This window comes from Bacillus changyiensis, from assembly GCF_027706145.1.
Taxonomy (GTDB): Bacteria; Bacillota; Bacilli; order Bacillales; family Bacillaceae; genus Bacillus; species Bacillus changyiensis.
This window is the reverse complement of record NZ_JAQFWW010000003.1, coordinates 173,015-230,685: the sequence shown is the minus strand read 5'-3', so window position 1 is coordinate 230,685 and position 57,671 is coordinate 173,015. Positions and strand designations below refer to the sequence as shown.

Sequence of the window (57,671 nt, the reverse complement as noted above, 5' to 3'; positions counted from 1 at the left end):
GTAAAGCCATCCGTAAATAGAGTGCATAAAACGCCGGAAGAGCCGTAATTAACAACGCAACCTGCCAACCGTAGGTTGGAATAATAAAATATGAGATAAGTGCTGCAACTAACCAGCCGAATGCCCAGAAACTTTCAAGCAATACCACAACTCTTCCGCGCCGCTCTGGCTCGACTGTTTCGGAAACAAGTGTTGAAGCAACGGGAAGCTCTCCCCCCAACCCCATTCCAACAAAAAAGCGTAAAATTAAAAATACCGTTAATGATGATGTCAAAGCTGACAAACCGCTACCAACTGAGAAAAATAACAGTGTGATGATAAAGACATATTTTCGACCGACACGATCAGCCAAAAGTCCAAACAAAAAAGCCCCAACAGCCATGCCGATCGAGTTGACACTGCCAATCCAGCCCATTTGTTGCGATGTCAAATTCCATTCAACATGTAAAGCCGTTATAATAAATGATAATATTCCGATGTCCATTGCATCGAATAACCAGCCCAGACCGGCAATACCAAGCAATTTCCGCTCTGAAACCAGATGATTTTGTTTCATACTCAAAACACCTCTTTACAGTTTTACATGACTATTAGTTTACACTTGTCTTTACACTTTTGTCACGAAGAAAATTCAATCTCTTGGCTCTTATCCTGATTTCATTTCGTTTTTTTATGCAAAAAAATAAGTAAACCGCAGTTAACGATTTACTTTCACATTCTGATTCCTAGTTATCAGTCGATCAATCTCAGTTAACGCCTCTCTCATGCTGGTACAGTTTTGAAAGCTGTTAGCAATTTTTTCAATCCCTTCAACATATCGCTTATCACTCAGCACTTCCCTGACAGCCTGCCTTAATGTATGTTCATTAATGTTGTCTTGAGAAATCGAATATCCCGCCTTCAATTCTTCCAGTCTTTGGGCAACCATTGGCTGATCCTTATCATGTGGAAGCACCACCATTGGAACACGGTAATGAATGCTTTCATTCACACTGTTCATTCCTCCATGAGTCACAAACACATTCGCTTCTTCCAACACCTCTAACTGTGGAACATATGACGACATTATGAAATGATCGGGGATCTTCTTTAGCGTTGTCATATCCACTTTTTCTCCCACAGCGATCACAACGATACCTACAAAGTCTGAAAAGGCATCAATGCATAAATTGAAAAATTCTTCTGTTTTGCTTAATACCGTCCCCATTGAAATATAAATGACATTTTGATTTTTTAATTTTTCAAGCGGAAAATCGTGTTTCTCCAATCGGTTTGGAAAACTTGGTCCTATAAACAAATATTTATCACCAAACTGGTTACTGTCAGGCTGAAAATATCGACTCGTATAGACAACACATCGCTCTGCTTGATTGTTCATAAACTGAGACATATCACGCGGCGTGACACCATACTGTTCTTTCATCTCTTTCAATAAATCTTTACATTCATGATCCAATTGCAGTGGCACTTCTGAATTCGGATGTAGCGGTAGTTTCTTTAAATGGTCCTCCGTAAATAGAAATGAAGATGATGATGTGATCCCTGTAATCCCCAAATAATCCCTAACTAACTCTCCCACACCAAACTTATCATAATAAACGACATCAAACTGAATCGATTTTGACAACTCTTCTACTATCTCTAAAATTTGTAAAGATGTTTGCAAATGAATTTTCAGAAATGAAAGAAGACCTGATAGAGAAGCTACATCAATTGCAGCATGTCTCAATAAATCCTCATGCAAGTGAACAGTTGCACCGACACCTTCTAATCGCTCTTGATACTTTTCTGTTGAAATGTAATGAACATGGTCCCCCCTATCAGCAAAAGCTTTAGTGATCCCTAGTGTAGGATTGACATGTCCTTCTGCAGGAAAATTTACAATTAACACATTTTTCACGCAAACGCCTCCTATATTGGATGTTATTAACAATCATAAATTGGGATAAACATCCATACAAGAGGCTATTGAAGGGGTTATGTGTGCTTCTATAGACTTACTCTATCCTTTCAACGTCATCGACCTGTAAATCGGTTTCTTTATCAAAACTTAAATGATATTTTACATAACCAGTATGTTTATCTTTGATGTCTTCTCCTTCAAATATATTGACATTGATCATAACCTGTTCATAATCATATCCTTCATCATGTAACAAGCGTTGAATGGTTTTTGCCGCATGATAGACAGCTTTTTCATCACGTTTTGTAGCATCAAGGACAATATCAATGCCCATCGGTTTATCTGTCTTGAGCTGCTTGCTCCATTTTACATCACCATAAAATAAAACCAAAGCTATCATAGAAGTAACGTTTTCATTGCAAGAAAAAAGGAAATCGCTACAAAAATAATTTGATAAACCGAAAGTTTGTGATTGATTTTTTAAAAAGAAGAGGGGTATTTGACATCTCCACTAGTTTTCGGTATTCTTCATGTTTTTCGGCCTGTTCCTCAATCCATTGAGAAGTCTCTTCACTTAATAGCCCTTCATGATATAAAGGAAGCAAATCTTCAATAATTTAGCGAATTTTATCATCCATAATATCCCTCCATCTGTTTATATAGTGTGATACGAGTCTGTCTTGCCAATGAGAACACCAATTTCATTGAATGATCATTCGCCATAAATGCGAAGTGTTACAATTTCTTTTGAAAGCTCAAGGCCATTCATTTCACTAAGTAGCTGCTTTTGTTCTTCAATCTTTAAAAGCTGTCCTTCAGGTGACAAGCCTTCTGCATTTATTTCCAGAATAAGCGTCAACAAATTTGTTTTATATCGTTTAGACCAATAATGCTTTTTCAGAATGTTTTAGCCATTGAAAACAGCCATATTTTCACTGTCGCTTTGCCTGAAAACGTGTTAAAGCTTTTGGTCGCCTGATAAAATTCAAGGTTTTCACGTAAAAAAATGTATAGATATCAGGCTGTATATCTTTATAAACTTCCTCAAGTTTCATCATGTCCTCCCTCACCCGATTTGACATTGGATGAGTATGCTAAGATTTTTTATTCACCTATTAGGACCACAAACTATGGATTTGTTACACTAAATTTCTCAAAAAAAAAGAGCCTGTCCAAAAGTCGATTTTGAAGTGACCCCATAAAGTTAGACACATTTTTTTATTAGGCTGCTTGGGCATGAGTACGGTACTGAACCGGGCTCATGCCTTTTAATTTTGCCTTGATTCGCTTGTGATTATAGTAATAAATAATAATTCTTTAATTCTTGTTTAAAATGCTCCATACTTTCAAATTCTTTTAAATAAAGTAATTCAGACTTTAATAAGCCAAAGAAATTCTCCATGACTGCGTTATCCAAGCAGTTCCCCTTACGGGACATACTTTGAATAATTCCATGTTCTTTTAATGCAAATTGATACTGCTTCATCTGATAGTGCCAGCCTTGATCAGAATGGAGGAGGAGGGTGTCCCCTTCGTTTAAGCGCTTAAAAGCTTTGTCCAACATTTTAGAAACAAGTGGATAAACAGGACGCTTTTCTATGTTGTAGGCTATAATTTCTCGTTATATAAATCAAGAATTGGGGATAAATATAGTTTCTCTCCAAGTAAATGAAACTCGGTCACATCCGTTACCCATTTCTCATTTGGTTTAGAAGCAGTAAAGTCACGTTCTAAAATATTAGGCGCAACTTTGCCTACTTGCCCTCGATAGGAGCGATACTTTTTCATACGCACCAAACTTTTTAACCCCATATTCTTCATCAAGCGCTGAACTGTTTTATGATTTATCTTTACTCCTCGATTATGTAATTCCATTGTGATGCGACGATATCCATATCGTCCTTGATGTTCCTCAAAAATTTGCTTAATCAATTCTTTTTCTTCCGCATACTTATCTGGACGATTTAGTTGTTTTATCCAGTAATAATAGGTACTGCGTGCAATACCAGCCACCTTCACTAGATCGATGACTTTAAATTCATGCCTTAATTCATATATTACTTGCGCTTTGTCTTGTTCTGTAATTTTTCCTTTTCTTGAATTAAGGCCTTCAACTTTTTTAAATAAGAATTCTCCATGCGTAAACGCTCAATTTCAGCTCGTAACGCTTCTTCTGATCCTTCTGATGGTTGATTCTTTTTAGGTTCTTTTTTCATAGATGGACGCCCCTTTTTCTTTGGTTTTAGGGCGTCAACCCCTTCTGCTTCAAAGGAACGGCTCCATTGGAGTATCGTAGAGGGAGAAGGTATATTGAAAATAGCAGCAGTCTCATTTATTGACGTCCCATTATCTTGCATATAATGAAGTACGTCTAGTTTATACTCTAAAGAGTGATTTGTGTACCCATTATTAAAAGCTTCCTCACCATGATTCTTGTATTGATTAACCCAATTCCAGAATAGACCACGACTAAGGCCGAGCCTTTCTGCCATTATATTTCCTCCTTCTATTCCATTTAAATATGCTTTTACAGCTTGAATTTTAAATTCAGATGAATATTTAACCAAAAGAAAAGCACCTCCAAATTTTAGACTGTGTCTAAAATTTGGGGTGCAGTTCATTTTTGGATGCCCTTTTCACATTTAACTACGCTAATTATCAATATTTTGCTCTTTTCATACAGCTTCTTCAATCTCTCGTCCTTCAGCCACAGCTCGGTTAAGCGCCTGTAGCATATAACCGATTCCGCGATATCCTGCTAACGGATAAACGACCATCTGTTCATCACCAAACACACTTTTCATAACAGGACGGTATTTTTTTCCACCAAGCATCACAATTTTATCATATTTCAGTAACTGTTTCTGTTTAGCTTGTGCTTCTAGCTTATCCAAAGGCATGATCTCAGGATGGCGCATCCCAAAGGTGACATCGTAATTTTCTGGTACAATATCTTGCTCCTTCAAAAAGCCGTGTTTTGCTGATAGAATCACCCAATCGTTAAAAAAAGTTTGTGCATATGTCCGGCATGCTTGGTGAAATGGACTAAGATAAACATCTATGGCAGCTGAAGCACCTCGCATTGGGTCAACATCCCAAATTTTTTTGGCACCACAAGGGATGATGCAAAGTTTTTTCATGGGACCTCCTTAAATTTGCTCATTCATACGCCCGATCAATTCATTCATTCTCAATGAATCTCGCTACATTACCGCCGCATGTTGAACATTTTCCTTTTAAAACCAAGCCAAGTCGATCATTTTGAACACTGTAATTGACCATTGTCGTCACACCGCATGTTGAACAAAATACGTTACTCAACAGCATCTGTTGCGTTTTGAAGGTATTGATGACCACTTTTTTAAACCTGTCATATCAGTAATGACTAGGATCGCTTTCTGTTATGATCATTAACAATCTTCTTGCAAACATCCTTTAATTTTTCTATAGCATATTGATGACTGTATTTGATCCTAGCACAGCTTTTTCCCATAAATGCTAAAGGGATTAAATCTTTGATCAGTGGTATTCTCAAGATTAGGAAATATTTCTCTAAAAAACCCTACAAACTGTTCGACTCACTCTTTTTTTGGACCTGTTAAGCTGTCAATGTATTCGTTAACCAATTGCACCTAGATATATGATTACCTTGTAACAAAACTAGTGTACTGTCAATAGGGCAAATATAAAATGATAAGGGGGAACAGACCAAGTGACTCCTCCCACACACATATCCTCAAGTGTTTATTGACGAATATAACCGCTTGTTTTCTATTTCTTGTTAGTCAATTACAGCCGGAATGATTCGTTCCTTAATTAATGTCCACCTATCACGAGGATTCATAGTAAATTCAGATGCTATTGCTATAACGAGGTCTTTTTCTGGAATACAGCAAATGACATGACCGCCATCACCCATTGCTAAGTAAGCAAAAACTCCGTCCTCTTTGCGTAACCACCATAAATAACCGTATTGATTAGAATTCATTGCTGTTGATTCGACGGTCCATTTTTTAGGAATGATCTGCTTGTTGTCCCAAAAGCCATCGTTTAGATATAGAAAACCAAAACGTGCCATATCACGGGGACTTAACGATAACCCCCAGCCCCCAGTGGAATAGCCGTTTGGATCTTCAACCCACCCTTTCACATTTTTTCCGAATAAATCATCAAATCCAAAAGATTTCATTTTATAATCAGGGATTTCTTTCATACCGATCGGTTTAAATAAATGCTGATTGGCAAACTCACGGGCACTTTTCCCTGTACAACGCGTAATGATGGCAGAAAGCAGATGTGCCCCTGCGGTGGAATATTTAAAAGTACCAATCCTGCCTTTTTGCCCTAACATATCAAGGATATACTTAATCCAATCAGGTTGTGTACACATCTTTTCTAGCGGTTCATGCCAATCCTCAAACGGATATGGAGCGGTCATGGTAAGAAGATGACGGATGGTAATGTTTTGTTTCTGCTGATCATGGAAAGCAGAAATATATTCAGGAAAAAAGTCGAGTACTTTCTGATCTACATCATCAATATATTTTTTATCAATAGCAATACCAATCAGTGCTGACATAATACTTTTAGTTACAGATGCTACATGGTACGTATGATCTGGACCATAACCATTATGATAGCTTTCATAAGCAATATATCCATTTTTCACAATAACAATCCCGTTTATATTGCTATATTCAGAACTTATCATCGGTCCAAGTTCTGAAAGTTTGTCAGAATCCATCTTTAACGCTTGTGGGTCTAAGGTTTGCCATTCAGTTGTTGGCCAATAGTTTCTTTGCATATATCGTTACCTCTTGCTTTCTACTATTTTTTCTTTACAGGAAAATACACCTCGGTTACAAGATCTTCAGGAACAGTGGCTTGATGAGGATTGGTTATATAAATTTCATATGGTGAGTTCACCAATTCATATTGTTCATTTTCGATCCATTCCCTCAACCTAGCATATACCGATGTCAATTCTGAATATGCCCCCTTTAAAATAGACTTTGCACAAAGGCTTCTAGGCAACACTCTCGTTCCTTTTACAGCCTCCTCTATCGGGATGGCAAACTCAGTATCATTACCGGCAGGGTTATATTCAGGGCTGTGATAAATCGTCATCGGCTTACCAAGCAAAGTCAACTTTTCAGTCGCAATTAGTTCATATAACCTATTAAAATATGTTCTATATCCTTCAGTATAGTCAATCATTTGACGTATAGATAAAACATTCATTGGTTGAGCTTCAACAAGCTGTATATCTATATTGTCCAAATATGACATAATCGGAATGCCCTTTTCTAAATGAAGAAGATCGTTACTGATTTGTTTTAAGGTATGTTCAAGAGCATTTATCTTGTCTTTCATTTCCCTTTTCTTACGATGAAGAGCAAAACAAAGCTTATCTTCTAATTGTTCCTCTTCCCACTCTAGAAAAATGTTAATGTCCTCCAGAGAAAAATTGTACGTTTTTAAACGGTTGATCAAGAGCAACTTTTTTAATTGCTTGATAGAATAATACCGATAACCGTTCTCCTTGTTCACCTCATCAGGCTTGATTAAGCCAATTTCATCATAATAGCGAAGTGTTTTTGCAGATACTCCACAGATCTTTGAGAATTCTCCAATTGATAGCAAGATGTCACCTCCATTTGTATGGGCTCAATTCTGTTATACACTTTACCCTAAGGGTAAAGTCAACTAGCGAAAATCAATAAATAAAAAAACTGAAAGAAAATGGGGATGAGAAGTGGAGACTAAAGCTGATAGCGGCATTTGATAAACATGATTTCATATAAAATAGGAGCAAAGTAACAATCTCAGTAAAGATCGTTACTTTGCTCCCAAAAATGAACCTATTCAAATTTATCCTTCAATGCTTTTATAATTTGATCGGATTGTTTGATTAAAACTGACACACCTTTTTTCAAACACGGCTTTCCTTTAAACCTTTCGATACCTTTAATATCGATATCATTACTAATGATGACACAATCAGCCTCTGCAATATCTTTTGGATCTAATGGATTCTCTGTACCAGAGCCTCCTTGTGTTTCAATTAAAACCTTAACATCATATTTTTCTCCAGCTAGTTTCAAAGCCTCTGCAGCCATATAAGTGTGTGCCACACCTGATGGACATGCTGTAACTCCAACAATTTTCATTGCTATTTCCTCCTTCTAAATGTTTACTAGATCCAGTTCAAAGTCTTCATGATCATCATCTTTTATCACTTCATCATGGTTTTTCTTCTTAAGGAGATTGACAACTAGAGCTGTTGTTAAAGCTCCTGCAATGATGCCTAAAATATAGCCAAACTTTCCTTCAACAACTGGTAATACAATAATTCCTCCCCAAGGAGCATGATTCACGACCCCCATTAAAAAAGGAACAATATTGCCTACAATACCGCCTAAAACAATTGACGGAATGACTCGCAACGGATCATTTGCTGCAAACGGAATAGCGCCTTCTGTAATCCCTACACATCCCATAAGAATAGCTGCTTTACCAGCTTCTTTTTCCTCAGTATTATATTTTTTAGGACTCAAGAATGTAGCAATCCCCATACCAATTGGTGGAACACAGATCGCTACCCCAACACCACCCATAAGCCATGGAACTTTGTCTACTTGAGTTTGTGCAAATAAAGTAGCTACTTTATTGATCGGTCCTCCCATATCAAAAGCTGTCATTCCACCTAATATAGCACCTAAAGGTAATTTCCCTGTTTCCCCCATATTATTTAACCAATTGGTTAAGCCTTTCATCACAGATTCAATTGGAGAACCTATTACCCAGACAATAATGGCCCCAGTTAAAAATGTTCCGACTAATGGATAAAGAAAAATAGAACCTAATGATTTCAATGCAATTGGTAATTTTATTTTCTTTAATTGAAATACAATAATCCCCGCCAAAAAACCGGCCAAAATCCCACCTAAAAACCCAGCACCTACTTGACTGGCGAGATATGCACCAATTACCCCCGGAGCCAAGCCAGGTTTATCAGCAATTGAATAAGCTATATATCCACCTAAAATCGGAATAAAAAGTGTCAAACCACCTAATCCAATTTGTGCAAGACCTGCTAACCATCCATCTGTTGGTGTGGAAGGTGTACTATTTAACATGACAGAAATTGAGAATAAAATACCTCCAGCAACAATAAATGGAATCATATGAGATGTTCCAGTTAACAGATGCTTTTTTACTTGACTTAATTGTTTTTTCATCTTCTACTCTCCTTTTACTCGTCATATTCTTCTTGGAGACATACAAAGAGTGAAACTATTATGCATCTAATGCAATAACTGAATTTATCGTTGTATATACTTCATCTTCATTTGATTCCAGTAATGTATTTCTAAAATCTTCATGCATTAAATTTCTAGCTAATTGAGAGATGATTTTTAAATGTCCATCGTTATCTTCTTTTGGAGCAGCAATTAAAACGACAGTATTTACTTTTTCGTCATGATCATGGCCCCAGTGTATCGGTTGTGACAATCTTCCATAACAAATAGCTGTTCTTATTACATTTTCTGTTCTTCCATGGGGCATTCCGATATGATAACCAATATAAGTCGGGTGGATCATTTCTCTATCATAGACATCTTTAAGAAATGCAGCTCTGTCTTTAATACTGCCTGCTTCACTTAATTGATCAACCAATTTCTTGATTACCTCATTTTTGTCACTGCCATTAATATTTAGGACGATGCATTGTTTACTAAGAATTTCAGCCATTTTTCAAACTCTCTTTCTCTTTATGTTTTATGATTTCCATTATTTCATGAGAAGACTTTGCTGTTTTAATATGTGTCATCAAGTCATATTCTTTAACCATTCGTACTAATGAAATTAAAGCGGGAATGTGTTCAGAGTTATCTTTACTAGCTAAACAAATCATAATATTTACCTGTTTTTCTCCAAATCTTATCGGTTTCTTACTAAGAATGAGGCTCATCCCACTTCTTTTTACATATGCGCCTGGCTTTCCATGTAACAAAGCAAAATGATCATCTGAGATAGAGTAGTAGCCTAACTTGTTAATACTTGCAATGATTTCTTCACCGTATTCTTCATCAACATAACCATATTCGGCTAACAAATCCGTACAAAGCCTAACCGTTTGAACCCATGAATCGCATCCTTCAATAATAGAGATTCTTTCCTCAGATAACATGTCTGAGAAATTTTCAATTCTACTTTTTTTATTTGTCAAAGGATAACCAAACTGATTTCTAATGACTTGCAACACTTGTAAACGATTCTGATCATTTAAAAACTCTAAGTTTCTATTAATTGAAAAATAATGAGTCAATACTTTTTTTCTAGGTATGCCTGCCTCAATAATGTTCCTGATATCCTGATCTGTAAGGATAGGCGTAACGACTACAATTGGTTTTTTAATCGGCATTTTATCAAGTTCAGTTGTTGTGATCACCAAATCGACATGATCCCATTGTTGATAATTTGACAACCGATATAAAGGCAATACTTCAGTAACCTGTAATTGGAATTCGTTTATGAGGGACTCTTTCAACATTGTTGTTGTCCCATAACCAAAACCACATACTAACAGAACTCGTTTTGGTGCTTCCTCTCTTATCCGTCTAATGCTAGCGATAAAATGTATCGTTAAATAAGTGATTTCTGACTGATTTCTCAATTTTTTCAGAATGTCAACATTTGAAATCACCTGACTGACGATTTCATAAATTTCAATATCACTTGACGATAGCATCGGCATAATATTTTCATGAATATCAAGATGATTTCCTATTCTTCTGATTAAAGGCGCAATATGATTTGTTAAACCTCTGACGAGAATTTCATCTGATTTGAAATCAAGATCCATCTTTTCGCTCATCTCATCAATCAGTTGAAAAGTGATCGCTTCAGCCTGCATCACATCTTCTTCACTTTCATTGACATGGTAACTAGTGTAATTAAGTAAACGTGAGATAAACTCCTTTTGCTTGTTAGAAAATTGTATTTGGCATTCTTTTTCTAACTTACTGATCAGTTCCTTACAATCTAAACTTTCAACTAGTTTGAAATCACTAAAATGAATCACATTCTCTTTTTGATAAATAGTCGACCAGATTGTGATCAATATATTTGATAGATACCATTCAAACGAATGATCTGATAACACTTTTTCTCTGCTTGATAAATCACTTATTACGATATGAATGATGTGATCTAAATTGATTTGATTGAAAGATTGCCGAATAATATTTTTGATTTTCAACTCAAATGATGTGTATACAACAGTGTCATCAAAGAATAAACAGCAATACCTTTTAAACTCTCTATAAAGCAACAATAGAAAGTTTTCGATTTCACCCTCCAGGTTAAATCCTTGTGAATAAGTAATTTTAATATGATAAGAATCAAACTCATCTTCTATTACATTTAAATCGTTTTTTATAGTTGAGCGAGAAACTTGTAATTCATTCGCTAATTGGTTCAGATTTAACAAACTACTATTTAGTAACAAAGTAAGTCTAATGATAGAAACTCTATCTTCTTGAACAAAAAGGTAATCATCAACTCCTGAAAAAACCGACAAATCAATTTGATCTGGGAAAATGAGAATTCCTTTTGATCTTTTTTCTATGGGAGGATAATTGTGTGAAATGAACTCGTCATTAATTCGATAAATATCATATCTAACATGTCTTTCTTTTATGTCTAGGGCATTTGCTATATCTTTATAACTCGTTTCTTTACACTTAGATAAATAGTTAATTATTTTAACCATTCGCCTACTAAACATCGTTTTTATCACCTCCTCATGTTATGCGCTTACATTTATGATTATAGCTTGACCAATGAAGACGAGTAAGTATTAAAAAAAGAAAAAAAAGTTACAAAAGGTAATGGGGGTGGAGAATGGAGGGAAGAGTCTCTAAGGATCTAATGATAAATAGTCGTCAAAAATAAGCACTTTAAACTAGTATTTTCTATTTGGGGAGTTTGTGGTTTGTTTGGAGAATAGCATAAATACCGTATACAAAAAAGCACTTGATTATCAGTGCTTTTTTGTATGGGTATGTCGTCCCTAAAATAACGAAATTGGGATCTCTTCATTAGCTTGTGAATACCGTTTGAAATTAACAAATAATACCTTCATTACTGATCACAATTCTTTGTTATGTAGTACTCAGAGCTAAGGTGTCAAGTTTGTTAGCGTCTTCTCAACAGCTTCTCCTTCATTGAATCTGAAAGTGCTGCAACTACGCGAAGCTTTAGCGGAACCGCTACCTTGTACCGGACTTTCAACCGGCTTTTAGCCATAATATTTGCAATGATCCGTGCTACTTCCTTCGCTTCAGTCTTCTTCTGGGCACTTCGTTGTCTAATATCTGATTCATAGTGACTGGCATAGGGGGAGTTTTGATTTGACATAAGGTCAGCCGAATTTTGGGCAAGTGTCTTAAAAAAATTTGTTTTGATAGCACCCGGTTCGATCACTGTTGATTGGATATCATATTGGTGTAACTCCAGTCGGAGCGCCTCATTCAATGCTTCAACTGCAAATTTTGATGAGCAATAAGCGCCATTAATCGCCTGTGCAAACTGTCCTGAGATTGAACCAATGTTGATGATCTTGCCAGACCGCTGATTCCGCATAATTGGTACAACTGCTTGGATCATTTGAATCATCCCAAATACATTCACATCATACATCGTTTTCACATCAGAAACATTAACCTCTTCTAAAGCTCCCCTTACCGAATAACCTGCATTATTCACAAGAACATCAATTTTCCGATATTTTGATAGTACTTCGTGGACAGCTTCTGTAATGGACTCTTTTTGGGCAATATCCAACGGTAATTTCAAGGAAGCTTTCAGAGTCTTTATTGTCTCTACATTTCTTGCTGTTGCTACAACCGTGTATCCTTGGTCATATAAAATCTCACAAAGCTCCTTACCAATACCACTCGAACATCCAGTAATGAATACAACTGTTTGATTTTTCACCAAAATAAACCTCCATGGATAGAATTTGATCTATTATATATCACATAGAGGTTCGTCTCATTATCATTTGTTAAGATTCTGTTTTGTTCTTATTCTGCTAAGTGATACTGGAGTGATTCCTAGATATGATGCCAGATGACACTGTTTTATTCGTTGTTTTAGTTCCGGATAAGAAACGCAAAAGTTGTTGTATCGTTCCGTACTGTTCCATAATTTAAAACTAGTTGCATGCTCCTCTTTCATCACAAGGACAGTATCAACCATCTTCTTATAAAATGATAGCAATTGATAATTCCCATCAACAATTTTCTCCCAATCATGAATTGAAGCCACAAAAATCTCACTATTCTCTAGCGCCTGTACAGAATATGCAGATTCTTTCTGTGATATATAAGCTAAATAAGAAAGAATCAGATCTCCCTCTACATAGAAATATTTCGTCACATCATGGCCTAGTTCATCAATATAGAATGATCGGAATGCCCCTTTCATGATTAATGCTATTTCAGTCGATTTCTCACCCTCTCTAATGAAGAAATTATTTTTCTTCAGGGTTCTTGGATAAAAAATTGCCCTTACTTTAGCTAGGTTATCGTCATCAAGAGGTACCCCGAATTTGGTTTGAAGATCACTCCATAATCTATCAGTTTTGGTTTTGTTCATTTAAAATCTCCATTCAGTGAGTAGTAACTTTAGATCGAAGTTCTACGTTGCCTACTAGTTTTTCATCAAAAAGGCACTTCCTGCTTAGCCGACAATACAGATCGTTTTTTTTGTCTGAATTGAGGTGATATTCCTCGTCACCTTGTTCGTTAGTTGTGATGTGAACAAATTCTTTAAGTTTGGTTTTCCATTAAATATTTAAAGCCTATGTATGCAAATTTTTCAGCAAATTGAAGCATTGTTTTGAAACTTTCTAGCTTTTGAAAACTAGCCAGTGAAACCCCTCCCAGAATTCTTTCGCTTTGCGAAGGTAAATTTCCATACATTTGCTAAATTCATTCAACGTACAGTACTCCAAAGTCGAATGAATGCTAAAATAGAGATAGCGGACTAATATAAGAAATTCTGCTTTTATTATCTATTCTCATTGTGCTTCTAAACTGAATGGCTATAAGAATACATATGCTTGGAACGGTAATCATCCACATTGTTCCAAAGAACAACAATACTGGATGAAAGTATATGTATACAATAAAAATCGGTATTCCCAATATGCCATTCATAGTAGATATCCTTTTTATCCATTTATTTATTCCATCGCCAATAAAAACTTGTGCACAAAATAAAGTTGCAACACACATAAAGGTATATCCTAGACCATCAATCACATACATGAGTGATTCAGGTTCAAATGCCAATAAAGCTACCTTTTCTGATTCGCCACGTATACCATGTGGAATAACCACGAACAGTTCTGTCATATATACAATCATAACGAAAACAGCATATAGAACTGAAAACTGTAATCCAATTTGACTCCAAACCTTTTTAGTTTCATGAGAGGTATAGTGAACACATGCTATCATAGCAACGAACGAAGGAGCTATTAAGATAGATGCGCCAAAGATGAGTATCTGACTTAAATATCCAGTAAGTAAGCCTAACGACGACAATATTTGAAACATTGAATATAGTATACTGAATGTTGCAGCAAATGTGGCAAACCAGAATCCTAATTTATTTACTGGATTAGGATTCATAAAAACATCACCTCCTAAATTTCTAATTTCAAATAATTTTTAAAGAATGAATCTAGCCTAAGTTCTGTGACACTTACAATACGAACTAGAAATGGATCACTTAATTCTTTCAAAAGATTGTTGGTATTATCTATAAGCTTTTTACATGTAGTATAGACTCTGTTTAAACGTTTTTTGTCTTCTAAAAGTTTTTCCGCAATTTCCCTAGGTTTTTGGCCTTTCTTATATAATGAAATAACTTCTGAATCGAGGGTTACATAGGAAAAATGGCCAATGGAGATATCCTCCACCAAATCCTTGAAATCATCAATAATCTGAATAACAGCACCAAATGAAAAGAAAACTTCAAAATATGCATCGATAAGAGAAGATTTACCTAATTGCTCAAGACTAAGCATAAACGGAGTCAAAAGATGTGCTGCTTTGAAACCGCATTCTATTGGTTTATCCTTTTCATAAGGGCTGCCTTTTCCACGAAGAGATTTTTCCTTTATCTCAGCTTTAAGAAATTGAGTTCGAATCCGATGCAAAATGTTTAGGTTAACTTCGGTAACGCCGAAATTTCTAAGGATTTCTGTCTCATATTCAGCAATGAGCATTTGAGCTGTAAGCAATTCAACTGGAGAGAAATTGTCCTCATCAACTTGAACATCAAGTATCCCATAGCCTGCAATACCGTAGACTACGGCACGGAGCAACCCATCAAAAGAATTTAGATTTTCAGCTAATCCATTTTCCTCCATCCAAATGACTAGAAATGCATAGATAGGATAGGCATCCCTGAAATATTCATCTTTCTTATTTAGACTTTCCCATTGAGATATGTTAAATCCAACAGGAAGTGTGTATTCGGTAAGAAATTTCTTTCTTTCATTATCTAGAGAATCAAATATTCTCAGTAATTTTATCCCAATCTTTCGATGTTTCCACATTGTTAAAATATTTGTATCGGATAAGAATGGAGCCATTACAGCAGCCCAAAACTCTTTTTCCCCCATGTGATAGGTGTTAAGAACTCTACTGGCAAACTCATCAAAAGCACTCATTTTATTCATAGTAAATCTCCTCAACAAATCAATATGTATAAATTAATCTTGATTCCGACATACACATTTCCTATTTGCTTTATTTTTTGTAATTGTATCCTCTCGGAGTTGATACTTCTCATAATCTGAGGAAACATAAAAGCACAAAAAAGGGACAGATGTCACAAATCAATTGTTACCAGCTTTATTTTCTCTCTATCCTTACAACACACTCCACATGCGCCGTCTGCGGAAACATATCAACTGGCTGAATATATTCGACATGGTAGTCCTTCGCCAAATAATGCAAATCCTTTGCAAGTGTCGATGGATTGCATGAGACGTATACGAACCGCTTTGGCTTTACCTGTTTGATCGTATCTAAAAAGGTGCGGTCACAGCCGGTTCTTGGTGGATCGACGATGACAACATCGGGTCTGAAGCCTTCCTTTGTCCATTTGGGCAACCAGTGTTCGGCTGTGCCTGTGACATAGTGAGCATTTTCGATGCCGTGTTTTTTGGCGTTTTTCTTGGCGTCGGCGATCGATTCTTTAATAACGTCCATGCCGCGGATTTCTCCTGCTCCCTCTGCGATCCACATGCCGATTGTGCCGACACCGCAGTAAGCGTCAACGACTTTTTCGCTGCCTGTTAGTTGAGCGGCTTTTTTCACTTCATCATAAAGTTTGACTGTTTGAATTGGATTAAGCTGAAAGAAAGCACGTGCACTTAGCTCAAATGAAATATCTCCGAGCACTTCCTGGATCACTGTGTTGCCTGCTAAAAGTTTTGTATCATCTCCAAAGATAACCGATGTCTTCGCTTTGTTGACGTTTTGAATGACTGAGGTTACTTCAGGAAGACGTTTTTTAATTTCTTCAGCGATTAGCTGTTTGCGCGGTAGATTCTCTTTAGCAGTGACGAGCACGACTTGGACTTCTCCTGTCTCAAAGCCAGTTCTTGTTACTATCGTACGTACATCGCCTGTTCGTTTACGCTCATGATAGACGGTGATACCAAAGTCTTCGAGAATTTGTTTAACTGTTTGAGTCGTTTTGTTTGTCGCTGAATGCTGGACAATACATTCTGAAATGGGAACAAGGTGGTGCGAGTCAATTCCGTATAGACCGGCAATCATTTTTCCTTTTTTTAATCCGAGTTGGAATTGGCTTTTATTCCTGTAGTTCCACGGATTTTCCATTCCGATCGTTGGCCTAATCTCCAATTGATCCACATGAAAACGAGTGTGGCGCTCAAGCGCTTGAATGACGATATCGCGTTTTTCTTTTAGTTGCTGATCATAAGCGAGATGCTGCAGCTGACAGCCACCACATTGTTCATAAATGGTACAAGGCGGTTTGACACGGTGTTCTGAGCGTTTGCGAATTTTCTTGACCCGTCCTTCAGAAAATTTCGGCTGAACTTTTGTCGCTTCGACAACGACTTCTTCACCTGGTAGAGCTCCAGGAACAAACACAACCTTTTTTTTAAAATAGCCGACTCCTTCGCCATTAATGCCAAGGCGTTTAATGGTAAGGGGAAATTGCTGTCCGACTTTTAATTCTGCCGATCCATTACTTTCACGTTTCACTCATATTCTCTCCATTTCTACTCAATGCTTCTCCACAAATACATCGAAGCATAACTTAAATAAGGCTGCCATTCTTTACTCAAAGTATGCATATCTTCTTTTGATGGTTTAGTTTGTAAACCAAAATGATGTTTGATAGCCCTTTGGATTCCGATATCTGCTAATGGGAACAGGTTGGGACGACCAAGTCCGAACAACAGAATATTTTGCACAGTCCAAGGACCGATTCCTCTGATCTTCACGAGTTTTTCCATGATTTCTTCATCTGATAATAGAGGAAATTCAGCTAGATTTAACTCCCCTGTAACGATCATTCTTGATGTATCAATCACATATTCCGATTTTCGCATACTAAACTGCAGTTCTCGCAAGTCGTTGTAATCAAGCTTTGCAATTGTTTCAGGAAGCGGATAAAACCAGATACCATCCTGTTGTTCACCAAAGGCATGCACAAATCGTTCCGTTAATCGATAAGCGAATGCTAGATTTAACTGTTGATGTATGATGCATTTCATTAGACAGTGATATAATTGAAAATCAAGGACAATTGGTGTTCCTCTATGCTCTTTAAACAATACTGACAAACTTGTTTTTGAAAAATGATCCATAACAGGTTGAAGACTTTCTTCCCACCTGAAAATCCGGTTGACTTCTTTTAGCATTGCTTTCTGCTCCCCTTGACCACTGACGAGAAATTCCGGATGGTCTACCGTTCCGGTTGCTTGAACCGTAATAATACAAGGTTTTTTCTCTTCATTGCGAAGCGGCAGTTTGACTTCCCGCTTTTCAAGATCCACTGCATGAAGAGGGTCAAGAGACAACCTCTCTAACACACGATCAAAGTGATAAGGAGGTGACACACTTACAGTTTCCTTCCACATCGCTTTCCATTCCCTTTCTTGTTTGTCCACAGTATACCATGTTTACTTTTCATTTATAAAACGAATCATTTTTCTTTAGCAGCAGCATGCTATGATAAGGGTGGAGGGTTGCCAATGTATAAACATATTGCCATAACAAAAGACGGACAGCTTCTATTAGATGTTCCCACAGAAAGGCTGACAGCTGAAGATATCGAATGGTATTGGACAGACTTTGATCAGCCATCAGATGTAGAAGCTTTATTATTACATAGCCATTTTCATTTTCATCCATTATCAATTGAAGATTGTTTTCATCATTTACAACGACCAAAGCTTGATCAGTATGAACATTATGCATTTTTTGTGATTCACGCTTTAAATCAAAAAACATTAGCTTCTGAAGAAGTTGATTTGTTTGTTGGAGACCGTTTTATTGTTACATTTCACCTTCACGCATCACTAGGTATAGAAAAGGTGAGAAGACAAGTTTTAGAAAATCAAGATTTGTGGACTAAGGGTCCAAACCATATCGCCTATATGGTGATGGATCAGCTGGTAGACGAGTATTTTCCAATCCTCTATCAAATTGAAGACAGGCTCAATGAAATCGCCGAAAGTGATAGTCGAAAAACGTTTGGGACACTGATCAATGAAGTGTTTGAAATTAGAAGCGATCTTCTCAAGCTGAGGAGAACGATTATTCCGATGCGCGACTTGCTATATCGGATTTTAAACATTGAACCTTTAAAAGAAAACCGTGAACGCAAAGCTTATTACAGTGATATTTATGATCACCTTTTGAAACTCACGGAAATCGTTGAAAATAATCGAGACATGACCGCTGATTTACGAGATAGCTATCAAACATTAAACTCCAATCGGATGAATGCCATTATGATGACCTTAACGATTGTATCAACGATTTTTATCCCGCTAACATTTATCGTTGGTGTTTATGGAATGAATTTTGAAAACATGCCAGAACTTCATTGGCATCACGGGTATTATTTCATTCTCGGATTCATGGCCATTATTGTCATCGGCATGATCATGTGGTTCCGTTACAAAGGTTGGTTTCATATTTTTAAATAGTCCATAAAATAAAAGCCAATGAAGAAACACTCCATTGGCTTTCCGTATTGTGATCAATCTTGATAAGTCTCAAGAATCGCATTTGCAGCAACAATTGCGTTATAGACATCTTCAGGTGTAACAGGAAATGGCATATTGCCCATTGTATCGTCCTCTGCACAAGCCATCTTTGCAACCTTTCGCCACTCTTCCTCAACAAATTCTTCGACTCCCAAATCTTTTAATGTAAGCGGGAGACCGACTCCTTTAACAACACCAATCACTGTTTCTAATTCTTCTGTTGGTACATTTTCTAAAATAAGCTGAGCCATTAGACCGAAAGTGACTTTTTCACCATGTTGGACCTTATGTAATGCAGGAACAGCTGTCATAGCGTTGTGAATGGCGTGTGCTGCAGCGAGTCCACCTGATTCTGCACCAACACCACTTAAATAAATAGTGGCTTCAATCGTATCTTCAACAGCACGTGTAGCTACACCGTTTTTAACAGCCTCCATTGCTTTTACCCCGTTTTCTAAAAGGGTATCATAACAAAGGCGGGCAAGCCCCAGAGCTGTTGTTGAAGGTTTCATCAATACAAGGTTGTCCCCATTTGCTTTAAAGCAAGCACGAGCTTCAAAATATGTAGCTAAAGCGTCACCAATTCCAGCTGCGAAAAAACGTGCTGGAGCTCCTGATAAAATGTCAATATCAGCAAGTACAACATCAGGATTTGTTGGCAAAAATAAATAGCGGTCAAATTCCCCTGATTTTTTATAAATGACCGCCAAAGCTGTACATGGAGCATCTGTGGATGCAATCGTTGGAAAAATGGCAACCGGTAGTTTTTCATAATAAGCCGTAGCTTTTGCTGTATCAAGTGTTTTTCCACCACCAATCCCAATGATGATGTTTGCACCTGACTTACGAGCAAGCTCACGGTTGCGGTCGATTTCTTCTTGTGTGCATTCATAATTAAATTTTTCAAAGACCGCTTGATTACCGGCTTTTTCAATTGACTCACCGGCCTCTTTTTGTGCTCGTTCTAAAATAAACTCGTCACAAATGACATATGCTTTATCACCAAAGTCTGAAATATAATCATTCAAATTTGCCAGCAGTTGTTTTCCCGTAATAAATTTTTTTGGTGATGTTACTGATCTTACTAAATTCCCCATGGTAATTCCCCCTTCATTTAACATGATAACCCTATTTTCCTTTTAAATCTAGTAAAAATTTAACAATAGAAAAACCCCGTAAAATGATCGGGGTTTACATTAAAGTGTCTTTAGAATCATATGTTTTTCAAACATCAGGTCATCGAGGCTTTTAAATTGATACCCTCCTTTTTTTAAATCAGTGATCGCTCGATCAAGAGCTTCCGCATTGTCTTTTGATACTGTATGAAGCAAATAGATCGCTCCAGGGTGAGCTTGTTTGAGGATGTTATCATAGGCGTATTTCCAGCCTTTTTGCTTGTTGATTTTCCAATCTACAAAAGCAGCTGACCAAAAAACCGTTTGATAACCAAGCTTATTCGTCTCATGAAGAACCCTTTCACTAAAAATCCCACGAGGTGGCCGTAAGTAAAGATTGTCCTGTTTGCCTGTTATTTTAAAAACTTCTTCAGTAACCGAGTCCAATTCTTCTTTAATGATATCGCTTGATTTCGTTGTTAAATCTGGGTGGTGAAACGAGTGGTTGCCAACAATATGGCCTTCCTTAGCCATTCGTTTTACAAGTTCAGGTTGATCTTTGACAAAATGTCCTGTTACAAAAAAAGCAGCTTTAACGTTTTGCTTTTTCAATACATCAAGTATCTGTTGTGTGTGTCCATTTTCATAACCGTTATCAAACGTTAAATAGACAGCCTTTTCTTTTGTGTCACCTAAATAAATCGCATCATAGCGATTTAGAAGATGGTTTAGTTCTTTTCCTGCATCAGCTGGCTGATGATGTTTGCTTTTGGAAAATCCCCAGTGAATCGCCTTATTGGAGATCGCTTCAGCACGACTTGTAAAAGCCAGCAGCATGAGGAATCCGCAACATAAAGTACAGATTCGTTTCATGGTATCGCTCCCAGTTTAGTTTTTTCTTATTTTTTAAAAGAGCTTTGTTTTTCATACCATGTAACACTTGGAAAAACAAAAAAACGCTGCAAAACTACAGCGTTCCCTTCCAATCTTTTTTATAGCGTTCGTATTTAGCCTCCAGTTCATCAAGCATACGGATCAGTTTGTCAATATCTTCAACGTCCGTCACTTCTGGATCTAAAGAATCAATAATAGACATAAACATATCTAACCTGTTTTTTAAGTCATTTACTTGCTGTTGTTTATCATTTAAGGTATTCTCCATCATTATCCTCCTTTATATTATAGTCTTTAAAGCGGTATTTTTCAATGATCTTCACTTGCGACTTTTACCAGCTAAGGTCTAAAATTAATAGTTGGGCTATATTTAATATGTCCTAACGATAAAGGAGTTAGATATGTATGAAACAAAAATTAAAAGTCCGTCCAATCACTCCTGATTATGATCCGTGGGAAGCGTATCTGGATGTGGATGAATATGGAGATATAGAGCTGACGAATATCGAATTGACGACGACAACTCTTTGTAATATGCGTTGCGAACATTGTGCTGTCGGATATACACTCCGGCCGAAAGATCCAAATCCTCTACCGCTCAGCCTGCTTTTAAGACGGCTTGATGAAATTCCCCACCTCCGTTCCTTAAGCTTAACTGGCGGAGAACCGATGCTCTCGTTAACATCTGTGAAGGAATATGTCGTACCTTTATTAAAATATGCACATGAGCGTGGGGTTAGGACACAGATCAATTCTAATTTGACCCTTGATATCAACCGCTATGAGTGGATCATCCCATACTTAGATGTTCTTCACATTTCTCATAACTGGGGGACAATTGAAGACTTTGCCGAAATCGGCTTTGCAATGATGGAGAAAAAACCGACATTTGCCCAAAGAGCACGATATTTTGAGAAAATGATTGAAAACAGCCGGACATTGGTTGATGAGGGCGTCATGGTGTCAGCAGAAACGATGCTAAATAAACGAACACTCCCTCATATTGAACATATTCATAAGCAGATTGTTCACGATATGAAGTGTCAGCGCCATGAAGTACATCCCATGTACCCGAGCGATTTTGCAAGTAACCTAGAAGTGTTAAGTTTAAAGGAATTGAGAAACGCAATCCACCACCTGCTTGATGTACGAGATCAACACACATGGATGTTGTTCGGTACACTGCCGTTTTATGCATGCAGTCCTGATCATCAAGACCAACTTCTTTTAAAAAGGTTGTATGAAACGGAAAATGTCACTGTCAGAAATGATCCTGACGGACGTTCCCGTCTCAATATTAATATTTTTGATGGTCATATTATTGTGACTGATTTCGGTGATACACCACCACTAGGCAATATTCAAACAGACAGCCTGATGAGTGCATATGCGAAATGGAGAAAAACAGAGCTTGCTAAATGTCTGAACTGCCATTGTTCAAGCGTCAGATGTCTCGGACCTAATGTATTGGTTAAAAACAGCTATTACCAAGATATTGATTTTTCTTCCCGAAAAGCGAGAAATATAGAAATTTAAAAAAAGGGGCGATTTCATGTGCCCCTTTTCTTTAGCGAGATTGATTTAGTTTAAAACCCATTGTCAAATGATCCTGAACAGGAATCCAAGCCCCAATCCCCTGTGATGTGATATTTTTAACGACAAGTTTTCGTTTATTACCTTTTAAGACAAGATATACTTCCCCATAGGTAATTTTCCCTTTTTCATTAATAGCAGGAGCAAAGGCATTCAAAACCCCAAGTTTTTTCGGTGAAACTTTATAGGTTTGATCGCGTTTTGTTCCCGCCCCCACAACCGTTTCAAAAGCGAGTGGTAATTTCGTTTTTTCCATTGCTTTAAGCATCATCATGTTTTTCACATCTTCAGCTTTTGGCACTTTTGCTGTTAATCCGCCTTTAATTTTACTTGTTTTTTCCTGTGAATAAGTGATTTCGGCAGTTGATTTTCCACTTCTGTTGTCATAGCGGTTCATATTAATTTTTTGGTATTCCCAGTTAGCAACAGTCTCATTAGAATTATAACTTAGCGCCCATCTTCCTAAATAAATTGTCGCTCTATATCCAATCGCAAGCGGGGTCCCTGATATGCTTGATTCATTTAGCATTTTAATCAGATGTGGGTTCTCAATCGCTGTATCAGATGTTTCGAGAAGCTCTTTTGCCAATTCGCTCGGCTGCAATCTCGGCTGATCCTGAGAAGCATTGGGATATGTGTTTTCTTTAGAAATATTGGTGACAGAGTTTGGTACTTTCATTGCCTTGGCTGCAACAGCTTCCTGTACAGCGAAAAAACTAAAGGATAAAAACGCAATAAGCGTAAAATACAAAAGCTTTTTCATACGATCACTCTTTCTGTATCTTTTTTTATAGTGTTTACTGTAGTTAGTCCCTTTATCCAATTTTTTTCAACCACTTATGATTTTCAATTACCTATTCAATCACCTACATAAAAAACATCTTGCTTATCAACTTGATAACGTTATACGATCAATGGAGGAACTGGATAAGGAGAATGAGCATGTCTAGAATTCACTTTTTCATACTTGTGTTGATTGTCAGTATTTCTGGATTTTCTCAAGGGATGCTTTTACCAGTCATCTCGATTATTTTTGAACAGGAGGGTCATTCGGCAACTTTAAATGGCATTCATGCGACAGGTCTTTATATTGGCGTTTTAGTCGCATCGCCATTTATGGAGGCACCATTGCGAAAGCTTGGATTTAAACCGCTCATCATGTTCGGTGGAATGATTGTGGTTGCCAGCTTGTTTAGTTTTGTGTTGTTTAAGTCTTATTTAGTATGGTTCTTTTTACGGCTTATCATTGGAATCGGTGATCATATGCTTCATTTTTCAACACAAACATGGGTCACGACTTTATCATCTAAAAAAAACCGTGGGCGGAATATTTCGTTATATGGTCTTTCCTTTAGCTTAGGATTTGCAGCAGGACCTGCTTTAACACCGCTTATTAACATGATGCCGTCACTACCATTTATTATTTCTGGTGCGTTTAGCTTGTTCGTCTGGTTGTTTGTCCTTTTTTTAAAAAATGATTTCCCAGAAAATAGTGGTTCTGAAAACAGATCTGACAACAGTTTAAAACGATTTTACCAAGCTTTTTTGCTTGGCTGGGTTGCCTTCTTACCGACTTTTGGTTATGGAGTTTTAGAAACTGTGTTAAACGGAAACTTCCCTGTATATGCACTCAGGTCAGGGATTACTGTCGAAGGTGTATCCATTATTTTACCTGCCTTTGCCATTGGCACAATTGTTTTTCAATATCCACTTGGCATCTTGAGTGACAAGTGCGGCCGCGGAAAGGTTCTTCTCATCATTTTGGCAATTGGAGCAGGGTGTTTTTTCATTGCAGGTTTCACTGAATCCATTCTAGTTATAGCTACATGCTTTTTTGTAGCGGGAATGGCTGTCGGATCGACTTTTTCACTCGGTATTAGCTTTATGGCCGATTTGCTGCCAAAGCACCTTCTTCCTGCCGGCAACCTCATGTGCGGAATTACATTTAGCTTCGGTAGTATTTTTGGACCAACTCTAGGTGGTTGGTATATGCAAACATTTGAAAACGGCAACCTTCTATTTTTCATTACATTTGTGATGATTTTAATCTGGAGTGGGGTTTTTATTGGAAAGAGAAAGGGGCAAAAAAACGTGACAAACCAAATAGAGTCGTCTGTCTAAATGACAAACGACTCTATTATGTCAGAACGCTTTAGTGATATCCGTTTTGGCCGTTGGCGCTTCCGCTCGTTTTATGTTTAGAACTTTGTTTTGAATTTTGTTTATTGTGACTTCCGCCTTTTTTCGTATGCTTTGTCATGATGATCCCTCCATCTTGAACTTTTTAAAGGTTCATGTTTAGGATGCACGATGGGCCGAATTTTTATGTAACAGCGCATTAATCTCTCCCCCTAAAATGATCATCATTCCGCTTAAATAAAACCAGATCATCAAGACAATGATTCCACCTAGGCTTCCATAAGTAGCACTATAATTGGCGATTTCACTGACATAGTATGAAAACAATATACTGACGAGAATCCAACCAACCGTTGCCGCGCATGCGCCTGGAAAGACAAATTTAAACGACAACCGTTCATTTGGAGCAAAAAAATATAGAGCTGTAAACACAATGAACAAAATGAGTGGACTGATAATCCAGCGAAGCGCTGACCAAGCCGTCAAAAACATGGCAGGTGTACCGTCAATACTGGCAATAAAGTCACCGATCGCTCTTCCGAATACCGGTAAAAGCAGGGCAATTAATATTGTCATGACCATTGCAACAGTCAGAAGGAGCGATGTCAGACGAATCATAAGAAAAGAGCGGTTTTCCTTCACTTCATACGCATGATTAAATGCACCGACAATTGCGCCTATTCCATTTGAGGCTGACCATAATGCCGCAATAATTCCAAAAGAAAGCAATCCTCTGTTCCCGGTGTTCAAAGTCTCATTGATGACAGGCATAGTCCCTTTCGGGGCGTATTGCTTAAATACGGCAATGATGTCCTCCTTTTGAACTGGTAAATAACCTACTAGTGTAATTAAGAATATCATGAATGGAAAAAGAGACAGGAGAAAAAAATAAGCAAGTTCAGCTGATTTACTGAATCCCTCATGAAGTAGAAATCGTCCCGCAAGCTTTTTTAAAAAATTGATCACTTTTCCTCACTCCAAACGCTTCCTGTTTCTTTTAGAGAAATGATCTCTTGTTTCTTCGATTCGTTCGATCACCTTTGGCGTTGTTTCTTTCAGTTCTTTTATCTGCTGATTTAAAAAGTTTAGATCATCTGAAACCGATCTGATTTTTTGTTGTATACAATTGGTGAGTTGATCTGGTTGCTCTCGGAAGCGGCGGACTTTGTCTGTATAGGCCGCGATTTTTAAAGCACAGGCTTTTCTTGTTGGCTTATGAATGAGTGACATGATGAAACCGACAGATGCACCCAACAAGATATTTCTCATGATCACACGATCACCTTTCATAACAGATCTCCCCTTTTTATCATCTTTTCCCCTTATCCAGAAAGAAAAACATCTTTATTTTATAGTATAGAGTTTTTGTTATTTTTCAACTTTCGAAAAAAAATATGACAATTCTATTGACAAATCTCACGAACTTTCAGAATATTCTAGATAGACATATCAAAAAGGGGGATTTTTCACCTTGAATTATATTTCAAATCTCGTTGATCAAATCAATGGCTTTTTATGGGGGCCTCCGCTTTTGATCCTCATCGTTGGAACAGGTATTTTTTTAACATTTAGGCTGATTTTCTTACCGATTAGACTGTTGCCTTATTCCTTAAAACTTGCTTTTTCCAAAAATCAGGATAAATCTTCTGAAGGTGATATTTCTCACTTTCAGGCATTAATGACTGCTCTTGCCGCAACCGTCGGAACTGGAAATATTGTTGGTGTTGCTTCTGCGGTCATTGCCGGAGGACCTGGCGCTATTTTTTGGATGTGGTTTGCTGCCTTTTTTGGGATGGCTACAAAATATGCTGAAGCCGTTCTTGCTGTCAGGTTTCGAATCAAAGGTAAAAACGGTGAAATGTCAGGCGGCCCAATGTATTATCTGGAACACGGGCTAAAACAAAAGTGGCTAGGCGTGTTATTTGCTATATTTGGGGCGCTTGCGGCTTTCGGAATTGGAAATATGGTTCAGGCCAATTCTGTTTCAGGTGTTATGGAATCAACATTCTCTGTGCCCACTTGGGTAACGGGTATCATTGTAACAGTATTTACTGCTCTCGTTATTCTTGGAGGAATCAAATCCATCGGAAAAGTCACTTCTTTTTTTGTACCGATCATGGCCTTATTTTATGTCATCTCTGGCCTGATCATTATCATTTCAAACTTTGAGCTTGTCCCCGGTGCAATCAGTTTAATTTTTTCTGACGCCTTTACCGGCCAGGCAGTAGCTGGAGGTGCAATTGGAACTGTCATCCGTTGGGGTGTTGCAAGAGGTGTGTTTTCAAATGAAGCCGGCCTTGGCTCAGCACCAATTGCAGCGGCGGCTGCGAAAACTGATATGCCTGCTCGACAAGCACTTGTGTCAATGACTCAAGTATTCATTGATACACTGGTTGTTTGCTCGATCACAGGTATTTCAATTATTATGGGTGACATGTATACATTAGAAAAAAATGATGCCTTGACATCGTTAACTTTCGGACATTTCCTAGGCCCAGCTGGGTCAACAATTGTCGCAGTCGGCTTACTGTTATTCGCCTATTCAACTATTCTCGGGTGGTCTTATTATGGAGAGAAATGTTTTACTTACCTAGTCAATGAAAAATATGCGTTTTTCTATCGGATGATATTTGTGATTGCCGTATTTTTTGGAGCCATTTTTAAAGACAACTTCGTTTGGGCTCTTGCCGATATGTTAAACGGTTTGATGGCTATTCCGAACTTAATCGGGCTCATCGGGTTAACAGGAATTGTTGTCTATGAATCAAAACAAGTCGTCACTAAAATCAAAGCGGAAAAACAAGCCAAACAAAATAGCCTTTCCCCATAGTGAAATTTTGTTACAATAGAAGCCCCTACATTTTCTAGAAAGGAAGTGCTTCATTGTCTGATCTGAATAAAATGATTGATGAGATCTCACAAAAGTTGAACATGCTAAATATTGGCGTGATAAAAGCAGAAGACTTCAGTAATGAAAAACTTGAAGATCTTGAATATCTGCATCAAATGATTATGAAAAAGAAAACTTTCAGTCCAAGTGAAATGCGAGCGATTGCCGAGGAATTGGCAGCATTGCGAAAGTAATCATCGCTATCAAGGCGGATCTCCCAGTTGATCCGCCTTGTTTATACATAAATCCTCTATTAGTTAGTCAAACTAAACCCTTAACAAATATCTTTGTATTATTTTTACAATATCCTCTTCATTATTTCACAAAAAATTTTTACACTAGAGTTATCATCATTTGAAAGGTGGAGAAATAGTGGGAGTACAGAACAGATGGTTTTCGAGGAAAAACATTTTCCGCATCCTAATTCCGTCAGCAATGATTCATCACTTACTTTTTTCTCACACACAAATTCATGCAAAAGAACAAACCAAAGATCCGCTAATCAATCTTAGTATTTTGGCGACAACCGATGTTCACGCCCATATGATGGATTATGATTATTATGCTGACAAACAGACAACCCAGTTCGGGCTTGCTCGGACGGCACAGCTGATTGAAGAGCATCGAAGTAAACAACCAAATACACTGCTTGTCGATAATGGTGACCTTATTCAAGGAAACCCTCTTGGAGAATACGTCTTCAAACATGAACGAGAACAGATCATATACAAAGCAAAAATTCATCCAATCATTGATGTCATGAACAAACTGAACTATGATGCCGGTACATTGGGAAATCATGAATTTAACTATGGACTAGAATTTTTAGATGGAACAATAAAAGGCGCTAAATTCCCCATTGTTAATGCCAATATTAAAACAAAGGATGGAAAACACAAATATCGACCATTCCATATCGAAGAACGAACATTTGTCGATGACAAGGGACAAAACCAGCAGCTTAAAATAGGGTATATCGGGTTTACCCCTCCACAAATTTTAACTTGGGACCATAAGCATCTTGAGGGAAAATTAACTGTGCAAGATATAACTGAATCAGCCCAAGAAATGATTCCGAAAATGAAAGCGGAAGGAGCAGACTTGATTATCGCTCTCGCGCATTCTGGTATTGAAACGAAACAACTGCCAAAAGGCGCTGAAAATGCTGTATTTGATTTAGCTCTCAAAGCCGATGGAATCGATGCGATTATTTCAGGTCATCAGCATAATCTATTCCCAAGCCCTGACTATCAAGGAAATGCTAAAATTGACATTCAAAAAGGCACAATTAACGGAATTCCTGTCGTCATGCCAAAAAACTGGGGCAGTCATTTAGGCATCATCAATCTACAGCTTGTGCAAAATGCTGGAAAATGGACAGTTAAAGACCATGATGCAAAAACAGAAGCAATAGAGGGACGTGTTACTTCACAACATCAAACCGTGACTGAGTCCATCAAAAGTACCCATGAAAAGACATTGCAATTTGTCCGCAAACCAATTGGCAAAACTGAAATTGATATTAACAGCTTTTTCTCGCAAGTTGTCGATGATCCATCCATTCAGATCGTCGCTGATGCACAGAAATGGTACGCCCGAGATGTGATAAAAGGCACCAAATATGAAAACTTGCCAATTCTATCAGCAAGTGCTCCATTTAAAGCAGGCGGCCGCAATGGACCTGATTACTATACAAATATTCGTGCCGGTGATTTGGCGATTAAACATATCGGTGATCTGTATTTATATGATAATACGCTTTATATCGTCAAACTGACAGGAAGTGAAGTGAAGGACTGGCTTGAGATGTCAGCGGGACAGTTTAATCAAATTGACCCTTCCAACACCGGGGAACAGGCTCTGCTTCATCAAGACTTTAGGTCATATAATTATGATGTGATTGATGGTGTAACATATGAGATTGATATTACAGAACCTACAAAATATGATTTATCAGGGGCACTAAAAAACCCGCAAGCAAACCGGATTAGACATTTAGCATACAACGGAAAACCAGTCAAAGATGAACAGGAATTTCTGATCGTCACCAATAATTACCGCGCATTCGGAGGTGGAGGCTTCCCCCATTTGTCAAAGGATAAAGTTGTTTATACGGCAGCTGATGAAAACCGGCAGGTGCTAATGAACTATATCATGGCAAAAGGCACGATCAACCCGAAAGCAGACAATAACTGGTCAATCAAACCTGTCAGAGGGCCAAAAATTATATTTGAATCATCTTTACTAGCAAAACCTTTTGCGGAAAAATTGAAAAGCATCGATTTTGTAAGAGAATCAGCAATTCAAGGATATGGTGTTTACAAATTAACATTTGACGAGACTGAGCCACCGGAAGCTGAAAAGAACTGGACAGTAACAGTGATGCATACAAATGATACGCATGCCCATCTTGATCATACCGCAAGACGAGCCACAAAAATCAAAGACATTCGTGATAAAACTGAAAACAATATCTTGCTTGATGCTGGAGATGTGTTCTCCGGAGATCTTTATTTTACAAAATGGAACGGACTCGCCGATCTAAAAATGATGAACATGATCGGTTATGATGCGATGACTCTCGGCAACCATGAATTTGATAAAGGACCAAAAGGACTTGCTGACTTTCTCAGTGGAAATGGTCTGGCTGTTGATCCTAATAACCGGCATTTGTTTGAAGCCCCGATCTTCCCAATCGTTAGTTCAAATATCGATGTTTCAAAGGACCCCGTCCTCAATAAATGGCGTAAAAAACCGATGGTCTTTAAAACAACCCAGTATAAACCAAGCGGAATTTACCCTTACATTGTGCTTGATATCAATGGAGAAAAGGTCGCTGTTTTTGGATTGACAACAGAAACTACAAGAAATACATCAAGCCCAGGCCCAAATATAACATTCAAAAACGCTTATCAGTCCGCGAAAAAGACTGTCAAAAAAATCACTAAAACTGAAAACGTCAATAAAGTGATCGCCCTGACCCATCTTGGCTACAACCGCGATTTGGAGCTTGCCAAAAAAGTGAAAGGAATCGACTTGATTATCGGCGGTCATACGCATACACTAGTGGACCAATTGAAAGTTGTTCCAAACAAAGAGCCGACAATTATTGCCCAGGTTAAAGACTATGGTCAATTTTTAGGCAGAGTGGATCTCGTGTTTGATAGGAGCGGAGTCGTGCAAACCAAAAAATCCTGTTTTCAGACGATCACAATTGATGAAAAGATACAGGAAGAGCCGACAGTAAAGAAAAAGCTTGACCAATTTAAACAAGAGCTCCATGAATTAAAAACAAAAAAAGTTGGATTTGCTGCTGTTCCGCTTGATGGAAAACGAGAGCATGTCCGTTCAAAAGAGACAAATCTGGGAAATCTGATTGCTGACAGCATGTTAAACAAAGCAAGACAATCTGGCAGTGCTGACTTGGCAATCATAAATGGCGGTAGTATCAGAAACGGGATACCTCAAGGTGTAATTACCTTTAGCGATGTTCTTCATGTCATGCCATTTAGCAAAACAATTTATACTGCAGACTTAACAGGAGCTCAAATTGTCGAGGCACTTGAACATGGTGTCAGTCAAATTGAAAAAGGTGGTGGTGCATTTCCTCATGTGGCTGGCTTAACATTTACTTTTACACGCAATAAATCAGAAGGAAACCGGATACTGGCTGTAAAACTCATCAATAAAAAAGGTGAGTCAGAACCACTCGATCTAAAGCAAACTTATCGAGTCGCCACAACTCATTTTATTGCTAGTGGCGGGGACGGCTACAATGTCTTTAAAAAAGCAAAGAATAAAGTCAATTTGGGCTTTACAGACTATGAAGTTTTTATTGAACAACTGGCACAATCCGATGTAGTTGCACCAACTATTGAAAATAGAATAACGGAAGTTGTTTTACCAAATCAATTAAAAATGAGTTTTTGGCAAAAATCTGCTTAAGGAGGACATGAATATGCCTTTAAAAAATTATGGAGTTTTAAAAGGTAAAGCAGTTAAAACGATGCTAGGAAGTGGTGAAAAGCCTCATTTTCAAGTGCTTATTCAAGATGAGCAAGCAATACAGTATCGAATTGCGATTAATATTAAATCCCAAGCACATCCTTCAGAAGTATTGTATATGGTTGATGAACACTTTCATTCAGAGGACATCATCAAGTTACCAGATTTAGATTTCGGTTTTACTTCTATCCGAAATAATTGCCCAAATATTGGCCTTGATTTTATCCGTGGAAATTTATTAGATTCCAGTAAGATGATTCCTTTACCGCCAGATCTGGATGGAATTGATAACGATTTAAACGAAAAAATTCAATATTATGTTCAGCAAGCAATTGATCAATCAGCTATCATCTATGCTTTCGGAGATCGTTGGGGGCCAGAGGAAAACACTCCAGATCGTTATTTTGATTTTTTACCTGGAAACGGTATCCATGATATTCATATGAATCAGGGGAATTTGGAACCGTGGAAAAATGACAATGGAATTTGGCAAGATGGGGGCATCTTGATCCACTTTGAACAAGAAAACAGGTGGGTAGCCATTTTTCTCGCTTTCCAATCTCAATCTTGGTGCACAGATGGAAATGGACACGCGGTCAAACCAGTTGAACAATGCAATCACAAAAATGCTCATTTGCAATAAAGTTGTAATTTACTTGAGCATAAAATAAACAAGAGGTCGATCGATATCTCCACTATTGGTGACTGGATTTATTTAATTGCATTATCATTATTAATCTTTGATATGACTGACTCGCCTACAGCTGTAGCAAAATCTATATCATCAAGCCAATTGCAATGCTGGTCACCAACTTTTAGTCAGGAAGTATCATTGATTGGTTCAACAAAAGGGACATCATGATAATGATGGACATGATACCTCACTTTCTTTAATCTATATCATCAAGTTCTTAATCAATATGGCTACTTTATTTTTAGTCCGAGTTCGATGACATATATCACAAAGCTCATTCCAGAAAAAAAAAGCGAAAACACTTTAACTCATTTCTTAGTTTAGTGAATTCTGGAGCTTTCTTAATCGGTCCAGCTGTAGCAGGCGTTTTTATTTATGCTTGGATCCCCTATTTTAGCGATCTACTGTAATGCTGTATCATTTCTATTTTCAGGTCTTATCATGCTTTGGATGCCTAAACTCGAAAAAACTGAACATCAAACCGAACAGCTAAAATGAGTTGGTCTGTTATTCGCCAAGACTGGATTGAAGTTTATCATTTTAGTAAAAACGCTTTATATACGATGACAATCTATTTTCTTTTTCATAGTTCACTTTTAATTACAGGAGCTCTTGATGCCTAGAAGCGACTTTCGCTAAAGATGTTCTTCATTTAACTGATAGCCAATACGAATTTTTAGTGAGTGTATCTGGAGCAGGAATATTAATTAGTTCATTATTCAACTCTATTGCAGTTAAATACTTTTCCATCAATCTATTATTTGGATTCGGCACGGTTTTATTTGCTAGTGGTTATGTCATGTTTTCACTTTCGACAACAGTGACTGTTACTGTACTTGGATTTTTTATACTTGCATTTTTTCTTGCTTTTGCTAACACTGATTTTTTAACCTTTTATTAAAAAAATGTCAATGTAAAGATGATAGGAAGAATCACAAGCATCTATAGTTTATCCCAAGCTATCCTTAACATTTTTGTAACTCTCTCAATAAGTTTGACAGCAAATCTTTTTACCGTAAAACCAGTGTTCATTGTAGGCTCATTTGTGATGTTATTCATGACAGTTATTTTATGTATGATGACCTTTTTACCTTCGAAAAATCATTTTTTTATTGAAGACTACGTATTAAAAAGGAGGAATGAGTGATGGAATATCGAGACCCGATCGGAGACATTCTCAAACAATCTGATCAATCTAAAGATTTGCCTGGTAAAGGTAAGCCACTATCAAAGGAGTTTTTCAGCGGTGACACATACCAGCATTTTCAAAAAATAGCCCGACATGCAGGATACCTGCCAGAATGGATCAAACTCCAAAAAAAGATCTCTGATGCGTTAAAAAATCTTAAATCTTTTAAGGAACTAGAGGATATCAACGATCAAATTCGCAAGTATAATAAAATCTGTCCAGCACCTTTTCAGAAGATCATGATAACTGAAGAAAACTACCATATACAAAAAGAGAGATGGGAATAAGTGATATAACGAACCTTAAAACAGATGGGATTTACTTTACCCATCTGTTTTCAATAAGAGTGATTTATTCCACCCATTCCACCACTTGATCCATTGGCTTCCTTGTTTTAGGGCGCGGCTCTTTCATCCGGTATCCGAATGCAGCCATAACTGAAATATCAAAATGACCATTTTCAAGCAGCCCTTCATTTTCTAAAAGCTTATGAACATCATCATAATTAAACCCTTCAATAGGACATGAGTCAATACCAATCATTGCAGCCGCTGTCATCATATTTGCAAGGGCGATATAAGTTTGTTTGGAAACCCAGTCAAACATCGCTCTGTCACTCTCAAGCAAATGAAAATCATCATCTTGAAAACTCTTAATTATTCCACCTTTTACTCTACTTTCAATCATATCTTCCGACCATTTTTTCACATCTCTTAATTGATGTGTTACATAATCAGAATCATATCTCATATCTTGTGCAGTTCGGCCGAGCAGCAAAACGAAATGACTGGCGGTTGGAAGCTGTCCTTGAGCTCCCCATGATACCTTGCGTAGCTTTTCCCGTAATTCTTGATTTTGAATGACAAGAAACTTCCAAGGTTCAAGACCGATAGAGCTCGGTGACAATCGACCGGCCTCTAATATAAACTGAAAATCTTCTTTTGAAATTTTTTTCTTTGGATCGAACTGTTTAGTAGCATGTCTAAATTCAAAGGCATTAAGAATCTCCTGTTTTTTTAATTGACCTGACATCATGCTTCTCTCCTTTTCTTCAGTGTGTATTTCTTTATCAAGTTCTATTTTAGTCGTTATAATAAAATATAAAAGTACGCACATTTTTGTTAGATAGTATCATTTTTTATACTAAGGAGAGAGTGAATATGGAAGATCATTCTGCAAACTGCACGATCCTAGAAGGATATTCATGTCCAGTAGAAGCGACAATTGACATCATCGGCGGTAAATGGAAGAGTATTATATTATTTCATTTAATAGATGAGAAAAAACGTTTCAATGAATTGCGGCGTTTAATACCAACCGTTACACAGCGCATGCTAACGCTCCAGCTTCGTGAACTTGAACGTGATGGAATTGTTCACCGCAAAATTTATAAACAGGTACCACCTAAAGTCGAATACAGTTTAACAGATTTCGGTGAAACACTGGTACCGATTATTAACCAAATGATGAACTGGGGAAAGGTACACGCCTCTACAATCAATAACATCAGAAAAAAATCAGCTGCGGAAAAGGTGCAGTATGATTAGTTGGTTGGTTCCACCTTCACTAAAAAATCCGTTAACTTTTTGACGTATTCCTCTCGGTTCTGACGAAACCCGTCGACATGTCCTGCTCCTTCAATTAAATACAGTTGTTTGAAGCCTTTTTTCCGCTCATACAACGCTTTTGCCATTTTCAATGGAACAAGCTGATCCTCTGTTCCATGAATAATAAAGAATGGTGTATCATTTCGTTCAAGATGCTTGACTGGAGAAATGTCAGAAAGACTCCAGCCATGCCTTCGCTTTATGAGCGTACTAGTCAACGGAATCAAAAACGGCACAGCCATTCTGACAGCTGTTTTCAATTGAAAGCGGCAAAGCTCGGTTAAATCGCTGAAACATGAATCAGCAATACAAAATCGAATTCTGCGATCTTGTTTCATCAATTCAATGGCTGCCGCCGCTCCCAATGATTCACCTAGCACACCGATCCACATGTTTTTGCCAAGCCTTTTCTCAAGTTCATTCGTCCACATTGCCAAGTCATTCTTTTCATAAAATCCGTATGAAACATGTGATCCACCGCTTAGCCCGTGGCACCTGTTGTCACAAAGCAACACATGATAACCGAGTGATTGAAACAGTTCGACATATTTGTATCCTCCAAATAATGACCATTTCATTCCGTGAGCTATGAGGATGGCTTTCTGACTTCCCGGGACAGGGAAAAGGATCGCATGGAGCGAACAGCCATCATTAGAGGTAATATACAGTTCCTCCTTTTGATGTGCTTCAAACACATCAACCATGATTTCACTGTTTTGAATCCCGTAACAAAATGTTTGTTCATAACTATTACGGCTTGGCAACACAAACAAATAACTGACAATTAAGCTAACGGCAAATATGGTGATTCCTAATCCTAAGATGATGAACAAAATTCCGATCCACACACTTCTCACCCTTTAGGCCTTTTTTCGTATTGTATTCTTCTGACATTTCAATGTGAGGCATTCAAAATATTTTACATATGTCTTCTTATTGGTGTACGATACCATTGGTACTTATAAATTATTAACAGTACCAAAAAGGAGGCAACAGCAATGAAAGAACGGTTGATCAAAGAAACGATTAGCATGATGCAACAAAAAGGATTTACCTTTACAATGAGCGATTTAGCCAAACAATTAGCGATCAGCAAACGAACAATTTACGAGCACTTCTCATCCAAAGATGATCTCGTTGATCGTGTTATTGATCATTTCATTTTTCAAATTAAAGAAAAAGAGAAAGCAATCTCAGCTAATAAACAGCTTAGTTTAATAGAAAAGATTGAACAAATTTTAATAAGCTTGCCGACAGAATTTGAATTAATGGATGTTCGTTTATTGACAGAGTTAAAGAAATTTCATTACAAACAATGGGAAAAGCTTGATTTGTTTTTAAAAGAAGATTGGTCCATTGTTGAAGAACTATTTGAACTAGGGAAAGCCGAAGGAATCATCAAAAAGATCCCATTACCATTATTCATTCAAATATATACAGGTAGTCTGAATCAGATTTATGATCCATCCTCATCACTCAAGAATCAGGAATCAATTGGAGAGGTCTTAAAATCTGTTGTCGATATTTTGTTACACGGTATTGTTACTAAACATCATTAAAGGAGAAGACATCTTATGCAGTGGCTCTATTTACTTTTAGCGATTCTTTTTGAAACAGCTGGCACAATTAGCATGAAATTCTCAAATGGATTTTCAAAACTCGTTCCAAGTATCCTATTACTCGTTTTATATGTTGCAAGTTTGATATTTTTGACACTTACATTAAAAACAATGGACATTTCTATTGCCTATGCAGTATGGTCTGGAATGGGAATTGTCTTTATTTCAATAATCGGTTTTTTTTATTTTAACGAAAGCATTAGTCTCATTAAAGTGATAGCTATCACTTTGATTATAGCTGGAGTCGTGATATTAAATATTATCAACCATCTTCCACAAATTCAAACAGGGGGAAAATTATGAGGAAATTAAAACCATTTTTCATGATGACTGATATTGGATTTATTTTATATTGGTTCGTTACCTTTTTTCATCTCATCCCTGTAAGTGCGGCATTTAAAGACTATGACAATCCGATTATTATAGCTTGGAATTGGTCTTTTTTTCCGTTAGATATAATGATATCCATCACCGGTCTGTTGAGTATATACTTACATAAAAAAGGGCAGACGTTATGGAAAAACGTTGCCCTTTCTTCTCTAGTTTTAACGTTTTGTTCCGGACTACAAGCCATTTCATTTTGGGTGTTCACCCAAGATTTCGATCCGGTTTGGTGGTCGTTTAATCTTTTTTTAATGATTTATCCGTTATTTTTTATTTACAGATTGATTACTGATTAAATAGAGGCTGGGACAAACCATTTCCAAGCTGGGCAACTTTCGCATTGCCTGAAGCCTCTTTTAAAATGCCTCTCGTGTCAAAAATCACTTTAGCATGTTGTAAAAGTCGTTCTTTCGGTAATTCAGCATGATCGGTTAGGAGTACAACACAATCGTATTTTTCCAATGATTCAGCATCAATTGAAGTGCTGAAAAGCTTTTTTTCATCAATATAGAGCTCAGGAACATGCGGATCATGATAGGATACCTTGGCACCAATCTCCATAAGTCTTTGTATAATATTTAATGATCGAGATTCACGGACATCTGCGACATTGCGTTTATAAGTGACACCGTAAATTAAAATATTAGCCTCGATTGGATTTTCAGTTCCCGCTAATTGTAATGATCGTTCCGCGATATAGCGGACGATTTTTTCATTTGTCTCTTCTGATAGCTGAATAAAATCACTCATTAAACCGCTTTTTTTAATAATAAATTGTAGATATAATGGGTCGACCGGTATACAGTGTCCACCGATTCCTGGGCCAGGATAAAATGCCGCAAATCCGTAAGGTTTTGTGTTTGCTGCATGAATCACTTCCCAAACGTTTATGCCGAGTTGCTCGCAAATCATAGCAAACTCATTGATAAAGGAAATATTAATAAAGCGATACGTATTTTCTAGTAGTTTTGTAAGTTCAGCAGTTTCTGGTGATGTGACAGGGATAACTTCTTGATAAATACAGCTGTACAAATCATACACCTTTTTCAGGCATCCTTCTGTTGTCCCCCCAACTACTTTTGGAACGACCTCAATCGGAAACTGATTTCCCGGATCGACCCGTTCAGGAGAATAGGCCAAATAAAAATCCCGTCCACAAGTCAAACCGCTTTTTTCTAGGATCGGCTTAACGATATCTCTCGTCGTCCCCGGATATGTTGAACTTTCCAACACAACAAGTTGACCTTTTTGTAAATATTGGCTAATTGACTGGACCGCACTTTTCACATCGTCTAAATTAGGCTCTGAGTTCTTGTTTAGTGGGGTTGGTACACATATAATGACCGCATCAGCTTCTTTGATGAGCTGATAATTTGAAGAAACTCGAAAAAAACCGCTGTCAATTCCCTTTTTCACCGTTTCTCCTTTTATATCAGAAATATAGCTATTTCCTGCATGTAGAGATTTGATTTTTTCTTCTGCCAAATCAATGCCGATCACTGACACCTCTTTGGAAATTAATAACATAGCTAAGGGCAAACCAACAAACCCTAAACCTATTATTGCTATCGTTTGTTGCGGATTTTGTTTGTGCATCATAAAATCGCCCCTTCAGGTTCATTCCTTTAATAAAATATGTTTTGGTTGTTTTTTTGATAGGGACGATCTACCATTTTTCACTTATTTCTTTTTCAAAGCTGTTGTTTCAAATGATGCTAAAGGTAATGTCACAGGCTGTTTTGTCAATGTGGATTGATAGATTGCAAATATCGTTTCCAGTGCTTTTTTTCCTTCTTTTCCACCAATCAAAAGTGATTCACCACATTGAACAGCGTTGATAAAATTTTTATACATGAAAAACTGTTCATCCTGAATATCAATTAGTTTTGCCATCTCTTCTCGTTTGTCTTCTCCAGCAACAAACCAACGGCTGATTTGGTTTAAAGAAGGACCTTCCAGAGAAATTGTTCCATTTTCTCCAAAAATCGAAAGTGAGTTGCCCAAATTATTCGGTTGCGTCACAATGTTGGCTTCAATGACTCCTTTTGCCCCGTTTTCAAACGTTAGAACACCGACAGCTACATCTTCTGTTTCCTTTTTTAATGTTGTTGTGAGCATGTCGCCATATACATGGCTGACATCTCCTAAAAACCATTGCATGAGATCGAGCAAATGGATTCCTTGATTGACTAGCATCCCACCATCATGTTCCCAATTCCCGCGCCAAGAAGCCGCTTCAAAATAAGCAGGAGCCCGGTTGAGACGGAGGGATACCGCACCCAAGTAAAGCCTCCCTAATTTTCCTTGATCTATCGTTTCTTTGATCTTTTTCATCATTGGACGATGCCGCATTTGATGGCATACCATCAGTTTTAAGTTTTTCTGCTCTGCTAATTCAATGATTTCATTGGCATCTTTTAGTGATAGTGTCATCGGTTTTTCTAAGATGACATGTTTACCTGCCAATAAAGATTGTTTAGCGATTTCAGCATGCAGTCCAGAAATGACTGCAATGATGACTGCATCTATTTGAGGGTCGCAAAGTAGCTCAGTATAATCCTGATAATGGGAGATATTAGGATGACAACCAGCGGCTTCTCTCATTCTTTTTTTCTCTACATCACTAACAGCTAAAAGAACAGCATCCTGACACTTGCCCAGTGCATCAAGATGTTTTTTCGACATATATCCACAACCAATTAAACCAAAATGGATTGTCATCTTTCCCCTTCCCCACTTTCAAGTAAGACAGAAATCACCTGATCCTGTTCCTCTCTTGACAGAAAAGGACTCATTGGAATGGCAAAAAGTGTCGCTGATAAAGATTCGGCTACCGGAAAATCTCCCTTTTTATATGGTAATGAAGCATAAACGTTTTGTAAGTGAAGACAGCATGGATAGTAAACACCTGAATGAATCTGCTGTTTCTCAAGTGATTTGATCATATCGCTACGATTTTTCGCACCGATACAATAAAGATGGTAAATATGTGTACGGTCTGCTTTTTCCTGCGGTAGTGTGAGATGTGGAGCTAATGCTAATGATTCCTTGTAACGTTTTGCGATTTCTCGTCTTTGTTCATTCCAGCCATCTATTTCCTCAAGAAGAATCAGTAAGATGGCAGCATGTAATTCATCAAGCCTGCTGTTAAAACCGATTTTGTCATGAAAGTATTTTTTGTTTGTTCCATGGGTTCTGAGCTGTCTAATCTGGTCAGCAAGATCAGGATTTGACATGACGACCATTCCGCCATCACCTAAAGTGCCCAAGTTTTTTGTCGGAAAAAAGGAAAAACAAGCCGCATCTCCAAGACTGCCAACAGGACGGCCTCTATATTCAGCACCAAATGCTTGACATGCATCTTCAATCACAAACAGCTCGTGTTTTTTAGCAATAGCCATGATGTCATCCATATCTGCAGGTTGGCCGAAAATATGAACAGGAATGATTGCTTTTGTCGCTGTTGTGACTTTCTCTTCTACTTTTTTAGGATCAAGATTGTATGTGAGTGGATCAACATCTACAAATACAGGTGTTGCACCAACTCTTGATATCGCTTCAGCACTTGCAAAAAAAGTGAATGGTGTCGTAATGACTTGATCCCCTTTTCCAATCCCATAAGCTTCAAGTGTGAGTACTAAGGCATCAGTGCCATTGGCCACAGCAACCGCTTCTTGTACGCCAAGTTTTCGAGCAATTTTTTTCTCTAACTCTTTCACTTTTGGACCCAATATATATTGTCCGCTATCTAAAACTTCTTCCATTTTTTTTAAAACCTCTTCTTTTACTGCTTGAAACTGCTTTTTTAAATGAATTAATGGGATCATGAAGTTTCCTCCTTATTTGGCAACATCCTAAAGATAACTTATGATGTCATTGGATTGTTTGCTACGTCTGAGGAAACCATTATCGTGCCTATAGCAATTAAAAGAGAAAGACATAATATATTAGAGAAAAAAACGATATTAATAGAAAGGTAGGATGCTACCATGCAAACAAGTGGATTTTCTCCCTTTATAGATAGGATGCAAGATCAGTGAATCAGCATTCAAAACTATTAATCACGGGAGCAGGCGGATTTACAGGTAAGCATGCATGCCGACACTTTGCAGAAGCAGGTTTTGATGTAACAGCAGTTACAAGATCAAATTTGCCAGATGATGGCGTAAAACTCGAGTTTTGCGATTTGACAGACCAAGAAGCTGTAATTCGTTTAATCCAAAAGACAGAACCTCAATATCTCCTCCATTTAGCTGGGCAAAATCATGTTGGACAATCATGGATTGATCCTGTTTCATCTTTGGAAAATAATCTTTTACCTACTTTGTATTTAATTGAAGCACTACGTCACGAAAATCCAGATTGTAAAATTTGTGTCGCCGGCTCAGTTTTGCAATTTGATCTCAATGACTTATCAACTCTTCCCCACCCATATAGTTTAAGTAAAACAATGCAAACCTTTGTTGCTCAGGCCTGGGAAACCTTATATCAGATGCAAATCATCATTGCAAAGCCTTCGAATTTAATTGGACCGGGATTTTCTCAAGGAGTCTGTGCTATTTTCGCCAAACAAATAGTCGATATGGAGAATCATCATGCTGAAAAGGTTCTCAAAGTGGATAATCCAAATGTTGTCCGCGATTTCTTAGATGTAAGAGACGTTGTCCGTGCCTATGAAACACTATTTTCAAAAGGAAAACCTGGAGAGAGTTATGAAATTGCGTCAGGTACGCTTCACTCGCTTCAAGAAGTGATCAGTGGTTATCAAAAGCTGACTGCCATAGATTTCAAAGTCAAAACAGAAACAGATGAAAAGATCGAAACTAAACTTGATCTTAATCCTGCAAAAGTTAAGGAATTAGGATGGAAACCGGTTATTCCGTTTGAAACATCACTAGCAGATATTTTGAATTTTTATCGTCATCATCATGAGTAAATCTTTTCATTTTGAAAGGTGGATACAAATGAAAGATGTAGGGATTGTAATGCCTGTTTATAAGCAAACCCCTGAGTATTTAGAGATAGCACTACGGTCAATTTTAAAGCAAAGTTATCAAAACTTTCATTTTGTGATTGTTTCTGATGGTGCGCCTCCTGAAACGATTGACATCATCCAATATGTTACAAAAGAAGATGACCGTGTACACTTGATTCTTAAGGAGAAAAATGAAGGCGTCGCAAAAACGTTAAACATCGGGTTTGATTACTTAATGGATATTGAAGAAGTAAAATATTTCACATGGGTTTCCAGTGATAATTATTATTATCCTGATTTCACCGAAAAGCTTCGAAATGCACTAGTAACTGCCCCAGAAAATGTTGGTCTTGCTTTTAGCAGTTTTCGACACATTGATGCTAATGGGGACTATTTACATTTGCAACAACCATCAATAGAAGAATTTTATAAATATCAAAACCAGCCAAAAGAGAACCTTCTTGATGTTTGTTTTATTGGGGTATCCTTTATGTATAAAAAACGGTTCGCAGCTATGATTGAGGGATATCATCTAGAACCTGTTGAAGATTATGAATACTGGCTGCGCTTAACAGAGGTTTGTGATATCGTATTTGTCGAAGAGATCCTAATGAATTACCGTACCCATTCACCAATGAGTGTTTCTGCTCGATTAAGAAACTCAAAAATTCAGCATCGCAGATGGAGATACGCCTTTAATCTTGCTAGACATCAGGCAAGACAGCGAAGAAACATTCCTTTTACTCTAACTATTGTTTACCCTGTCAAAGACGGGTCAGAAGAAACAGTTAGAAAGTTAGAACAGTTGTTAGAGCAATCCTATAGCAATTATAAGTTGATCATCATCGATCGAACGCTAGATCAATCTGCTATTCAAACTCTTCAACATATTGAAGATCCAAGGGTTGCTTTGATCCATTTACCAGATGCATCTGAAAAAGAAGCAGTTTGTAAAGGGCTGCTAGGAGCCGATACACCTTTTACACTCATTTATGGCAAAGGACAATTTCCTTCTTCAACACTCGTTTTATATCATATGATCATTAAAGGACACCAAATGAAAGAGCAATCAGAACGGCTTCCTTTTGCAGTTATTGATCAGGCACATCAGCGTGTAAGTACTCGTTCTGTTTTACTTGGTGAAGATTATGAATACGGTGAACTATACAAAACAGATATACTAAAAAGCAATTTGCTGGAACAACATCAAAAAATTAGGTTACCAAAAATATTAGTGAATTCGGTACCGAAAAGTGGTACACATTTACTATTACAAATTATTCTTGGTATACCTGGAATGAGAAGAACGGATTTTTGGGTTTTTGAAGAAAAGCACTTAAAAAATCTTAAAACTGGATATGTGGCAACAGGACACTTTGCCTATTCACAAAATCGTGAAAAAATGTTAAGTGATTCAGATATTAAAACGATCTTTATTTATAGAGATTTAAGAGATATAGCGGTCTCACTGGTCCATTTTGTGATGATCAACAAATATAACCATCCATGGAATCCTTATTTAAAGAACGGTTTAAAAAATCACGAAGAGCGACTGATGGCCATGATAAAAGGAACTGTTCTAAACAAAGAAGAACAGGCTAAATACGGAATAGGCATGCTTCCAAATATACTAGATTTCACTAAGAATTTTATAAGCTGGGCTGAAGTATCTGGAATTTGTATTGTTACTTTTGAAGACCTCGTTCGAAATGAAAGCTCCCAAAATCAAACAATTATGAAAATCATTGATTATTTATGGGGGGATCTTCAATCACTAAATATATCTAAACAACAATTATTGCAAAATATGAAACACAATATTAATCAAAGCACTTCAGATACATTCAGAAAAGGAAGTATTGGTGATTGGAAAGAAGAATTTAATGCAAGTCATAAAGAGGCGTTTAAAGAAATTGCTGGAGAGTTTTTGATTAGGCTAGGGTACGAGAAAGATGACAACTGGTAAACTTTTAAAAAATCCCTTTGAATATGCTCAACTCAAAGGGATTTTTTCATTTACTTATTATCTTTAAGATTATCAATCATATTTAAGAATTTTTTTGCGTATAAATCCGGTGCAAATTGTGTTTCAATATGTTGAACAGCATTTAGTCTGATCTTTTCTCTTAATGTAACATTTGAAATTAATTCTTTCCCTTCTTGAACAGCTTGATTGATATTTCCAAGTTCAAAAAACTTCCCTGTGACATTGTGTTTGATAAAACTGCGTACCCCATCAGAATCAGTTGAAAGGACTGGGCATTTACATGCCATCGCCTCAAGTACCGCATACCCAAACCCTTCTACCTTAGATGTTGAACATAAAAAACCACCTGAATCACCAATCATTGAAAAATAGTCAGCCATTTTTTGATGTGGTTGATTGGCATATACCGTTAAATACGGTCTTATATTTAGTTCAGCTATTTTTTCTTCAAAAGCGTTTCTTTCTGACTCCTTCGCTAATGTACTATCTTCAAACATCCACAGGCGGACGGAAGGATCTTCTTCAATTAACTTTGCCCCTATAGATAAGAAATCTCGCCAATTTTTATTTTCTTCGAGTCTTCCAACCCAGCCAATAATCGTTTCTTTCTGTTTAGGAAGCGCTCGATATTTAAAGTCTTTCGTATTAAAACAATTATGAAAACAAAATTGTTTCTTTGTAGGAAAATACTTTTTAAACGCTTCTTTAAGATGGGGTGTTTGTGGATATAAAATCGCATCACAATATTGATTAATAATTGAATATGCATGTACTTTTAAAAATTCATCAACATATTGTTTGTTATTCCCCAATCCTTGAACTTCATATATTAAAAGGCCTTCATATCCAATTTCTCTAATTGATTTCATTAGCAATAGATCTGAATTGATGACAATGGCGTCGTAGTTTTGGAATGAGATGATTTTTTGAATTTCCTCCATGTCATTTGTTACATAAATTGAAGTGTCAACTTTATTTTGTAATCCCGTTCCTTTTTGCAAATATAAAAAATCGCATTTCACCCCAGATTGATTAAGTGCGTAAAAACGCTGCCTGTTTAATGTTTCCACTCCTCCGCTCGGGACAAAAAAAGTAAAGAGGATATTTAAAAGTCTTTTCCAGATGGCTCCATCTATCGTACCATTATGCTTATTTTTCGTAAGGTCGGAGGCAACCATGCCAGCACCCTCGCTTAATTTCCAATAACCAAACAGGCCAGGTTCATTCCCTGTCAGTTTACAGTTCATCTGTTCACATATTTCTGATTGTGTTTTTGCTACATTCCAAATTCTGATGTCCGCAAGCTCTCCAATATAACTATTTAAACCATCTCCCCCAAAAATTCCTGAAGGAACAACCAGCTGAGCTAACCCGGCCTCACCTTTTGCAACTAACTGTCCATTGATATACAGCAATGGACGTCTGTCATGATAAACGATCGCGATATGGGTCCATTCATGTAAAGGCGCAGGAAAGTTAAATGTCAAAGCGATTGGTAGAGGAACACCATGTTCATAAACTGTGACATTATTTTTTCCAAGAGATACACCAACGATTGCCTGAGAAGAATCCATTTTTTCACTTGAAGCAGGTGTAATCACATATCGCTTCTCTTTTACTTCAACATCCGGCTTTGCCCAAAATTCGATTGTAAATGTATTTTTAATTTCATTGAACTGCTGTTTTATCATCATTTTGCTATTTTCACGAAAACTAAGAAAATTTTTGTATAACATTAGAAAGATCCCTCCAAGCATTCTTTCTAACATCTTATGCTTTAGCTTATTTTTTGAGTATACATCACCCCGTCAGCTTTATTAAATGAACTGAAAATCGTACTGTTTCACTATACAGAAGCACTTTCTAAGACATAGAATATCTTAAAAATAGTTTTGCACTTCAAGAAAGAAATAAAAAGCGAAGTTTTTTACTAGGGGGATGGCTATGAGAAAACTGGTTATTTTTGCTTTTATAGGTTTTTTTGCTCAACTGATTGACGGGGCATTAGGAATGGCTTATGGTGTCACTTCATCATCGCTTTTACTAACATTTGGAATTGCTCCGGCAGCCGTTTCAGCAACCATTCATCTTTCAGAAATTGTGACAACTGCCGCATCAGGAATTTCCCATATGAAGTTTGGTAATGTTGATCGGCCAACATTATATAAATTAGTCATCCCTGGATCTATTGGAGCTTTTATAGGAGCATGTTTTTTGAGTCATCTTCCAGGTGATGTGATCAAGCCTATTATTTCAATATTTTTATTGTGTTTAGGAATCTATGTCTTATTTCGATTTTTATTCAACTTCAATCCTGATCATCAGAAAAAAACAATTGATTTATCTAGAAAAAAGTCCATAATATTAGGATTTATTTCCGGATTTGCTGACTCAACTGGTGGAGGAGGATGGGGGCCAATAACGACCCCGGTTTTGTTAACTAGAAAAGGAGCATCAGTCAGAAAGATTATCGGGACAGTAGATACAAGTGAATTTGCTATTGCAGTCTCTGCTAGTGTTGGGTTCTTAATTTCATTGGGACCAGAAGAAGTGAACTGGACTTGGGCGATTACTCTCATGTTGGGAGGAGTTGTTGCCGCACCAATTGCTGCATGGTTAATCAGGATACTGCCTGGTTATTTACTTGGTGTTCTTGTCGGTGGAATTATTATCTTAACAAATGTTCGGACACTGTTTCTTTCCTGGTCTATTAACAACATATGGGCTGTAAATGTTTTGATTATTCTATTAATTGGCTGGGGGATCGCTATTTTTTATGCAGTACGACATCATCATAAAAAGAAATAGTTGCTCACTTGACCTCTTCCCCTTTTTCCTCATTTTCTGAATACTGATTAATCCCCATCTTCTTCTCTAATAATTGTTTATTATAAAGAACGGATTGATCTTTTGGCCGATATTCCCGAGCCTTTTCATTATGTTGATAGGACTTCTCAAAATCACCTAAATTATAGTAACAGACACACATTTGCAAATGTGGATACCAAGTATAATAGGCAGGATAGCTAAAGCTCCATTTGTTTTGATCTGGAACAAGCTTTGTCGCTTGGTCATACCAATAGATGGCTGGATGATATTCCCGTTTACGTTGAAAATGATAACCGATTCTACTGCATGTTTCGGCGCGTGGTATTTTGGAAAATTCAAATGACTGGAACAATGCTTTCAATTCGTTTTCAGGATCATCGAGATAACGATAACAATCCGCTTTATAAATAGATGCATATAGTTTATCTTCAATCCAGCCTTCTTTCATTTCAATATTCTTATTGTAGTTTTCTATTGCTTTATCATAATGCCTGTTCTCTCTTAATTCATTTCCATAATAAAAATAATCCCTTGGAGAAAAAGCATCACCACGGTCAATTTTTTGTTGATAAATATTGAGATTCCGCCCCACAGAGTGGCGGATTTTTTTATGTGTCACTGAAATATCAGCATTAATAATATGGCCGTGAACATCCAAGTACTGATGACAATCACCTTTCCATTTAAAGTTTTTCTCCCTTTTCACTAAACGGTTGCGGCGATATCTTAATGTTACATTTCCATATTCATCGGTTCCAGCATCATAGTACATCGAGACGGAATCAACCGCTGGATCAAGTGTTTCCTTTAATTTTCTCAACTTTTTTTGATCTTCTTCATGTAAAACATCATCTGCATCTAAATAAAGAATATAGTCTTTAGTAGCATGTTTAAACGACTCATTTCTGGCTGCGGCAAAATTTCCGATCCATTCAAAGAAAAAAACACGGTCTGTGTATTGTTTGGCAATTTCCACCGTTTTATCAGTAGAACCTGTATCAACGATATTAATTTCATCTACAATATCCTTTACAGTATCAAGACATCTTGCTAACACTTCTTCTTCATTTTTAACAATCATACAAAGACTGATCGTGACCAATTCGTTCACTCCCCGTTTTCTCAAATAAATGATTAGTGCTAACAATAGATTATGAGTGAATCGTCTTTCTTGTTTGTGCCTCTGACTTAAACCCTATGTGTAAACTTCCCCCTCTATACTGAATATAAATATGAACAGTAACTTTTACGTGACAGGAGGATTTTCATGACCCCCAAACAAGAACTGGAGTCTCTGTTTATGATCTTGGAATTAGAATGGAATGAAGATGAATGGATTCAGTTTATTTCTGAAGATAAATGGACAGATGCCGAACAACTGATTAAGACAAAACAAATGGTCAAACCGTTTGACCTTGGTTTGCTCATCGGTCTTGGATTTATATATGAAAAAAAACGATTATTTCAGGAAGCATGTGAATTATATGATGACGCCGCACAATTCATGAACCTCATGCAAAAGGAAAAACTGTTTCGTGAAAAACACCGTCTTTTCGAAAAATACACAGAAACTCGTCCCAAAATTGTCTTTTTTGTAAAACCAAATTTAGATACATTTTTAAATCCAGTCATAGAATATTTTTCAGATTCCTACAGAACGATGAAATTAATCATTACAGACTTGAAGCAAATTGACGATGGAATGAAGTGGGCAGATATTTGCTGGTTTGAATGGTGTGATAATCTTCTGATTTATGGAAGCAAATTGCCACTAGCCGAGAAAAAAACAATGGTATGTAAACTTCATAGCTATGAAGCTTTCACTTCATATATTTATCATGTTCGGTGGAATAGTGTAGACAAACTCATCTTTGATGGAGAACATATAAAAGAATATGTATTTGATCAGGTTAAAAGCCTTCAGGAAGAACAAACGATCACAATTGCTAATGGCGTTGATTTAGATCAGTATACATTTAAACAGCGCGAAAAGGGATTTCATATCGCATATGTCGGTTATATTAATTATAAAAAGGGTCCCATGCTTTTACTACAAGCATTCAAGGCCATTTATGACAGAGATCCAAGATATAAACTTTTTATTGCCGGCCGCTATCAAGATATACGATATCAATTATATTTTAAACAAATGATCGAAGAGCTAAATTTAACAGAAAACGTCTATTTAGATGGATGGCAAACTGATATGAATCAATACTTAGAAGATAAGCACTATCTCATTTCAACAAGTCTTTTAGAAAGTCAGCAAATGTCAATCATGGAAGCAATGGCAAAAGGAATTAAGCCCTTGATTCATAACTTTTACGGAGCGAAGAAAATTTATAATCAAGCGTTTGTATGGAACACCATTGATGAACTAGTCGACATGATCACTGAAAATCATTATTCATCCAACCAGTACCGCACTTTTATTGAAGAACATTATTCATATAAAAATCAAATGGAGAAGATCAGTCATCTCGTTCATCACTTTATTAAAACAGCTAGAAATAACAAGAAAAATAATTTTAGCCTTCCTAAAATTACAGTTGGAATTGTTAATTATAATTACAGTCGTTTTTTAGACCAATGCCTTCAATCTGTACTGCATCAAACTTATCCAAACATTGAAATTATCATTGTTGATGATCATTCTTCAGATGACTCAGTCAAAAAAATTGAAGCATTTCAGGAAAATTACCCACAAATAAAAACGATATACCATCAAAAAAACATCGGTATGGCAGATGCAGCCTTTTCCGAAATTTTTGAAAAAGCAAGCGGGGAATATGTTTTACCAGTAAGTGCTGATGATTTTTTGGCACACGACAACGTGCTCTTTGATTTTATGGAGTGTTTTGTCGAGCAAGAAGATTTAGATTATGTTTACGGTGATTTTTTATTAGTTAACTCTGATGGAAAAACAATTGGCAAATGGACGTATAAATCTTATACAGAAGATGAGGTGATCTGTCGTATATTTGAAAGAAAAGGTTCAGGCGTTTTTCCAATGGTCGGATTGTTCAAATTGTCATTTTACCGCAATCATAACTATTCCTGGATAGCCGATCCTAAAAATCTCTATGCCGGAGATACATTGAACAGTATTGTTAATATTGAAAGAGGTTGGAATATTCATTATTTAAACAAACCGGTTTATTGTTATCGCCGTCATCAAAATAGTTTTACTTATGACATTGACAAAAGGATTCCTTCAATTATTTACGTGATGGAGTATATTATTGAGCATTTCAGTGAGGAAGTTTATTTACCTTTTATTAAATGGAGGGAGTTGAAGGAAACTCAGAAAAAAGCACTAAAGTATTTTATTATTGGAAAAGTTTATTCAGATACTGCAATAGAGTATCAAAATAACGGCTTTACACGCCACCTTGATCAAGAAGCGAAAAAGAAGTGTGTTCATCCTCTTATTGAAAAAATGCAACACTATTTTGATCTAAGTCTCGCATCCGGAGGAGGAACTTATTTGAATAGTATCAATCACATAAAAGAAGAATTGAACCAAGTGTTAAAATAAATAAAATTGATTTCATAATAAAGAAGGGACTGTACTAAGCTCAGGCTTATCAACAGTCCCTTTATCTTTTTTAAAAGGAGGGGCCTTCATGCACCCCTTCCCACTTCGTTAGAAGTTAATCATATTAATAGAGGTCTATTGGTTAAGAAATTGGCGTAGTTGCACCAATCCTCCGGCCCCTGCGGTTGGTCCCGTTGGTCCAGTCGGTCCCGTTGGTCCAGTTGGCCCGGTTGGTCCGGTCGGCCCCGTTGGTCCCGTTGGTCCAGTCGGTCCCGTCGGCCCCGTTGGTCCCGTCGGTCCTGTTGGTCCTGTTGGCCCCGTTGGTCCCGTCGGTCCCGTCGGTCCGGTTGGTCCCGTTGGCCCCGTTGGTCCAGTTGGCCCAGTCGGTCCCGTTGGTCCAGTCGGTCCGGTTGGTCCCGTTGGCCCCGTTGGTCCGGTCGGCCCCGTTGGTCCGGTCGGTCCCGTTGGCCCTGTTGGTCCCGTTGGTCCAGTCGGTCCCGTTGGTCCCGTTGGTCCCGTTGGTCCCGTCGGTCCGGTTGGTCCTGTTGGCCCCGTTGGTCCCGTTGGTCCCGTTGGTCCCGTCGGTCCTGTTGGTCCTGTTGGTCCGGTTGGCCCTGTTGGTCCTGTTGGTCCTGTTGGTCCGGTTGGTCCAGTCGGCCCTGTTGGTCCGGTCGGTCCGGTTGGTCCGGTTGGTCCCGTTGGCCCCGTCGGTCCCGTTGGTCCCGTTGGTCCTGTTGGTCCAGTCGGCCCCGTTGGTCCCGTTGGTCCCGTTGGCCCGGTTGGTCCCGTTGGTCCTGTTGGTCCCGTCGGTCCAGTCGGTCCTGTTGGTCCTGTTGGCCCCGTTGGTCCAGTCGGTCCTGTTGGTCCTGTTGGCCCCGTTGGTCCAGTCGGTCCTGTTGGCCCCGTTGGTCCGGTTGGTCCCGTTGGCCCCGTTGGTCCGGTTGGTCCCGTTGGCCCCGTTGGCCCCGTCGGTCCGGTTGGTCCCGTTGGCCCCGTTGGTCCCGTCGGTCCCGTTGGTCCCGTCGGTCCCGTTGGTCCGGTTGGTCCCGTTGGCCCCGTTGGCCCCGTCGGTCCGGTTGGTCCCGTTGGCCCCGTTGGTCCCGTCGGTCCGGTTGGTCCCGTTGGCCCCGTTGGTCCCGTCGGTCCCGTTGGCCCGGTTGGTCCCGTTGGTCCCGTTGGTCCCGTCGGTCCGGTTGGTCCCGTTGGTCCCGTTGGTCCCGTCGGTCCGGTTGCTCCTGTTGGAGCACTAACCTCAATATCTAATAGAGCAACATCGTCTACTATAACATTCGCTGTTCCCAGTTGTGGCAAAGTATTAATTAAGATAAATGCCATTGTAGCGCCTGCTGGAGCCGGTTCAGTCGTTCGGTAGACTTCAAGCCAAGTGTTATTTTCTACAACTGGTAATCTATTAAATGGAATATCTACGAAGAGCCCCTGCCCTAGCGAATTAAACATACTATCAAAATAAGAAACTTGAATTTGCACTTGAGGTGATGGTAAAAACCCTGACTTTGCTAAAGAAACAAGGAACTCGAATTGTTCTCCTTCATCAACAGGAACAAATTGAGCTATAAATGAAACTACATTTCCTCCTAATAACCTTGCCGACCAAAAACCTGAGTGGGAAAATTGAGTTGTAGCAATTGCATTCTGACCAACCCAAGGTGCTAGTGTCCCCGTTTCAAAACTACCATTAACTACTACATTACGTATTGACATCTAGGGATGTAAACCTCCTTTTTCTTAGAAATAGCTTCTATACTCTATTTCAGAAGCTAACATATATTATGTTTCATGAACTGGGACGGTCACGTTATTTAACACATGTAATAACAAAATCCTTTTAATAGTTTGGTACAATAAACCCCCCTTCCAATAGAGATTACTTAAAATTGGAAAGGGGGTATCACTTTCGGAATCAAAAGACTTTTCAAATGCTTTCATAAATTTACTTCTTATAAAATCATCCGTAAATTAAGGCCGTTAAAGAGCGTGTATTTACTGAAGCAGTAAGAATATTACTACCAATCATTTCAATTCTCAGTTCATAAGTGTTTATTCCCACTTCCGGAATATCAATCCAAGTTAAATTTGGAATATCACTATATACGCGAACTGATCCTGTTGATTTTTCACCTTGATTATCTTCTGTTACTTGTGCAATGACTTCACCATTTCGGTAAATACTAAAAATAATGCTGTATTGAAATAATGATGATGGACCGATTATTACATCTACTTCAGCCATTGAATCGAGCTTAACACTTTGCCCTTCTAATACATTTACTTGTGTTTCTAAAACCGACAACTCATTGCCGATTGTTAATGGTAGAGCTGAGTTTGATTGAGAAGGTGTAGCTAATATACTACCTGGCCCAATTGGACCCGTTGCTCCCGTTGGGCCTGTTGCCCCGGCTGGACCCGTTGCTCCCGTTGGGCCTGTTGCCCCGGCTGGACCCGTTGCTCCCGTTGGGCCTGTTGCCCCGGCTGGACCCGTCGCTCCTGTTGCTCCGGTTGGACCCGTTGCTCCCGTTGCCCCGGTTGGACCCGTTGCTCCGGTTGCCCCGGCTGGACCCGTCGCTCCCGTTGGGCCTGTTGTCCCGGCTGGACCCGTTGCTCCCGTTGCCCCGGTCGGACCCGTTGCTCCCGTTGGGCCGGTTGCCCCGGCTGGACCCGTTGCTCCTGTTGCTCCTGTTGCCCCGGTTGGACCCGTTGCTCCCGTTGCTCCTGTTGCCCCGGTCGGACCCGTTGCTCCCGTTGGACCCGTCGCTCCCGTTGGGCCGCTTGCCCCGGTTGGACCCGTTGCTCCCGTTGGACCCGTCGCTCCCGTTGGGCCGCTTGCCCCGGTTGGACCCGTTGCTCCGGTTGCCCCGGCTGGACCCGTCGCTCCGGTTGCCCCGGCTGGACCCGTCGCTCCCGTTGGGCCTGTTGCCCCGGCTGGACCCGTTGCTCCTGTTGCTCCTGTTGCTCCGGTCGGACCCGTCGCTCCCGTTGGGCCTGTTGCCCCGGCTGGACCCGTCGCTCCCATTGGGCCTGTTGCTCCTGTTGCCCCGGTTGGACCCGTTGCTCCCGTTGGACCCGTTGCTCCCGTTGGACCCGTCGCTCCCGTTGGACCCGTCGCTCCCGTTGGACCTGTTGCCCCGGCTGGACCCGTTGCTCCGGTTGCTCCTGTTGCTCCGGTCGGACCCGTCGCTCCCGTTGGGCCTGTTGCCCCGGCTGGACCCGTCGCTCCCGTTGGGCCTGTTGCCCCGGCTGGACCCGTTGCTCCTGTTGCTCCTGTTGCTCCCGTTGGACCTGTTGCCCCGGCTGGACCCGTCGCTCCCGTTGGACCCGTCGCTCCCGTTGGGCCGCTTGCTCCGGTCGGACCCGTCGCTCCGGTCGGACCCGTTGCTCCGGTCGGGCCGCTTGCTCCCGTTGGGCCTGTTGACCCGGTTGGACCCGTCGCTCCCGTTGGGCCTCCATTTCCGTCTGAAATTAACAATGCAACATCATCTATTAAAATATTTGTAGTTCCAACTTGTGGAAGGTTCGCAATCAAAATAGAAGCTTGTGTGGTTCCTTCCGGAGCTGGCTCTACCGTTTGATATGTTTCAAGCCATGTCCCACTTTGTGATACAGGTATTCTACTTGAAGGTATAGTCGTAAATAGTCCAAATCCAAGAAAATTAAATTCATTATCAAAATAAGTAATCTGAATGATTACTGAAGGGGCAGTAATCGCTTCGGATTTTGCTAGGGATACGAGAAACTCTCCCCCTTCTCCTGGTTCAATCGGAACAGACTGAATGATGAATGAATTTGCCGTTCCCCCTAACAACTTGGCTGAGGAAAAACCCGAATGAGAAGATTGGTTAATGACAGATGAATTTCCTCCACTCCAAGGAAAGAGGGTTCCTGATTCAAAGCCACCGTTCACCACTAAATTTCGGATAGACATTTATCCATTTAACCTCCGATCATATGGTATAAGCTTCACTTTGTTTCAGGTGATGCTTCATTATCATATGTTTGTCTTTTTGAACCAGCCACGTTATTTAACTTGAAATAGATTCCCTATTTTCCCTCTTACAATTCACTTCATGACCCGACCAGGATTCCCCACAACTGTTTTCCTAGCAGGAACATCTTTGGTAATGACAGCTCCCGCACCAATGATCGAATGTTGACCGATAACAACCGCTGGCAATAAAGTTGCATTATTGCCGATTTTCGCCCCTTTTTTTATAATTGGACCTTGATATTCACCATGACTCACTCCCATATATTTATCATTTGATGTTGAACAACAAGGACCGATAAACACATCATCTTCTATTTCCATATCAGCCGTAATATAACACCCCGTTTGAATTGTTACACGGCTACCAATGTTTGTATGATTTTCAACCATAGCGTTACGCCCTATAATACTATCTCTTCCAACCTTTACATTTTCGCGAATGCTTGCGAGATCGCCTACAAACGCACCTTTTTTTAGTTGCACATCCCAATATATGACGACTCCTGAGCCGATTACTACATCATCTTCAATGATTAACGGACTACCGCTCTTTCTGGGCTCGCGCGCCATTTTTTTATTTGAAGCTGTTCCTTTTCCAAGAACAGTTAGATCACCAATCTTTACGCCTCTTCCAATCTGTGTATTTTTTTTAATAATGGTATGATGACCTATCTCTGAATCATCGCCAATTGTGACATCTTCTTCGATCACCACGTGGTCTCCTAATGTGACATTCTTGCCTAGTTTTACAGTTTCATGAACCATTTATGAAAGCCTCCAATCTTTTTCCTCCTCCATCATATTCAATCAAAAAAGAAATGATAAAAAAACACGGCCGCTACCCAAGCGGACCGTGCTACTTCACTCTTCTAGCAAAATCGACAAACCGGAATTTATCCAGTCGATGTCTGCTTTCCGTATATTGAAACAATGATGTATCATCTAAAAAGACAAAGTTTTTAACGACAACGATGTGTTCATAACCATTTAAATCCAAATAATTTTGATCTGCTTCTGTACACGGTTCAACTACGATTTCCTTATGAGCATAACTGATGCCAAGCCCAAGTTCTCCCTCAATATATTGATAAATCGAATCCTCACATATTTCTTTTGTCAGCCGTGGTACATGTCGACGAATAAAATAATCTTTGTCCAGAATGACATGCTCCTCATCAATTTTTCGGGAACGGATAACCCTCCATACGTCTTCATCTTCAGTGATTCGAAGCTGTTTTTGGATAAAATCGCTCGGACTGACCAAGCCGAACTCATGTACTGTCGTGCTTGTTTCTTTACCTAGCATTTCAAACAACTCTTTAAAACTAACCAGACCAGAAACCGGGAACCTCATTTTTTCCCTATTTAACACAACCGAACCTTTTCCTTTAATTTTTTGAATATAGCCGTTTTGCGCGAGCATATTTAACGCTTTTCGTACAGTTTCTCTTGATGTTTCATACTGAACTGTTAAGTCATTTTCCGATGAGATGATATCACCTTCGTTCAGTATCCGTTGATCGATTTGTTCTGCAATTTCTTTGTAAATCCACACATATTTGTTCACTTTCATTTTTTACCACCCTGCTTAGTTTAGCATGGTTTGGCAAGATGATAAACTATTGATTGGTAAGGTCTCACCTTAAAGTTGGTAAAATCCTCTGGAATTTCATCATCATTGGCAATGAGAACCTTGGCAGCATAGCCTTCATACTTGACATTCTCAGGCAAATGAAACTCGGTTTCTCTATCGTAAAAGTTATTGATAACCAACAGTTTTTCATTTATCCCGTTCCGCAAATATGCATACAGCTGTGGATCTTCCTCAAGAATAAGTTGATAATTGCCAGTTGTTATGAGATCGTATTGTTTTCGTAACTGATTCAATTTTTGATAGTGATAAAAAATTGAATCAGAGTCCTGTAGTGCTTCTTCAGCATTTATATTTTTATAATGATCAGGCACTGGAATCCACGGTGTTCCCGTTGTAAAGCCAGCGTTTTTCTCCTGATTCCATTGGACAGGTGTCCGCGAATTATCACGGGATTTCGCTTTTAAAATCTCAATGATGTCTTTTTCCGGAATACCTTTTTCTTTCATTAGCTCATACATATTTAGTGATTCAACATCCCGATAAAAGGAAATATCATTAAACTTCGGGTTGATCATTCCGAATTCTTCACCTTGATAAATAAACGGCGTTCCCTGCAACATATGAATGGCAGTAGCCAACATTTTTGCAGACTTTTTTCGATACTTTCCGTCATCACCATAGCGTGAAACGATTCTCGGCTGATCGTGATTACACCAAAACAGTGCGTTCCAACCGCCGCCATTATACATCTTAATCTGCCATTCAGAAAGGATTTTTTTTAATTCCAGAAAATCAAATTTGCTAACTGTCCATTTTTCACCGTTTACATAATCAGTTTTTAAGTGATGAAAATTAAAGACCATGTCAAGCTCTTTGTTTTGGGAATTTGTATATTGAATACAATCTGCAATGGTTGTTGATGACATTTCACCGACTGTCATGCTGTCATATTTTGAAAAGACTTCCCTGTTCATTTCATGTAAATATTCGTGAACTCTTGGACCGTCTGTATAAAATCTTCGCCCGTCTCCCTCATAGTCGTCAAGAAAACGCTGATCTTTGGAAATGACGTTAATAACATCAAGTCTAAACCCGTCAATACCCTTATCAAACCAATAATGCATCATCTCATACACATTTTTTCTGACCTCTTCATTTTCCCAGTTCAAATCAGCCTGTGTCACATCATAAAGATGTAGATAATACTGACCAGTTTTGTTATCGAACTGCCAAGCAGAACCCCCGAATTTAGACTCCCAGTTCGTCGGCCGAGATCCATCTGGTTTCCCATCTTTCCAAATGTAAAAATTGCGGTAAGGGTTGTTTTTACCAGACACTGCTTCCTTAAACCAGCGATGCTCTGTTGAAGTATGGT

The 57,671-nt window shown here is 38.3% G+C and carries 50 protein-coding genes and 2 pseudogenes (2 of these 52 running past the window's edge); 16 read left to right on the top strand and 36 right to left on the bottom strand.

Going from position 1 to position 57,671, the window contains the following annotated elements:
• From PDT38_RS12870 to PDT38_RS12785, 18 genes and pseudogenes are all read right to left on the bottom strand, one after another.
• Positions 1–556 carry the start of an MFS transporter gene (locus PDT38_RS12870; protein WP_270802125.1) on the bottom strand. Its footprint begins 650 nt before the window's first position, so 556 of the gene's 1,206 nt are visible here — the first part of the coding sequence; its start codon is at positions 554–556; its stop codon lies off the left edge, out of view.
• 141 nt (positions 557–697) lie between these two features.
• The gene (locus PDT38_RS12865; protein WP_270802123.1) at positions 698–1,900 is read right to left on the bottom strand and encodes a macrolide family glycosyltransferase; all 1,203 of its coding nucleotides are present in this window, start codon (positions 1,898–1,900) and stop codon (positions 698–700) included.
• Between the two features lie 97 nt (positions 1,901–1,997).
• Positions 1,998–2,303 (bottom strand): hypothetical protein, encoded by a 306-nt coding sequence (locus PDT38_RS12860; RefSeq protein ID WP_270802122.1) that lies wholly within the window; start codon positions 2,301–2,303, stop codon positions 1,998–2,000.
• Between the two features lie 312 nt (positions 2,304–2,615).
• Positions 2,616–2,765 (bottom strand): hypothetical protein, encoded by a 150-nt coding sequence (locus PDT38_RS12855; protein ID WP_270802120.1) that lies wholly within the window; start codon positions 2,763–2,765, stop codon positions 2,616–2,618.
• 359 nt (positions 2,766–3,124) lie between these two features.
• Positions 3,125–4,470, bottom strand: a pseudogene (locus PDT38_RS12850) (IS3 family transposase).
• A 108-nt stretch (positions 4,471–4,578) separates the two neighbouring features.
• Entirely contained in the window at positions 4,579–5,043 is a 465-nt protein-coding gene (locus PDT38_RS12845; RefSeq protein WP_270802118.1) for a DUF6884 domain-containing protein, read from the bottom strand.
• Positions 5,044–5,684: 641 nt separating this feature from the next.
• The gene (locus PDT38_RS12840; RefSeq protein WP_270802116.1) at positions 5,685–6,707 is read right to left on the bottom strand and encodes a serine hydrolase domain-containing protein; all 1,023 of its coding nucleotides are present in this window, start codon (positions 6,705–6,707) and stop codon (positions 5,685–5,687) included.
• Between the two features lie 23 nt (positions 6,708–6,730).
• Positions 6,731–7,546 carry a MerR family transcriptional regulator gene (locus PDT38_RS12835; RefSeq protein WP_270802114.1) on the bottom strand — a complete coding sequence of 272 codons (816 nt, stop codon included), beginning with the start codon at positions 7,544–7,546 and terminating at the stop codon, positions 6,731–6,733.
• 218 nt (positions 7,547–7,764) lie between these two features.
• The gene (locus tag PDT38_RS12830) at positions 7,765–8,073 is read right to left on the bottom strand and encodes a PTS fructose transporter subunit IIB (RefSeq protein WP_270802113.1); all 309 of its coding nucleotides are present in this window, start codon (positions 8,071–8,073) and stop codon (positions 7,765–7,767) included.
• A gap of 15 nt (positions 8,074–8,088) precedes the next feature.
• Positions 8,089–9,144, bottom strand: a complete 1,056-nt coding sequence (locus PDT38_RS12825) for a PTS fructose transporter subunit EIIC (RefSeq protein WP_270802112.1) — start codon at positions 9,142–9,144, stop codon at positions 8,089–8,091.
• A gap of 58 nt (positions 9,145–9,202) precedes the next feature.
• Complete coding sequence (locus tag PDT38_RS12820) at positions 9,203–9,658, bottom strand: PTS sugar transporter subunit IIA (RefSeq protein WP_270802111.1); 456 nt, start codon at positions 9,656–9,658, stop codon at positions 9,203–9,205.
• On the bottom strand, positions 9,651–11,696 hold the full coding sequence (locus tag PDT38_RS12815; RefSeq protein WP_270802110.1) for a BglG family transcription antiterminator: 2,046 nt from the start codon (positions 11,694–11,696) through the stop codon (positions 9,651–9,653). The genes PDT38_RS12820 and PDT38_RS12815 overlap by 8 nt, the downstream gene beginning before the upstream one ends.
• A gap of 410 nt (positions 11,697–12,106) precedes the next feature.
• Complete coding sequence (locus PDT38_RS12810) at positions 12,107–12,907, bottom strand: SDR family oxidoreductase (protein ID WP_270802109.1); 801 nt, start codon at positions 12,905–12,907, stop codon at positions 12,107–12,109.
• Positions 12,908–12,970: 63 nt separating this feature from the next.
• Positions 12,971–13,570, bottom strand: a complete 600-nt coding sequence (locus tag PDT38_RS12805; RefSeq protein WP_270802107.1) for a Crp/Fnr family transcriptional regulator — start codon at positions 13,568–13,570, stop codon at positions 12,971–12,973.
• Positions 13,571–13,941: 371 nt separating this feature from the next.
• Entirely contained in the window at positions 13,942–14,610 is a 669-nt protein-coding gene (locus tag PDT38_RS12800; RefSeq protein ID WP_270802105.1) for a hypothetical protein, read from the bottom strand.
• Positions 14,611–14,624: 14 nt separating this feature from the next.
• Entirely contained in the window at positions 14,625–15,665 is a 1,041-nt protein-coding gene (locus PDT38_RS12795; protein WP_270802104.1) for a hypothetical protein, read from the bottom strand.
• Between the two features lie 175 nt (positions 15,666–15,840).
• Positions 15,841–17,226, bottom strand: coding sequence for a 23S rRNA (uracil(1939)-C(5))-methyltransferase RlmD (rlmD, locus tag PDT38_RS12790; RefSeq protein ID WP_270802103.1), 1,386 nt, complete (start codon positions 17,224–17,226; stop codon positions 15,841–15,843).
• A 17-nt stretch (positions 17,227–17,243) separates the two neighbouring features.
• The gene (locus PDT38_RS12785; RefSeq protein WP_270802101.1) at positions 17,244–18,107 is read right to left on the bottom strand and encodes a DNA-3-methyladenine glycosylase family protein; all 864 of its coding nucleotides are present in this window, start codon (positions 18,105–18,107) and stop codon (positions 17,244–17,246) included.
• 114 nt (positions 18,108–18,221) lie between these two features.
• Between PDT38_RS12785 and corA the strand changes: the two genes are divergently transcribed.
• Positions 18,222–19,181, top strand: a complete 960-nt coding sequence (gene corA, locus PDT38_RS12780; RefSeq protein WP_270802099.1) for a magnesium/cobalt transporter CorA — start codon at positions 18,222–18,224, stop codon at positions 19,179–19,181.
• Positions 19,182–19,234: 53 nt separating this feature from the next.
• Here corA and PDT38_RS12775 read toward each other — a convergent pair whose 3' ends face one another.
• The 3 genes from PDT38_RS12775 to PDT38_RS12765 all read right to left on the bottom strand — a co-directional run bounded on the left by PDT38_RS12775 (position 19,235) and on the right by PDT38_RS12765 (position 21,518).
• The gene (locus PDT38_RS12775) at positions 19,235–20,338 is read right to left on the bottom strand and encodes a glycerol dehydrogenase (protein ID WP_270802097.1); all 1,104 of its coding nucleotides are present in this window, start codon (positions 20,336–20,338) and stop codon (positions 19,235–19,237) included.
• Positions 20,339–20,437: 99 nt separating this feature from the next.
• Complete coding sequence (gene pdaA / locus PDT38_RS12770; protein WP_270802095.1) at positions 20,438–21,229, bottom strand: delta-lactam-biosynthetic de-N-acetylase; 792 nt, start codon at positions 21,227–21,229, stop codon at positions 20,438–20,440.
• Positions 21,230–21,323: 94 nt separating this feature from the next.
• Positions 21,324–21,518, bottom strand: a complete 195-nt coding sequence (locus PDT38_RS12765; protein WP_270802093.1) for an SE1561 family protein — start codon at positions 21,516–21,518, stop codon at positions 21,324–21,326.
• A gap of 137 nt (positions 21,519–21,655) precedes the next feature.
• Between PDT38_RS12765 and yfkAB the strand changes: the two genes are divergently transcribed.
• Positions 21,656–22,786, top strand: coding sequence for a radical SAM/CxCxxxxC motif protein YfkAB (gene yfkAB / locus PDT38_RS12760; protein WP_270802091.1), 1,131 nt, complete (start codon positions 21,656–21,658; stop codon positions 22,784–22,786).
• 31 nt (positions 22,787–22,817) lie between these two features.
• Here the strand turns inward: yfkAB and PDT38_RS12755 are convergent, their stop codons facing one another.
• A complete protein-coding gene (locus PDT38_RS12755) occupies positions 22,818–23,606 on the bottom strand; it encodes a YfkD famly protein (RefSeq protein WP_270802090.1) in 789 nt (262 codons plus the stop codon).
• Between the two features lie 179 nt (positions 23,607–23,785).
• Here PDT38_RS12755 and PDT38_RS12750 point away from each other — a divergent pair, with 179 nt between their 5' ends.
• The gene (locus PDT38_RS12750) at positions 23,786–24,964 is read left to right on the top strand and encodes an MFS transporter (RefSeq protein ID WP_270802088.1); all 1,179 of its coding nucleotides are present in this window, start codon (positions 23,786–23,788) and stop codon (positions 24,962–24,964) included.
• A 177-nt stretch (positions 24,965–25,141) separates the two neighbouring features.
• On the opposite strand, the gene PDT38_RS12745 is transcribed toward PDT38_RS12750, so the two are convergent.
• On the bottom strand, positions 25,142–25,945 hold the full coding sequence (locus tag PDT38_RS12745; RefSeq protein WP_270802155.1) for a YihY/virulence factor BrkB family protein: 804 nt from the start codon (positions 25,943–25,945) through the stop codon (positions 25,142–25,144).
• 9 nt (positions 25,946–25,954) lie between these two features.
• A complete protein-coding gene (locus tag PDT38_RS12740; RefSeq protein ID WP_270802086.1) occupies positions 25,955–26,272 on the bottom strand; it encodes a hypothetical protein in 318 nt (105 codons plus the stop codon).
• Positions 26,273–26,453: 181 nt separating this feature from the next.
• Here PDT38_RS12740 and PDT38_RS12735 point away from each other — a divergent pair, with 181 nt between their 5' ends.
• The 5 genes and pseudogenes from PDT38_RS12735 (at position 26,454) to PDT38_RS12715 (ending at position 34,047) form a co-directional block, all read left to right on the top strand.
• Positions 26,454–27,812, top strand: a complete 1,359-nt coding sequence (locus PDT38_RS12735; protein ID WP_270802084.1) for an alanine/glycine:cation symporter family protein — start codon at positions 26,454–26,456, stop codon at positions 27,810–27,812.
• A gap of 53 nt (positions 27,813–27,865) precedes the next feature.
• Positions 27,866–28,066, top strand: a complete 201-nt coding sequence (locus PDT38_RS12730; protein WP_270802083.1) for a DUF1128 domain-containing protein — start codon at positions 27,866–27,868, stop codon at positions 28,064–28,066.
• 178 nt (positions 28,067–28,244) lie between these two features.
• A pseudogene (locus PDT38_RS12725) lies at positions 28,245–31,802 on the top strand (bifunctional 2',3'-cyclic-nucleotide 2'-phosphodiesterase/3'-nucleotidase); the annotation flags it as partial.
• 28 nt (positions 31,803–31,830) lie between these two features.
• Complete coding sequence (locus PDT38_RS12720; protein WP_270802082.1) at positions 31,831–32,520, top strand: YukJ family protein; 690 nt, start codon at positions 31,831–31,833, stop codon at positions 32,518–32,520.
• A gap of 1,197 nt (positions 32,521–33,717) precedes the next feature.
• Positions 33,718–34,047: a DnaJ family domain-containing protein gene (locus PDT38_RS12715; RefSeq protein ID WP_270802081.1), complete on the top strand. Its 330-nt coding sequence runs from the start codon at positions 33,718–33,720 to the stop codon at positions 34,045–34,047.
• Between the two features lie 64 nt (positions 34,048–34,111).
• Here the strand turns inward: PDT38_RS12715 and PDT38_RS12710 are convergent, their stop codons facing one another.
• Positions 34,112–34,792: an NAD(P)H-dependent oxidoreductase gene (locus tag PDT38_RS12710; protein ID WP_270802077.1), complete on the bottom strand. Its 681-nt coding sequence runs from the start codon at positions 34,790–34,792 to the stop codon at positions 34,112–34,114.
• Between the two features lie 128 nt (positions 34,793–34,920).
• Between PDT38_RS12710 and PDT38_RS12705 the strand changes: the two genes are divergently transcribed.
• A complete protein-coding gene (locus tag PDT38_RS12705; protein ID WP_270802075.1) occupies positions 34,921–35,307 on the top strand; it encodes a winged helix-turn-helix transcriptional regulator in 387 nt (128 codons plus the stop codon).
• Here the strand turns inward: PDT38_RS12705 and PDT38_RS12700 are convergent.
• Complete coding sequence (locus PDT38_RS12700; protein ID WP_270802073.1) at positions 35,304–36,215, bottom strand: alpha/beta hydrolase; 912 nt, start codon at positions 36,213–36,215, stop codon at positions 35,304–35,306. The two genes, PDT38_RS12705 and PDT38_RS12700, sit on opposite strands and share 4 nt — an antisense overlap.
• Positions 36,216–36,365: 150 nt before the next feature.
• Between PDT38_RS12700 and PDT38_RS12695 the strand changes: the two genes are divergently transcribed.
• The 3 genes from PDT38_RS12695 to PDT38_RS12685 are packed head-to-tail and all read left to right on the top strand — an operon-like array spanning position 36,366 to position 37,666.
• Positions 36,366–36,926, top strand: a complete 561-nt coding sequence (locus PDT38_RS12695; RefSeq protein WP_270802071.1) for a TetR/AcrR family transcriptional regulator — start codon at positions 36,366–36,368, stop codon at positions 36,924–36,926.
• A 15-nt stretch (positions 36,927–36,941) separates the two neighbouring features.
• Positions 36,942–37,289 (top strand): DMT family transporter, encoded by a 348-nt coding sequence (locus tag PDT38_RS12690; RefSeq protein ID WP_270802070.1) that lies wholly within the window; start codon positions 36,942–36,944, stop codon positions 37,287–37,289.
• Entirely contained in the window at positions 37,286–37,666 is a 381-nt protein-coding gene (locus tag PDT38_RS12685; RefSeq protein WP_270802069.1) for a YvaD family protein, read from the top strand. Before PDT38_RS12690 ends, PDT38_RS12685 begins: the two co-directional genes overlap by 4 nt.
• Here the strand turns inward: PDT38_RS12685 and PDT38_RS12680 are convergent.
• From PDT38_RS12680 to PDT38_RS12670, 3 genes are all read right to left on the bottom strand, one after another.
• Positions 37,656–38,969, bottom strand: coding sequence for a nucleotide sugar dehydrogenase (locus PDT38_RS12680; RefSeq protein WP_270802068.1), 1,314 nt, complete (start codon positions 38,967–38,969; stop codon positions 37,656–37,658). The genes PDT38_RS12685 and PDT38_RS12680 overlap by 11 nt on opposite strands.
• A gap of 81 nt (positions 38,970–39,050) precedes the next feature.
• Complete coding sequence (locus PDT38_RS12675) at positions 39,051–40,091, bottom strand: Gfo/Idh/MocA family protein (RefSeq protein ID WP_270802066.1); 1,041 nt, start codon at positions 40,089–40,091, stop codon at positions 39,051–39,053.
• Positions 40,088–41,197: a DegT/DnrJ/EryC1/StrS family aminotransferase gene (locus PDT38_RS12670; RefSeq protein ID WP_270802064.1), complete on the bottom strand. Its 1,110-nt coding sequence runs from the start codon at positions 41,195–41,197 to the stop codon at positions 40,088–40,090. Before PDT38_RS12670 ends, PDT38_RS12675 begins: the two co-directional genes overlap by 4 nt.
• A gap of 209 nt (positions 41,198–41,406) precedes the next feature.
• On the opposite strand from PDT38_RS12670, the gene PDT38_RS12665 reads away from it, so the two are divergent.
• Positions 41,407–42,306, top strand: a complete 900-nt coding sequence (locus PDT38_RS12665) for an NAD-dependent epimerase/dehydratase family protein (protein ID WP_270802062.1) — start codon at positions 41,407–41,409, stop codon at positions 42,304–42,306.
• A gap of 28 nt (positions 42,307–42,334) precedes the next feature.
• Positions 42,335–44,311 carry a glycosyltransferase gene (locus tag PDT38_RS12660; RefSeq protein ID WP_270802061.1) on the top strand — a complete coding sequence of 659 codons (1,977 nt, stop codon included), beginning with the start codon at positions 42,335–42,337 and terminating at the stop codon, positions 44,309–44,311.
• A 50-nt stretch (positions 44,312–44,361) separates the two neighbouring features.
• Here the strand turns inward: PDT38_RS12660 and PDT38_RS12655 are convergent, their stop codons facing one another.
• Positions 44,362–46,068: a glycosyltransferase gene (locus tag PDT38_RS12655; protein ID WP_270802059.1), complete on the bottom strand. Its 1,707-nt coding sequence runs from the start codon at positions 46,066–46,068 to the stop codon at positions 44,362–44,364.
• Positions 46,069–46,276: 208 nt separating this feature from the next.
• On the opposite strand from PDT38_RS12655, the gene PDT38_RS12650 reads away from it, so the two are divergent.
• Entirely contained in the window at positions 46,277–47,140 is an 864-nt protein-coding gene (locus tag PDT38_RS12650; protein WP_270802058.1) for a sulfite exporter TauE/SafE family protein, read from the top strand.
• A 4-nt stretch (positions 47,141–47,144) separates the two neighbouring features.
• Here PDT38_RS12650 and PDT38_RS12645 read toward each other — a convergent pair whose 3' ends face one another.
• The gene (locus tag PDT38_RS12645; RefSeq protein ID WP_270802056.1) at positions 47,145–48,263 is read right to left on the bottom strand and encodes a glycosyltransferase; all 1,119 of its coding nucleotides are present in this window, start codon (positions 48,261–48,263) and stop codon (positions 47,145–47,147) included.
• A 165-nt stretch (positions 48,264–48,428) separates the two neighbouring features.
• Between PDT38_RS12645 and PDT38_RS12640 the strand changes: the two genes are divergently transcribed.
• On the top strand, positions 48,429–50,699 hold the full coding sequence (locus tag PDT38_RS12640) for a glycosyltransferase (protein WP_270802054.1): 2,271 nt from the start codon (positions 48,429–48,431) through the stop codon (positions 50,697–50,699).
• 135 nt (positions 50,700–50,834) lie between these two features.
• Here the strand turns inward: PDT38_RS12640 and PDT38_RS12635 are convergent, their stop codons facing one another.
• The 5 genes from PDT38_RS12635 to treC all read right to left on the bottom strand — a co-directional run.
• Positions 50,835–52,421 (bottom strand): NTTRR-F1 domain, encoded by a 1,587-nt coding sequence (locus tag PDT38_RS12635; RefSeq protein WP_270802052.1) that lies wholly within the window; start codon positions 52,419–52,421, stop codon positions 50,835–50,837.
• 244 nt (positions 52,422–52,665) lie between these two features.
• Positions 52,666–54,639: an NTTRR-F1 domain gene (locus PDT38_RS12630; protein WP_270802050.1), complete on the bottom strand. Its 1,974-nt coding sequence runs from the start codon at positions 54,637–54,639 to the stop codon at positions 52,666–52,668.
• 135 nt (positions 54,640–54,774) lie between these two features.
• Complete coding sequence (locus PDT38_RS12625; protein WP_270802049.1) at positions 54,775–55,467, bottom strand: acyltransferase; 693 nt, start codon at positions 55,465–55,467, stop codon at positions 54,775–54,777.
• A 91-nt stretch (positions 55,468–55,558) separates the two neighbouring features.
• Positions 55,559–56,275, bottom strand: a complete 717-nt coding sequence (treR, locus tag PDT38_RS12620; protein WP_270802047.1) for a trehalose operon repressor — start codon at positions 56,273–56,275, stop codon at positions 55,559–55,561.
• Positions 56,276–56,295: 20 nt separating this feature from the next.
• Positions 56,296–57,671, bottom strand: partial view of an alpha,alpha-phosphotrehalase gene (gene treC, locus PDT38_RS12615; protein ID WP_270802045.1) — the 3' portion only. Its footprint extends 304 nt past the window's final position; only the last 1,376 of its 1,680 coding nucleotides appear in the window; its start codon lies beyond the right edge, outside the window — the gene reads right to left on this strand; its stop codon occupies positions 56,296–56,298.

Excerpts from the sequence above, each read along its gene's own strand:
- PDT38_RS12860 (WP_270802122.1), bottom strand. The coding sequence starts at position 2,303 with ATGATAGCTTTGGTTTTATTTTATGGTGATGTAAAATGGAGCAAGCAG.
- PDT38_RS12845 (WP_270802118.1), bottom strand. The coding sequence starts at position 5,043 with ATGAAAAAACTTTGCATCATCCCTTGTGGTGCCAAAAAAATTTGGGAT.
- PDT38_RS12840 (WP_270802116.1), bottom strand. The coding sequence starts at position 6,707 with ATGCAAAGAAACTATTGGCCAACAACTGAATGGCAAACCTTAGACCCA.
- PDT38_RS12830 (WP_270802113.1), bottom strand. The coding sequence starts at position 8,073 with ATGAAAATTGTTGGAGTTACAGCATGTCCATCAGGTGTGGCACACACT.
- PDT38_RS12825 (WP_270802112.1), bottom strand. The coding sequence starts at position 9,144 with ATGAAAAAACAATTAAGTCAAGTAAAAAAGCATCTGTTAACTGGAACA.
- PDT38_RS12820 (WP_270802111.1), bottom strand. The coding sequence starts at position 9,658 with ATGGCTGAAATTCTTAGTAAACAATGCATCGTCCTAAATATTAATGGC.
- PDT38_RS12815 (WP_270802110.1), bottom strand. The coding sequence starts at position 11,696 with ATGTTTAGTAGGCGAATGGTTAAAATAATTAACTATTTATCTAAGTGT.
- PDT38_RS12805 (WP_270802107.1), bottom strand. The coding sequence starts at position 13,570 with ATGAACAAAACCAAAACTGATAGATTATGGAGTGATCTTCAAACCAAA.
- PDT38_RS12800 (WP_270802105.1), bottom strand. The coding sequence starts at position 14,610 with ATGAATCCTAATCCAGTAAATAAATTAGGATTCTGGTTTGCCACATTT.
- PDT38_RS12795 (WP_270802104.1), bottom strand. The coding sequence starts at position 15,665 with ATGAATAAAATGAGTGCTTTTGATGAGTTTGCCAGTAGAGTTCTTAAC.
- PDT38_RS12785 (WP_270802101.1), bottom strand. The coding sequence starts at position 18,107 with ATGTGGAAGGAAACTGTAAGTGTGTCACCTCCTTATCACTTTGATCGT.
- corA (WP_270802099.1), top strand. The coding sequence starts at position 18,222 with ATGTATAAACATATTGCCATAACAAAAGACGGACAGCTTCTATTAGAT.
- PDT38_RS12775 (WP_270802097.1), bottom strand. The coding sequence starts at position 20,338 with ATGGGGAATTTAGTAAGATCAGTAACATCACCAAAAAAATTTATTACG.
- pdaA (WP_270802095.1), bottom strand. The coding sequence starts at position 21,229 with ATGAAACGAATCTGTACTTTATGTTGCGGATTCCTCATGCTGCTGGCT.
- PDT38_RS12765 (WP_270802093.1), bottom strand. The coding sequence starts at position 21,518 with ATGGAGAATACCTTAAATGATAAACAACAGCAAGTAAATGACTTAAAA.
- yfkAB (WP_270802091.1), top strand. The coding sequence starts at position 21,656 with ATGAAACAAAAATTAAAAGTCCGTCCAATCACTCCTGATTATGATCCG.
- PDT38_RS12755 (WP_270802090.1), bottom strand. The coding sequence starts at position 23,606 with ATGAAAAAGCTTTTGTATTTTACGCTTATTGCGTTTTTATCCTTTAGT.
- PDT38_RS12750 (WP_270802088.1), top strand. The coding sequence starts at position 23,786 with ATGTCTAGAATTCACTTTTTCATACTTGTGTTGATTGTCAGTATTTCT.
- PDT38_RS12740 (WP_270802086.1), bottom strand. The coding sequence starts at position 26,272 with ATGAAAGGTGATCGTGTGATCATGAGAAATATCTTGTTGGGTGCATCT.
- PDT38_RS12720 (WP_270802082.1), top strand. The coding sequence starts at position 31,831 with ATGCCTTTAAAAAATTATGGAGTTTTAAAAGGTAAAGCAGTTAAAACG.
- PDT38_RS12715 (WP_270802081.1), top strand. The coding sequence starts at position 33,718 with ATGGAATATCGAGACCCGATCGGAGACATTCTCAAACAATCTGATCAA.
- PDT38_RS12710 (WP_270802077.1), bottom strand. The coding sequence starts at position 34,792 with ATGTCAGGTCAATTAAAAAAACAGGAGATTCTTAATGCCTTTGAATTT.
- PDT38_RS12705 (WP_270802075.1), top strand. The coding sequence starts at position 34,921 with ATGGAAGATCATTCTGCAAACTGCACGATCCTAGAAGGATATTCATGT.
- PDT38_RS12695 (WP_270802071.1), top strand. The coding sequence starts at position 36,366 with ATGAAAGAACGGTTGATCAAAGAAACGATTAGCATGATGCAACAAAAA.
- PDT38_RS12690 (WP_270802070.1), top strand. The coding sequence starts at position 36,942 with ATGCAGTGGCTCTATTTACTTTTAGCGATTCTTTTTGAAACAGCTGGC.
- PDT38_RS12685 (WP_270802069.1), top strand. The coding sequence starts at position 37,286 with ATGAGGAAATTAAAACCATTTTTCATGATGACTGATATTGGATTTATT.
- PDT38_RS12680 (WP_270802068.1), bottom strand. The coding sequence starts at position 38,969 with ATGATGCACAAACAAAATCCGCAACAAACGATAGCAATAATAGGTTTA.
- PDT38_RS12675 (WP_270802066.1), bottom strand. The coding sequence starts at position 40,091 with ATGACAATCCATTTTGGTTTAATTGGTTGTGGATATATGTCGAAAAAA.
- PDT38_RS12670 (WP_270802064.1), bottom strand. The coding sequence starts at position 41,197 with ATGATCCCATTAATTCATTTAAAAAAGCAGTTTCAAGCAGTAAAAGAA.
- PDT38_RS12660 (WP_270802061.1), top strand. The coding sequence starts at position 42,335 with ATGAAAGATGTAGGGATTGTAATGCCTGTTTATAAGCAAACCCCTGAG.
- PDT38_RS12655 (WP_270802059.1), bottom strand. The coding sequence starts at position 46,068 with ATGTTATACAAAAATTTTCTTAGTTTTCGTGAAAATAGCAAAATGATG.
- PDT38_RS12650 (WP_270802058.1), top strand. The coding sequence starts at position 46,277 with ATGAGAAAACTGGTTATTTTTGCTTTTATAGGTTTTTTTGCTCAACTG.
- PDT38_RS12640 (WP_270802054.1), top strand. The coding sequence starts at position 48,429 with ATGACCCCCAAACAAGAACTGGAGTCTCTGTTTATGATCTTGGAATTA.
- PDT38_RS12635 (WP_270802052.1), bottom strand. The coding sequence starts at position 52,421 with ATGTCAATACGTAATGTAGTAGTTAATGGTAGTTTTGAAACGGGGACA.
- PDT38_RS12630 (WP_270802050.1), bottom strand. The coding sequence starts at position 54,639 with ATGTCTATCCGAAATTTAGTGGTGAACGGTGGCTTTGAATCAGGAACC.
- PDT38_RS12625 (WP_270802049.1), bottom strand. The coding sequence starts at position 55,467 with ATGGTTCATGAAACTGTAAAACTAGGCAAGAATGTCACATTAGGAGAC.
- treR (WP_270802047.1), bottom strand. The coding sequence starts at position 56,275 with ATGAAAGTGAACAAATATGTGTGGATTTACAAAGAAATTGCAGAACAA.